The organism is Algimonas porphyrae (genome assembly GCF_041429795.1).
Classification (GTDB): domain Bacteria; phylum Pseudomonadota; class Alphaproteobacteria; order Caulobacterales; family Maricaulaceae; genus Litorimonas; species Litorimonas porphyrae.
In genome coordinates this window covers 677692-732235 of the sequence record NZ_CP163424.1, presented here as the reverse complement: position 1 = coordinate 732235, position 54544 = coordinate 677692, and the positions used below count along the sequence as shown (strand labels likewise).

The 54544-nt window shown below is 59.7% G+C and carries 65 protein-coding genes (2 of these 65 running past the window's edge); 10 read left to right on the top strand and 55 right to left on the bottom strand.

Annotated features, from left to right (window positions below; genetic code table 11):
- On the top strand, positions 1-489 hold the end of the coding sequence (locus tag AB6B39_RS03635) for a quinone-dependent dihydroorotate dehydrogenase (protein WP_284373520.1). Its footprint begins 570 nt before the window's first position; the window shows 489 of its 1059 coding nt (coding positions 571-1059); the start codon falls outside the window, past its left edge; it ends in the stop codon at positions 487-489.
- On the opposite strand, the gene AB6B39_RS03630 is transcribed toward AB6B39_RS03635, so the two are convergent.
- The 28 genes from AB6B39_RS03630 to rplC all read right to left on the bottom strand — a co-directional run bounded on the left by AB6B39_RS03630 (position 486) and on the right by rplC (position 16264).
- The gene (locus AB6B39_RS03630) at positions 486-908 is read right to left on the bottom strand and encodes a PaaI family thioesterase (protein WP_371398691.1); all 423 of its coding nucleotides are present in this window, start codon (positions 906-908) and stop codon (positions 486-488) included. The genes AB6B39_RS03635 and AB6B39_RS03630 overlap by 4 nt on opposite strands.
- 4 nt (positions 909-912) lie before the next feature.
- Complete coding sequence (locus tag AB6B39_RS03625) at positions 913-1524, bottom strand: DUF1134 domain-containing protein (protein WP_284373524.1); 612 nt, start codon at positions 1522-1524, stop codon at positions 913-915.
- A gap of 249 nt (positions 1525-1773) precedes the next feature.
- Complete coding sequence (rplQ, locus tag AB6B39_RS03620) at positions 1774-2184, bottom strand: 50S ribosomal protein L17 (RefSeq protein ID WP_284373526.1); 411 nt, start codon at positions 2182-2184, stop codon at positions 1774-1776.
- 50 nt (positions 2185-2234) lie between these two features.
- Positions 2235-3251, bottom strand: a complete 1017-nt coding sequence (locus tag AB6B39_RS03615) for a DNA-directed RNA polymerase subunit alpha (RefSeq protein ID WP_284373528.1) — start codon at positions 3249-3251, stop codon at positions 2235-2237.
- A gap of 127 nt (positions 3252-3378) precedes the next feature.
- Positions 3379-3768 carry a 30S ribosomal protein S11 gene (rpsK, locus tag AB6B39_RS03610; RefSeq protein ID WP_284373530.1) on the bottom strand — a complete coding sequence of 130 codons (390 nt, stop codon included), beginning with the start codon at positions 3766-3768 and terminating at the stop codon, positions 3379-3381.
- 8 nt (positions 3769-3776) lie between these two features.
- Positions 3777-4145 (bottom strand): 30S ribosomal protein S13, encoded by a 369-nt coding sequence (gene rpsM / locus AB6B39_RS03605; protein WP_284373532.1) that lies wholly within the window; start codon positions 4143-4145, stop codon positions 3777-3779.
- A gap of 237 nt (positions 4146-4382) precedes the next feature.
- Entirely contained in the window at positions 4383-5003 is a 621-nt protein-coding gene (locus AB6B39_RS03600; protein WP_348520199.1) for an adenylate kinase, read from the bottom strand.
- A 62-nt stretch (positions 5004-5065) separates the two neighbouring features.
- Positions 5066-6439, bottom strand: a complete 1374-nt coding sequence (secY, locus tag AB6B39_RS03595) for a preprotein translocase subunit SecY (protein ID WP_284373537.1) — start codon at positions 6437-6439, stop codon at positions 5066-5068.
- Positions 6440-6570: 131 nt separating this feature from the next.
- Complete coding sequence (gene rplO / locus AB6B39_RS03590) at positions 6571-7536, bottom strand: 50S ribosomal protein L15 (protein ID WP_348520193.1); 966 nt, start codon at positions 7534-7536, stop codon at positions 6571-6573.
- A gap of 125 nt (positions 7537-7661) precedes the next feature.
- Positions 7662-7850, bottom strand: a complete 189-nt coding sequence (rpmD, locus tag AB6B39_RS03585; RefSeq protein WP_284373539.1) for a 50S ribosomal protein L30 — start codon at positions 7848-7850, stop codon at positions 7662-7664.
- A 12-nt stretch (positions 7851-7862) separates the two neighbouring features.
- A complete protein-coding gene (gene rpsE / locus AB6B39_RS03580) occupies positions 7863-8429 on the bottom strand; it encodes a 30S ribosomal protein S5 (protein WP_284373541.1) in 567 nt (188 codons plus the stop codon).
- 9 nt (positions 8430-8438) lie between these two features.
- Complete coding sequence (gene rplR, locus AB6B39_RS03575) at positions 8439-8792, bottom strand: 50S ribosomal protein L18 (protein ID WP_284373543.1); 354 nt, start codon at positions 8790-8792, stop codon at positions 8439-8441.
- Positions 8792-9325 carry a 50S ribosomal protein L6 gene (rplF, locus tag AB6B39_RS03570; RefSeq protein WP_284373545.1) on the bottom strand — a complete coding sequence of 178 codons (534 nt, stop codon included), beginning with the start codon at positions 9323-9325 and terminating at the stop codon, positions 8792-8794. Before rplF ends, rplR begins: the two co-directional genes overlap by 1 nt.
- A gap of 13 nt (positions 9326-9338) precedes the next feature.
- Entirely contained in the window at positions 9339-9737 is a 399-nt protein-coding gene (gene rpsH / locus AB6B39_RS03565) for a 30S ribosomal protein S8 (RefSeq protein ID WP_284373547.1), read from the bottom strand.
- Between the two features lie 11 nt (positions 9738-9748).
- A complete protein-coding gene (rpsN, locus tag AB6B39_RS03560; RefSeq protein WP_284373549.1) occupies positions 9749-10054 on the bottom strand; it encodes a 30S ribosomal protein S14 in 306 nt (101 codons plus the stop codon).
- Positions 10055-10131: 77 nt separating this feature from the next.
- A complete protein-coding gene (rplE, locus tag AB6B39_RS03555; RefSeq protein WP_284373551.1) occupies positions 10132-10686 on the bottom strand; it encodes a 50S ribosomal protein L5 in 555 nt (184 codons plus the stop codon).
- Complete coding sequence (gene rplX, locus AB6B39_RS03550; RefSeq protein WP_284373553.1) at positions 10679-10999, bottom strand: 50S ribosomal protein L24; 321 nt, start codon at positions 10997-10999, stop codon at positions 10679-10681. Before rplX ends, rplE begins: the two co-directional genes overlap by 8 nt.
- A gap of 2 nt (positions 11000-11001) precedes the next feature.
- Positions 11002-11370 carry a 50S ribosomal protein L14 gene (gene rplN, locus AB6B39_RS03545; protein ID WP_284373556.1) on the bottom strand — a complete coding sequence of 123 codons (369 nt, stop codon included), beginning with the start codon at positions 11368-11370 and terminating at the stop codon, positions 11002-11004.
- Between the two features lie 39 nt (positions 11371-11409).
- Entirely contained in the window at positions 11410-11640 is a 231-nt protein-coding gene (gene rpsQ / locus AB6B39_RS03540) for a 30S ribosomal protein S17 (RefSeq protein WP_284373558.1), read from the bottom strand.
- Positions 11641-11645: 5 nt separating this feature from the next.
- Positions 11646-11870 carry a 50S ribosomal protein L29 gene (rpmC, locus tag AB6B39_RS03535; protein ID WP_284373561.1) on the bottom strand — a complete coding sequence of 75 codons (225 nt, stop codon included), beginning with the start codon at positions 11868-11870 and terminating at the stop codon, positions 11646-11648.
- A gap of 1 nt (position 11871) precedes the next feature.
- Positions 11872-12291 carry a 50S ribosomal protein L16 gene (gene rplP, locus AB6B39_RS03530; protein WP_284373563.1) on the bottom strand — a complete coding sequence of 140 codons (420 nt, stop codon included), beginning with the start codon at positions 12289-12291 and terminating at the stop codon, positions 11872-11874.
- 12 nt (positions 12292-12303) lie between these two features.
- A complete protein-coding gene (gene rpsC / locus AB6B39_RS03525; RefSeq protein ID WP_284373565.1) occupies positions 12304-13053 on the bottom strand; it encodes a 30S ribosomal protein S3 in 750 nt (249 codons plus the stop codon).
- Positions 13053-13439, bottom strand: a complete 387-nt coding sequence (rplV, locus tag AB6B39_RS03520) for a 50S ribosomal protein L22 (RefSeq protein WP_284373567.1) — start codon at positions 13437-13439, stop codon at positions 13053-13055. The genes rpsC and rplV overlap by 1 nt, the downstream gene beginning before the upstream one ends.
- 6 nt (positions 13440-13445) lie before the next feature.
- The gene (rpsS, locus tag AB6B39_RS03515) at positions 13446-13724 is read right to left on the bottom strand and encodes a 30S ribosomal protein S19 (protein ID WP_284373569.1); all 279 of its coding nucleotides are present in this window, start codon (positions 13722-13724) and stop codon (positions 13446-13448) included.
- Between the two features lie 15 nt (positions 13725-13739).
- The gene (rplB, locus tag AB6B39_RS03510; RefSeq protein WP_284373571.1) at positions 13740-14576 is read right to left on the bottom strand and encodes a 50S ribosomal protein L2; all 837 of its coding nucleotides are present in this window, start codon (positions 14574-14576) and stop codon (positions 13740-13742) included.
- Positions 14577-14580: 4 nt separating this feature from the next.
- Positions 14581-14877 (bottom strand): 50S ribosomal protein L23, encoded by a 297-nt coding sequence (locus AB6B39_RS03505; RefSeq protein ID WP_284373573.1) that lies wholly within the window; start codon positions 14875-14877, stop codon positions 14581-14583.
- Positions 14874-15494 carry a 50S ribosomal protein L4 gene (rplD, locus tag AB6B39_RS03500; protein ID WP_284373575.1) on the bottom strand — a complete coding sequence of 207 codons (621 nt, stop codon included), beginning with the start codon at positions 15492-15494 and terminating at the stop codon, positions 14874-14876. The genes AB6B39_RS03505 and rplD overlap by 4 nt, the downstream gene beginning before the upstream one ends.
- A gap of 2 nt (positions 15495-15496) precedes the next feature.
- Positions 15497-16264 (bottom strand): 50S ribosomal protein L3, encoded by a 768-nt coding sequence (gene rplC, locus AB6B39_RS03495; RefSeq protein WP_348520200.1) that lies wholly within the window; start codon positions 16262-16264, stop codon positions 15497-15499.
- A 365-nt stretch (positions 16265-16629) separates the two neighbouring features.
- Between rplC and AB6B39_RS03490 the strand changes: the two genes are divergently transcribed.
- From AB6B39_RS03490 to AB6B39_RS03480, 3 genes are all read left to right on the top strand, one after another.
- Positions 16630-17472 (top strand): LytR/AlgR family response regulator transcription factor, encoded by an 843-nt coding sequence (locus AB6B39_RS03490; protein WP_284373579.1) that lies wholly within the window; start codon positions 16630-16632, stop codon positions 17470-17472.
- Positions 17473-17546: 74 nt separating this feature from the next.
- Complete coding sequence (locus AB6B39_RS03485) at positions 17547-18851, top strand: hypothetical protein (protein ID WP_284373581.1); 1305 nt, start codon at positions 17547-17549, stop codon at positions 18849-18851.
- Entirely contained in the window at positions 18848-20107 is a 1260-nt protein-coding gene (locus tag AB6B39_RS03480) for an amidohydrolase family protein (RefSeq protein ID WP_284373583.1), read from the top strand. Before AB6B39_RS03485 ends, AB6B39_RS03480 begins: the two co-directional genes overlap by 4 nt.
- A 22-nt stretch (positions 20108-20129) precedes the next feature.
- Here AB6B39_RS03480 and AB6B39_RS03475 read toward each other — a convergent pair whose 3' ends face one another.
- Both AB6B39_RS03475 and AB6B39_RS03470 read right to left on the bottom strand, forming a co-directional pair.
- Positions 20130-21203: a hypothetical protein gene (locus AB6B39_RS03475; protein ID WP_284373585.1), complete on the bottom strand. Its 1074-nt coding sequence runs from the start codon at positions 21201-21203 to the stop codon at positions 20130-20132.
- Between the two features lie 97 nt (positions 21204-21300).
- Complete coding sequence (locus tag AB6B39_RS03470; protein WP_284373588.1) at positions 21301-22065, bottom strand: LytTR family DNA-binding domain-containing protein; 765 nt, start codon at positions 22063-22065, stop codon at positions 21301-21303.
- Positions 22066-22192: 127 nt separating this feature from the next.
- On the opposite strand from AB6B39_RS03470, the gene AB6B39_RS03465 reads away from it, so the two are divergent.
- Both AB6B39_RS03465 and AB6B39_RS03460 read left to right on the top strand, forming a co-directional pair.
- Entirely contained in the window at positions 22193-23635 is a 1443-nt protein-coding gene (locus tag AB6B39_RS03465; protein WP_284373590.1) for a hypothetical protein, read from the top strand.
- 172 nt (positions 23636-23807) lie between these two features.
- On the top strand, positions 23808-24200 hold the full coding sequence (locus AB6B39_RS03460; protein ID WP_284373592.1) for a putative quinol monooxygenase: 393 nt from the start codon (positions 23808-23810) through the stop codon (positions 24198-24200).
- Between the two features lie 220 nt (positions 24201-24420).
- Here AB6B39_RS03460 and AB6B39_RS03455 read toward each other — a convergent pair whose 3' ends face one another.
- The 12 genes from AB6B39_RS03455 to AB6B39_RS03400 all read right to left on the bottom strand — a co-directional run bounded on the left by AB6B39_RS03455 (position 24421) and on the right by AB6B39_RS03400 (position 35954).
- Positions 24421-24987, bottom strand: coding sequence for a hypothetical protein (locus AB6B39_RS03455; protein WP_284373594.1), 567 nt, complete (start codon positions 24985-24987; stop codon positions 24421-24423).
- The gene (locus AB6B39_RS03450; RefSeq protein WP_284373596.1) at positions 24984-25526 is read right to left on the bottom strand and encodes a hypothetical protein; all 543 of its coding nucleotides are present in this window, start codon (positions 25524-25526) and stop codon (positions 24984-24986) included. Before AB6B39_RS03450 ends, AB6B39_RS03455 begins: the two co-directional genes overlap by 4 nt.
- Positions 25523-26065 (bottom strand): hypothetical protein, encoded by a 543-nt coding sequence (locus tag AB6B39_RS03445; protein ID WP_284373599.1) that lies wholly within the window; start codon positions 26063-26065, stop codon positions 25523-25525. The genes AB6B39_RS03450 and AB6B39_RS03445 overlap by 4 nt, the downstream gene beginning before the upstream one ends.
- Positions 26062-26571 (bottom strand): hypothetical protein, encoded by a 510-nt coding sequence (locus tag AB6B39_RS03440; RefSeq protein ID WP_284373601.1) that lies wholly within the window; start codon positions 26569-26571, stop codon positions 26062-26064. Before AB6B39_RS03440 ends, AB6B39_RS03445 begins: the two co-directional genes overlap by 4 nt.
- Before the next feature lie 101 nt (positions 26572-26672).
- Positions 26673-26987 (bottom strand): 30S ribosomal protein S10, encoded by a 315-nt coding sequence (gene rpsJ / locus AB6B39_RS03435; RefSeq protein ID WP_284373603.1) that lies wholly within the window; start codon positions 26985-26987, stop codon positions 26673-26675.
- 101 nt (positions 26988-27088) lie between these two features.
- A complete protein-coding gene (gene tuf / locus AB6B39_RS03430) occupies positions 27089-28264 on the bottom strand; it encodes an elongation factor Tu (RefSeq protein WP_284374397.1) in 1176 nt (391 codons plus the stop codon).
- Positions 28265-28305: 41 nt separating this feature from the next.
- Entirely contained in the window at positions 28306-30390 is a 2085-nt protein-coding gene (fusA, locus tag AB6B39_RS03425; RefSeq protein ID WP_284371832.1) for an elongation factor G, read from the bottom strand.
- A gap of 77 nt (positions 30391-30467) precedes the next feature.
- Positions 30468-30938: a 30S ribosomal protein S7 gene (rpsG, locus tag AB6B39_RS03420; protein ID WP_284371830.1), complete on the bottom strand. Its 471-nt coding sequence runs from the start codon at positions 30936-30938 to the stop codon at positions 30468-30470.
- 14 nt (positions 30939-30952) lie between these two features.
- The gene (rpsL, locus tag AB6B39_RS03415; RefSeq protein ID WP_284371828.1) at positions 30953-31324 is read right to left on the bottom strand and encodes a 30S ribosomal protein S12; all 372 of its coding nucleotides are present in this window, start codon (positions 31322-31324) and stop codon (positions 30953-30955) included.
- A gap of 753 nt (positions 31325-32077) precedes the next feature.
- Positions 32078-33232: a hypothetical protein gene (locus tag AB6B39_RS03410; RefSeq protein WP_284371825.1), complete on the bottom strand. Its 1155-nt coding sequence runs from the start codon at positions 33230-33232 to the stop codon at positions 32078-32080.
- A gap of 293 nt (positions 33233-33525) precedes the next feature.
- A complete protein-coding gene (locus AB6B39_RS03405) occupies positions 33526-33819 on the bottom strand; it encodes a HigA family addiction module antitoxin (protein WP_284371823.1) in 294 nt (97 codons plus the stop codon).
- 923 nt (positions 33820-34742) lie between these two features.
- Complete coding sequence (locus AB6B39_RS03400) at positions 34743-35954, bottom strand: dipeptidase (protein WP_284371821.1); 1212 nt, start codon at positions 35952-35954, stop codon at positions 34743-34745.
- A 49-nt stretch (positions 35955-36003) separates the two neighbouring features.
- Between AB6B39_RS03400 and AB6B39_RS03395 the strand changes: the two genes are divergently transcribed.
- Complete coding sequence (locus AB6B39_RS03395; protein ID WP_284371819.1) at positions 36004-36972, top strand: tyrosine recombinase XerC; 969 nt, start codon at positions 36004-36006, stop codon at positions 36970-36972.
- 67 nt (positions 36973-37039) lie between these two features.
- Here AB6B39_RS03395 and AB6B39_RS03390 read toward each other — a convergent pair whose 3' ends face one another.
- The 4 genes from AB6B39_RS03390 to AB6B39_RS03375 form a co-directional block, all read right to left on the bottom strand.
- Positions 37040-37636 (bottom strand): HD domain-containing protein, encoded by a 597-nt coding sequence (locus AB6B39_RS03390; RefSeq protein WP_284371817.1) that lies wholly within the window; start codon positions 37634-37636, stop codon positions 37040-37042.
- 3 nt (positions 37637-37639) lie between these two features.
- Positions 37640-39226 (bottom strand): AbgT family transporter, encoded by a 1587-nt coding sequence (locus AB6B39_RS03385; RefSeq protein ID WP_284371815.1) that lies wholly within the window; start codon positions 39224-39226, stop codon positions 37640-37642.
- Between the two features lie 118 nt (positions 39227-39344).
- Positions 39345-39869 carry a hypothetical protein gene (locus AB6B39_RS03380; protein ID WP_284371813.1) on the bottom strand — a complete coding sequence of 175 codons (525 nt, stop codon included), beginning with the start codon at positions 39867-39869 and terminating at the stop codon, positions 39345-39347.
- 143 nt (positions 39870-40012) lie between these two features.
- Positions 40013-40636, bottom strand: a complete 624-nt coding sequence (locus tag AB6B39_RS03375) for a CPBP family intramembrane glutamic endopeptidase (protein WP_284371812.1) — start codon at positions 40634-40636, stop codon at positions 40013-40015.
- A gap of 70 nt (positions 40637-40706) precedes the next feature.
- Between AB6B39_RS03375 and AB6B39_RS03370 the strand changes: the two genes are divergently transcribed.
- A complete protein-coding gene (locus tag AB6B39_RS03370) occupies positions 40707-41228 on the top strand; it encodes a MarR family winged helix-turn-helix transcriptional regulator (RefSeq protein ID WP_284371811.1) in 522 nt (173 codons plus the stop codon).
- Between the two features lie 36 nt (positions 41229-41264).
- Here AB6B39_RS03370 and AB6B39_RS03365 read toward each other — a convergent pair whose 3' ends face one another.
- Both AB6B39_RS03365 and AB6B39_RS03360 read right to left on the bottom strand, forming a co-directional pair.
- The gene (locus AB6B39_RS03365; RefSeq protein WP_284371809.1) at positions 41265-41912 is read right to left on the bottom strand and encodes a lysoplasmalogenase; all 648 of its coding nucleotides are present in this window, start codon (positions 41910-41912) and stop codon (positions 41265-41267) included.
- 66 nt (positions 41913-41978) lie between these two features.
- Entirely contained in the window at positions 41979-44435 is a 2457-nt protein-coding gene (locus AB6B39_RS03360) for a DNA translocase FtsK (RefSeq protein ID WP_284371807.1), read from the bottom strand.
- Positions 44436-44614: 179 nt separating this feature from the next.
- Here AB6B39_RS03360 and AB6B39_RS03355 point away from each other — a divergent pair, with 179 nt between their 5' ends.
- Positions 44615-45814: an FAD-dependent monooxygenase gene (locus tag AB6B39_RS03355; protein ID WP_284371805.1), complete on the top strand. Its 1200-nt coding sequence runs from the start codon at positions 44615-44617 to the stop codon at positions 45812-45814.
- Here AB6B39_RS03355 and recF read toward each other — a convergent pair.
- The 6 genes from recF to AB6B39_RS03325 all read right to left on the bottom strand — a co-directional run bounded on the left by recF (position 45811) and on the right by AB6B39_RS03325 (position 52847).
- Positions 45811-46932 carry a DNA replication/repair protein RecF gene (gene recF / locus AB6B39_RS03350; protein ID WP_284371802.1) on the bottom strand — a complete coding sequence of 374 codons (1122 nt, stop codon included), beginning with the start codon at positions 46930-46932 and terminating at the stop codon, positions 45811-45813. The genes AB6B39_RS03355 and recF overlap by 4 nt on opposite strands.
- A 14-nt stretch (positions 46933-46946) precedes the next feature.
- A complete protein-coding gene (gene dnaN / locus AB6B39_RS03345; protein ID WP_284371799.1) occupies positions 46947-48050 on the bottom strand; it encodes a DNA polymerase III subunit beta in 1104 nt (367 codons plus the stop codon).
- A gap of 120 nt (positions 48051-48170) precedes the next feature.
- Positions 48171-49343, bottom strand: a complete 1173-nt coding sequence (locus AB6B39_RS03340; protein ID WP_284371797.1) for a cation:proton antiporter — start codon at positions 49341-49343, stop codon at positions 48171-48173.
- Positions 49340-50182, bottom strand: coding sequence for a mechanosensitive ion channel family protein (locus AB6B39_RS03335; RefSeq protein WP_371398690.1), 843 nt, complete (start codon positions 50180-50182; stop codon positions 49340-49342). The genes AB6B39_RS03340 and AB6B39_RS03335 overlap by 4 nt, the downstream gene beginning before the upstream one ends.
- Positions 50183-51080: 898 nt before the next feature.
- Positions 51081-51545, bottom strand: a complete 465-nt coding sequence (locus AB6B39_RS03330; RefSeq protein WP_284371793.1) for a DUF2147 domain-containing protein — start codon at positions 51543-51545, stop codon at positions 51081-51083.
- Between the two features lie 117 nt (positions 51546-51662).
- On the bottom strand, positions 51663-52847 hold the full coding sequence (locus tag AB6B39_RS03325; protein ID WP_284371791.1) for a glycoside hydrolase family 5 protein: 1185 nt from the start codon (positions 52845-52847) through the stop codon (positions 51663-51665).
- Between the two features lie 226 nt (positions 52848-53073).
- Between AB6B39_RS03325 and rho the strand changes: the two genes are divergently transcribed.
- Positions 53074-54366: a transcription termination factor Rho gene (rho, locus tag AB6B39_RS03320; protein WP_348520170.1), complete on the top strand. Its 1293-nt coding sequence runs from the start codon at positions 53074-53076 to the stop codon at positions 54364-54366.
- Between the two features lie 105 nt (positions 54367-54471).
- Here the strand turns inward: rho and mmsB are convergent, their stop codons facing one another.
- On the bottom strand, positions 54472-54544 hold the 3' portion of the coding sequence (mmsB, locus tag AB6B39_RS03315) for a 3-hydroxyisobutyrate dehydrogenase (RefSeq protein WP_284371789.1). It continues 803 nt past the right edge of the window; only the last 73 of its 876 coding nucleotides appear in the window; its start codon lies beyond the right edge, outside the window; it ends in the stop codon at positions 54472-54474.

Below are 54544 nucleotides of genomic sequence, written 5' to 3'. Positions count from 1 at the left end.
TTGTTGGAACGAATTGCCCTCACACGCGCCAAGCTGGCGGCGGACGGGCCGAATTATCCCGTTTTCCTGAAGGTCGCGCCCGACCTGGACGACGACGAGATCCCGCGCATCGTCGAACAGGTCCGTGCCTATGCACTGGACGCGATCATCGTCTCCAATACGACCACTGACCGTCCCGCCGCGATCGGCCCGCGCTGGGCAGAGGAAGCGGGTGGCCTCTCCGGACAGCCTCTTTTCGACAAGTCGACCCGCTTGCTCGGCCAGTTTTATGCCGCAACTGACGGTCAGATCGATCTGATCGGGGTCGGTGGTATCGGTTGTGGCGCGCAAGCCTACGCCAAGATCAGAGCCGGCGCGAAAGCCCTGCAGCTCTATTCGGCGCTGGTCTTTCACGGACCGCAACTGGTCGAGGCGATCTGTAACGACCTGTCCGTCCGACTGGCCAAGGATGGATTCGAGACCATCGCCGAGGCAGTCGGAGCCGGCTAATCCGTCTTGATCTTGAATGTGGCGCTCGCGCGCGACACGATCGTCGCACCGCTCAGCAGATGCGTTTCGACAAAAGCGAGCGAGCGGCCAAGCTTCACAACCCGGCTATCGGTCTGTAACCAGTCGCCGATCTGCGCCTGCCCGACATAATCGATACTCAGATTCACGGTGACCATGTTCCGGATCGTTCGACCGCCGGCCATCAGCGCTAAACCGCAGGTCAGGCCCATCGCATTGTCGGCCAGCGTTGCGATAAATCCGCCATGGACAAGACCGCGTGAATTGCAGTGTTCCGCGCGAAGCTGCGTCCCCAGAGCATACTGGTCCGCCGCTATCCGGGCGAAGATCGGTTCCATCGAGTTTGTGAAGGGGGAGGGCCTATCGTGAGGAACGAACCCGTCAGGGACAGTCTGCGTCACAGTGCTAGAACGGCAGGCTGCGTTTCTTTGTGTAGCGCGTATAGCCGACATTGGCCCCTAGCCGCACGCCGACACCGGTCCGTACGGGCGCGAGCGTGATGCCATTGGTCCGCTGATAGTTCACGGCCATACCGCCAACCAGATAGGCCGAGCCATCGACACCCGGGAAGCGCCGGAAAATATCATCCATATCGTTCAGCCCGTAGACCAGTGTGAAGACCTTCCCCGCTTCCGCACCGACATCCAGCCCGATCGTCGGACCCTGCCAGTAGATTGGCATGGATTGACCGTCCTTCATCCATAGCGTCCCTTTGCCGAAGCGCGCGCCGATGGTCAGCGCACCGCCCCCTTCTTCACCGGTAATATAGCCGACAGGTTGCCCGCGGTCCTTGAACAGCCGTTCGATCGCCGTCGCCGCAGACTCGCTGGTCACACCCAGATGGGTGGATATGGCCGCCGCCAGCTCGTTCTCATTATAGGTCTCGGCCTCACCCTGTGCGGCGTCCTGGGCATTGCGGATATCGTCCGCACTGTTGGGATTATTGGGCGGCGTGGCACAGCCCGACAGGAACAGGCCGGTGATGGCGAACAGAAGGATGAGAGGAATACGCAACATGGGCAGCAATCTCCGACGGGACGACAATCGAGCGAGACGGTCACGTCCACCCTCACGGATTACGGTTAATAAAGGACGAAATTATGACCGCTCACCGCATCCCGACTGACGACGACAAGGGAGCGTGAGACCCTCTCAAACGCAAAAAAGCCCGCCGTGAAGCGGGCTTTCTTATTCAGAGAAGCATCCAAAGTTCTTTGACATCGGTGCTTGAGGTCGAAAGCCCTGTCGGAGGCTTTCCACATACGCTTATGCGTCAGCGGTCTCTTCGCGTTCGCGGTCGATCAGACCTTTGGCGTCTTCGTCGCGATCGACGAATTCGATGACGGCCATCGGCGCATTGTCGCCATAGCGGAAACCGGCCTTCATGATGCGGATATAGCCGCCGGAGCGATCCGCATAGCGCGGGCCGATCACATCGAAGAGTTTCTTGGCCTGATCCTTGTTGCGCATACGCGCAATGGCGATGCGACGGGAGTTCAGGTCACCCTTCTTGGCAAGTGTGACGAGCTTTTCGACAAACGGGCGCAGCTCTTTGGCTTTCGGCAGCGTTGTGACGATCTGTTCGTGCTCGACCAGCGAAGACGACATGTTGGCGAACATGGCCTTGCGGTGCGAGGCGGTGCGGTTGAGTTTACGATGGGCGATGCGATGGCGCATGGCGATATTCCTTCAGCGTTAAAACGTGCGACCTGCATCCAGTCCGAAGACTAGATGTGATCGTCGTATTTCTTGGCGAGATCTTCGATGTTTTCCGGCGGCCAGTTCGGCGCGTCCATGCCGAGATGCAGACCCATGGCGGCCAGCACTTCCTTGATCTCGTTCAGGGACTTGCGACCGAAGTTCGGTGTGCGCAGCATTTCGGCTTCCGACTTCTGGATCAGATCGCCAATATAGACGATATTGTCGTTCTTCAGGCAGTTGGCCGAACGCACCGACAGTTCCAGCTCGTCGACCTTGCGCAGCAGCGCCGGGTTGAAGTCGAGCTCTGGCTTTTCTTCGCCGCGGACCGTGTCTTCCGGATCGTCGAAATTGACGAAGACCTGAAACTGGTCCTGCAGGATGCGCGCGGCGACGGCGACGGCATCTTCGGGCGTGACCGCACCATTGGTTTCGATGTCGATCAGCAGCTTGTCATAGTCCAGCACCTGACCTTCGCGCGTGTCTTCGACACGGTAGGCGACGCGCTTGACGGGCGAATAAAGCGCATCGACGGAAATCAGACCGATCGGCGCGTCTTCGGGACGCGATGCCGACGCCGGGACATAGCCCTTGCCGGAGGTGATCGTCAGTTCCATGCGGATATCGGCGCCTTCATCGGCCGTGCAGATGATGTGATCTTTGTTCAGGATTTCGACATCCGCCGTTTCTTCGATGTCGTGACCCGTGACCGGACCCGCACCTGTCTTGCGCAGCAGAACCTTTTTCGGACCATCCGTGTGCAGACGCACAGTCAGGCCTTTCATGTTCAGGATGATGTTGGTGACATCTTCGCGCACACCCGGAATGGATGTGAATTCATGCACGATACCATCGATCTGGACGGCGGAGACGGCGGAGCCTTGCAGCGAGCTCAATAGAACGCGGCGCAGCGCATTGCCGAGCGTCATGCCGAAGCCACGCTCCAGCGGCTCAGCCGTGATGGTGGCCTTACGCTCCGGGTTGCGGCCCGGCTCGATTTCAGGGTTGATCGGACGGATCAGTTCCTGCCAATTCTTTTCAATCATTACGTGCCCTTCTCTTGGACGGCCTCGATAATGAGGCAAAGCGCCGGACCGGAACGTCTTCGCGGTCGGCGCATATAGGGAGCAGCCCCGTTGGGGCCACGATTGTCAGCTTAGACGCAGCCGCGCACTAGACTCTGCGTCGCTTGGGCGGGCGGCAGCCATTGTGCGGAATCGGTGTCACATCACGAATGGTCGTGATGGTGAAGCCGGCAGCCTGCAGCGCACGGACAGCCGATTCGCGACCCGAACCCGGGCCGTTCACATTGACTTCCAGCGTATTCATGCCGTGTTCCATCGCCTTGGAGGCCGCGTCTTCGGCTGCGACCTGTGCCGCATAAGGTGTCGATTTACGCGACCCCTTAAAGCCCATCGTACCGGCAGAGCTCCAGGCAACAGCATTGCCTTGCGCATCGGTGATGGTGATGATGGTGTTGTTGAATGTCGAGGCGACGTGCGCGACGCCAGACGTGATGTTCTTGCGATCGGCGCGCCGGACGCGTGTCGGTTCCTTAGCCATGATCCTACCTACTTCTTCTTGCCGGCAATGGCTTTAGCGGGACCCTTGCGGGTGCGGGCATTCGTGTGGGTCCGCTGACCGCGGACCGGAAGACCACGACGGTGACGCAGACCCCGATAGTTACCCATATCCATCAGACGCTTGATGTTCTGGCTGACCTCACGGCGCAGATCGCCCTCGACCTGATGGTCGCGGTCGATCGTTTCGCGGATCGACAGGACTTCGGCGTCGGTCAGATCCTGAACGCGACGGTCATCGGCAATGCCGACCTTGGTACAGATATCGTTCGCCGTTGCCGGGCCGATACCATGAATATATGTGAGCGCGATTTTGACGCGCTTATTGGTCGGGATATTAACCCCAGCAATACGTGCCACGTAGCCGTTCCTTCTGTGCCTGGCGCACCTACGCCGGGATGGCCGGGTGCGCTTTGGACCGCCTTGCGGCCCGCTTGTTTCTTGTGCTCCACAGCCATTTCGACTGAGGCGCTTTTGTCCCATAGGATAAGGGGCGGGTTACGCGCCGCCTCTTCGCGAAGGGCGTTCCTTTAGTCCTCTGCGCAGTGCCCGTCAACCGGAACAGCGCAGCCTATGGCAGTCCTGACGGACGCGATCCTAGCGCCCGAACAGACGCGCAAAGAAGCCTTTCTTCTGTGTCGGCTCGCCTGCACGGACCCGCTTCAGCACCTCTTCGACCTGCGCCGAAACACCGTCGATCGTGTCCATGCCGTTGACTTCCGCCAGCTTGGACTGGGCGGCATAGAAGGGCAGCAGGGGTGCGGTCTGCTTGTTGTAATTTCCCAGCCGGATCGCAAAGCTCTCCGGGTTATCGTCCTTGCGGCCCTGCTCGGCAAAGCGCGCCTTGATACGGTCCATCAGCGCGTCGTCATCGACCTTCAGACGGATCACGCTATCGATCGCCATGTCGCGGCTGGTCAGGGCGGCGTCGAGCGCTTCGGCCTGCGGCACGGTACGGGGGAACCCGTCGAAGATAAAACCGGCTGCGTCTGGATTATTGTCGATCTGTTCCTCGATCAGCGCGATCACGATCTCGTCCGAGACCAGATCGCCGCGGTCCATGATCAGTTTGACACGTTCACCGAGATCCGAACCAGATGCGACCGCGGCCCTCAGCATGTCGCCCGTGGACAGTTGCACCAGACCGTGATCCGCCACCAGTTTCTTAGCTTGCGTCCCCTTCCCTGCGGCGGGTGGACCGAACAGGATCAGGTTCAGTTTTTCGTCATGTGTTGGCATGCTTCGCCCCTCCCCAATCAATCCAGACGCCTGCGCGAAATTCAGGTCTTGCCTTTAGACCGGCGGCGCATGCGGGACTTCTTGATCAGCCCTTCATACTGGTGCGCGATCAGATGCGACTGAATCTGCGAGACCGTGTCGAGTGTGACGGACACGATAATCAGCAGGCTCATCCCGCCGATCAGCATGGCGACAGACACGGGGATCCCGTCATTCTGCGCAATCACGATTTCAGGCACGACGCAGACGAAGGCGACGTAGAACGCACCGATGAAAGTCAGGCGGGACAGGACATAGGTCAGATAATCCGCCGTCCGGGCCCCCGGACGGATACCGGGCAGGAAGCCGCCATTCTTGCGCAGATTGTCGGCCACATCATCGGGTTTGAAGACGTAAGGTACGTAGAAATAACAGAAGAAGATGATCAGCAGGCCATAAAGCGCCAGATAGACGGGCTGGCCATAACCCAACAGCGCGAGCAAGGTCGTCGCGAAGCCGGATGCACCGGAACCGTCCGATCCCAGCATCAGCGGCGCTAGCGTCGTCGGCAGGATCAGCAGCGAACTGGCGAAGATGGGCGGGATCACGCCCGCCGTGTTGAGCTTAAGCGGCATGAAGGAACTCTCGCCACCGAACTGGCGTCCGCGGGCCATTTGTCGCTTCGGATACTGGACCAGCAATCGTCGCTGCGCCCGTTCGACGAAGACGATCAGCATGGAGAGGGTGATGAACATCACGATCAGGAAGATCAGAAGCTGAGTCGAAACGACCGAAGAGCTGCTGTTGAGCGAGAAGACCTGGAAGATGGCCCGCGGCAATTCAGCCACGATACCCGCGAAAATGATCAGCGAGACGCCGTTACCGACCCCGCGCGCCGTCACCTGTTCGCCGAGCCACATCAGGAACATGGTGCCCCCGACCAGCGTGATCACGGTCGATGTCTGGAAGAACAGGCCGGGATTGATCGCTGCGCCGCTATTTTCGATCAGCTTCGCCACGCCGAACGCCTGGAAGGCGGCGAGCACAAGCGTGAGGTAGCGCGTATACTGGTTGATCTGCTGGCGGCCCTGCTGGCCTTCCTTATCGAGCTCCTTGAGGCTCGGGACGGAGCCTTTCATCAACGTCATGATGATCGAGGCCGAAATATAGGGCATCACATTGAGCGCGAAAACGGCCATGCGTTCCACCGCACCACCCGCAAACATGTTCAGCCGGTCACCGAACCCACCCGCGGTTCCGCCCTCGAGAAATGTCGAGAATGCCGCCAGATCGACACCCGGAACCGGAATATAGGTCCCGAGGCGGTAGATGATCAGAATGCCGAGGGTGAAGAGAAGGCGCTGCTGCAGCTCCTTCGCCTTCAGGAAGGTTCCGGGACGGAAATTCTGCGCGAGCTGTTCGGCGGCTGATACCATGATTAAAGGTCCCTTGCCGCGGACGTGAATGCCGTAATGGGCCCGTCCGCCTATCTTCCCGAGTTAGGGACGCTTCCCCTGAAGCGAAAGACCCTGCCGCAGTTGCGCCAGGGTCATTGAAGTGATTGTGACTAGAATTCGCCCAGTTTGCCTTCGTTCTTGGCAAGCAGATAGTAGAAGGTCACCCGGTTTTTCATCCGGTGTGGCTTCATCGTGGCGCAGACGGCTTTGACCTTTTCCATCGCCGCGTCCTTGTCATCGACGCCCAGTTTCTTCTTCATGAAACCTTTGACGATCGTGTCCAGTTCGCTCTCATCCGAACAAGACACATATTTTGCGTCTTTATTCTTCAGCGACGCGCCGAGATATTTCTCGATCGCGAGAAGCGCGGCGTTGTCGGCGTCGGCATCGAAGTCCTGCGTCTTGGCGAGATAAGCCGATTCAGCCGCTTCGGCCTTGTCAGCAGCTTTCTTCGGTGCAGCTTTCTTCGGTGCAGCTTTCTTCGCAGGCGCTTTCTTTTCAGACGTCTTCTTTTCAGCCGCGTCCGCTTTTGGAGCCGCGTCCTTTTTCGGAGCCGCCTTTTTCGCTTTCGGCTTGGCTGCGACAGCATCCTTGTCGCGGGTCACCCGTTCGGGCGTGCCTTCGACGATGGTGATGGAGCCCTTGGCACCTTCGATAATGGCTTGCGCGCCTTTGGTCGCAGACGCGACATGCAGGTCGAGGGCCGCAGACAGATCGCCATTGCCGATCACGCGGACACCGTCATGGGCGCGGCGAATAACACCGGCGCGGACGAGCGCTTCAGCGTCGAGCTTGTCGCCGGTCTTGATCTTTCCGGCCTGGACTGCACGCTCGAGCGTGGCAATGGACAGTTCGGCCATGCGCTTGCGATTGGGCTTGTTGAAGCCACGCTTGGGCAGACGCATGTGAATAGGCATCTGGCCGCCTTCGAAGCCATTGATCGAAACACCGCTACGGGATTTCTGACCTTTGACACCACGGCCGCCTGTCTTGCCTTTGCCGGAACCGATACCACGACCGACCCGCTTGCGGGCCTTGGTTGCGCCCGGATTATCTGAGAGTTCGTTCAAACGCATTGTTCTTACCTTTCTCCGCCTACGCCCACGATCCCGTATGGCGCTTCGGCGTCACCGGCAAAATCCAGCCGGCTTGGAGATGATGAGTGAAAAAGAGCGGCAGGAGGCCTGCCGCGTCTTGAAATCTACTCTTCGACGATCTCCACCATGTGGGAGACCTTGTTGATCATGCCGCGCACGGACGGCGTATCTTCGAGCTCGCGAACGCGGCCCATCTTGTTCAGGCCGAGACCGATCAGGGTCGCGCGCTGATCCGGCTTGCGGCGGATCGGCGAGCCCGTCTGGCGGACCTTCAATGTTTTCTTGGCAGCCATGTCAGCCTCCAATTATGCTTCGAGAGCTTCTGGTGCGGAGGCACCATCGACACGCCGCTCGACAATGTCGGCGACTTTCTTGCCGCGTTTGGCAGCCACGGTACGCGGGCTTTCCATACGCTTCAGCCCATCAAACGTGGCGCGAACCATGTTGTAGGGGTTGGATGTACCGTTCGACTTGGCGACCACATCCTGAACGCCGAGGCATTCCAGAACGGCGCGCATCGGACCACCGGCGATGACGCCGGTCCCGGGAGGGGCGGCACGCATCATGATTTTGCCAGCGCCGTGACGGCCCTTGACGTCGTGATGCAAGGTCCGGCCTTCACGCAGCGGCACGCGGATCATCGTCTTCTTGGCTTCTTCCGTCGCCTTACGAATGGCTTCGGGCACTTCGCGGGCCTTGCCCTTGCCGAAGCCGACACGGCCCTTTTCGTCGCCCACGATCACGAGGGCGGCGAAGCTCATATTGCGGCCGCCTTTGACGGTTTTCGCAACGCGGTTGATGTGCACCAGACGATCGATGAACTCGTTGTCTTCGTCCTGGTCGCGACGGCGATTGTCGTTTCTACCTGCCATGATCGATCCCTAGAACTTCAGGCCGGCTTCACGCGCGGCGTCGGCCAGCGCCTTGACGCGGCCATGATAAAGGTAAGCACCCCGGTCGAAAACGACCTCGGTCACGCCAGCGGCAATTGCGCGCTCCGCGACCAGTTTGCCGATCCGTGCCGCAGCGGCAACGTCGCCGCCCTTCTGGCTTTTGTCTTCCAGCGTCGACGCGGATGCGAGGGTTGCCCCCTGCATATCGTCGATCAGCTGCGCGGAGATATTCTTGTCCGAACGATAGACCGACAGGCGCGGACGCCCTTGTGAATGTTTCTTCAGGCGACGACGCACGCGTTGCGCGCGGCGCTTCATGCCTTTGTGTGCGGTGGAAGCCATTATTTCTTCTTCCCTTCTTTCTGACGCACATATTCGCCGACATAGCGCACGCCCTTACCCTTATAGGGCTCCGGCTTGCGGAAGGCGCGGATCTCTGCCGCGACCTGACCGACCTGCTGCTTGTCGATACCCGACACGATCACGGATGTCGGCTTGGGCGCCTCGATCGTGATACCGGCAGGCGGCGTATAGTCGACATCGTGCGAATAGCCGAGCTGCATGGACAGGGCGGAACCCTTCATCTGGGCGCGATAACCCACGCCGCGCAGTTCGAGCGCTTTGGTGAAGCCGTCCGTGACGCCTTCGATCATGTTGGCGACCATTGTGCGGGCCATGCCCCACATGGCCGAGCCGTTCTTGGCGCCCTCGACCACATCGATGGTCAGCTCATTATCCTTGAACTCACCCGTGACGGCGTCGGGCAGGGTAAAGGACAGTTCGCCCTTGGGACCCTTGACGGCGATGGACTGACCGGTCTGGGTCAGTGTGACACCGGACGGGACAGTGATGGGCTTTTTGCCGATACGTGACATTGTTCGCCCTTTCCTAAGAGACCTGGCAGAGGACTTCGCCGCCGACATTATTTTCGCGGGCAGCGCTGTCGCTCATGACGCCCTTGGGCGTCGACAGGATGGAGATGCCGAGGCCGTTGCGGACCTGCGGCAGTGTTTTGACGGAACTATAGACGCGACGACCCGGTTTAGAGATGCGTTTGATCTCCCGGATAACGGCTTCGCCTTCGTAATATTTCAGCTCGACTTCGAAGGTGCGGAAGCCCTTCTCGTCCTTGGCTTCGGAATAGCCGCGAATGAAACCTTCATCGGCCAGCACGTCCAGAACACGGCCGCGCAGATTGGATGCAGGCGTCGTCACGGACGAACGACCGCGCATGATCGCATTGCGGATACGTGTGAGCATATCGCCGAGGGGATCGGAAAAAGACATGTCTTATCCTCCTACCAGCTGGACTTGGTGAGACCGGGGATCAGACCCTGGCTGCCGAGCTCGCGCAGGGCGATCCGGCTCATTTTCATTTTGCGATAGTAACCGCGTGGACGACCTGTGACCTGACAACGGTTACGGATACGGCTGGGGGCCGAGTTGCGCGGAAGCGCGGCCAGCTTGAGCTGGGCGGCAAACCGTTCTTCGACAGGCAGGTCCTTGTTACGTGCAATATCCTTCAGCAGGGCACGCTTGGCGGCATATTGGGCCACCATGCGCTGACGCTTCATATTGCGTTCGACTGAACTGACTTTAGCCATTCAATTTTTCTCCTCATGCAGGGTCTTTTCAAAAGACCCGCTTCGCTTGCTGCGTTCGCTCTTCTGTCCGGTCCGCTCTACTTGCGGAACGGGAACCCGAGCGCGGCCAGCAATGCCTTGGCTTCTTCATCTGTTTTGGCGCTGGTCTGCACCACGATATCCATGCCACGCGTGGCATCGGACTTGTCATAATTGATCTCCGGGAAGACCAGCAGGTCGTTCAGACCCATGGCGAAGTTCCCGTTTCCGTCAAAGCTCTTGCCGTTCAGGCCGCGAAAGTCGCGGACGCGTGGCAGGGCGATGTTGGTCAGGCGATCAAGAAATTCCCACATCCGGTCACGACGCAGCGTGACTTTCGCACCGATCACCATGCCGTCGCGCAGCTTGAAGCCGGCGATGGATTTCTTCGACGTCGTCGGAAGCGGTTTCTGACCGGCGATAAGCGACAGCTCTTCGATCGCCGCTTCGACTTTCTTCTTGTCGGCAACACCTTCGCCCAGACCCATATTCAGGACGACTTTCTCGACCTTGGGGACCTGAAGCTCGTTCGTGTATTTGAACTCTTCTTTGAGCTGGGCACGGATTTCGTCGCGATAGACGGCGGCCAGGCGGGGTTCGTACGGCTTAGACATCGATGACTTCTCCCGACTTGCGGGCCACGCGAACCTTTTTGCCGTCCTTAAGTGTCTTGAAACCCACGCGGGTCGGGACATTGTCGGTCGGATCGAGATGCGAGACGTTGGAAATATGGATCGGAGCCTCGAAGGTGCGGATGCCGCCTTCGGGGTCGGTTTGGCTAGGACGGACGTGACGTTTGACGACACGCACACCCTCAACGACGACACGGTTTTCTTTCGGGATCACGCGAAGGACATTGCCCTTCTTACCCTTATCCGCGCCAGCGATGACGACAACATAGTCGCCTTTTTTGATCTTCGCAGCCATGGTTACAGCACCTCCGGTGCCAGCGAGACGATCTTCATGTGGTTCTTGGCACGCAGTTCACGAGGAACAGGGCCAAAGATCCGCGTGCCGATCGGCTCGCCATTATTGTTGATGATGACGGCCGCATTGCCGTCGAAGCGAATGACGCTGCCGTCGCGACGCTGAATGTCCTTGGCAACGCGAACGACGACGGCCTTGCGGACATCACCCTTCTTCACCTTGCCGCGCGGAATGGCTTCCTTGACGGACACGACGATCGTGTCGCCAACATGCGCATATCGGCGTTTCGAACCGCCCAGCACCTTGATGCACTGGACCCGGCGGGCACCGCTATTGTCAGCGACATCCAGATTGGATTGCATCTGAATCATGGTTGTCTTCCTTAAGCTTGGGAGTCTCGCCTGCCCGCGTTACGCGGAGACGACTTCCCAGGTCTTTGTCTTGCTCTTGGGTGGGCACTCGATGATGCGCACCTTGTCACCGACCTTGTGCGCATTCTGCTCATCGTGAGCATGATAGCGCTTGGAGCGGCGAATGGTCTTTTTCAGCAGCGGATGCAGGAACTGACGCTCCACTTTCACCACGATCGTCTTCTCGCCCTTATCGGACACGACGGTGCCTTGCAGAATACGTTTTGGCATGGGTCTTATGCCTCCGTCTTGCTGGCCGCAGCCTTACGCTGAGCCTGCAGTGTTTTCACGCGAGCAACAGCCCGGCGCACTTCGCGGACCCGTGCCGTGCTTTGCAGCTGGCCTGTGGCGTCCTGGAAGCGCAGGTTGAATTGCTCTTTCTTGAGCGTCAGCAGCGTGTCCGCCAGCTGATCGTCGGACAGCTGACGCAGCTCGTCCACTTTGAGATTCTTATCGGCCATCTTAGTTGCCCTCACCCGGACGCGTGACGATCTTGCACTTGATCGGAAGCTTGGCCGCACCGAGGCGCAGCGCTTCGCGCGCGACATCGTCGGACACGCCATCAATTTCGAACATGATCCGGCCCGGACGGACCTTGCAGGCCCAGAATTCGACAGAACCCTTACCTTTACCCATCCGCACTTCGGTTGGCTTTTTTGTCACAGGCACATCCGGAAAGATCCGGATCCACACGCGACCGGCGCGTTTCATGTGACGCGTGATCGCGCGACGAGTCGCTTCGATCTGGCGTGCTGTCACCCGCTCGGGCTCCAGAGCCTTCAGACCGTAGGAACCGAAGGTCAGCGCCGTGCCGCCCTTGGCCATTCCCTTGATCCGACCCTTGTGAGCCTTGCGGAACTTGGTTCTTTTTGGCTGACGCATTGCGGGAGCCTCCTAGTTCGCGCGAGCGGGACGGCGGTCGCGTCCACCCCGGTCACCACCGCGATTGCGATCGTTTCCGCGGGAGCGTGTGTCGCCCTGCTCGGTCATGCGGCGCTCATGAGCATAGGGATCATGCTCGAGAATTTCGCCTTTGTTGATCCACACTTTGATACCGATGATGCCCATGGCCGTCATCGCGCGTGCGGTGCCGTAATCGATGTCGGCGCGCAGCGTATGCAGCGGCACGGCACCTTCCTGATACTGTTCGACGCGGGCGATTTCGGCACCGCCGAGACGACCGCCCAGCTTGATCTTGCAGCCTTTGGCGCCCATGCGCATGGCGCTTTGCAGCGACCGCTTCATGGCGCGACGGAACGAGACGCGGCGCTCGAGCTGCTGGGCAATGCCCTCAGCGACGAGGTTGGCATCGACTTCCGGCTTACGGACTTCGACCAGATTGATGAACACTTCGCCGTCAACCATGGAGGCGACACGCTTGCGCAGCGCTTCGATGTCAGCACCCTTTTTACCGATCACCACACCCGGACGCGCCGTGTAGATGGTGATGCGGCAAGTCTTGTGCGGACGCTCGATGACGATGCGCGAGACAGACGCGTTTTTCAGTTCATTGTGCAGGAAAGACCGGATTGCCAGATCCTGGTGCAGCAGGTCGCCATACTCGGACGTATTGGCGTACCAGCGCGACTGCCATGTGCGGTTGATGCCGAGGCGAAGGCCGATCGGATTGATCTTCTGACCCATTACGCGGCCTCCTCTTCGGAAACTTCTTTCACAACGATCGTCAGCTCGGAGAACGGCTTGAGGATCCGCGCGCCGCGGCCACGGGCACGGGCCCGGAAACGCTTCATCACGAAGTTCTTGCCGACATAGGCTTCGGAAACGATCAGATTGTCGATGTCCAGATTGTGATTGTTCTCGGCATTCGCAATGGCGGATTCCAGGACCTTCTTCACTTCGCCGGAAATGCGTTTGTGAGAGAATTCCAGGTCTGCCAGCGCCTTATCCACCTTCTTGCCGCGGATGAGCTGCGCCACGAGGTTCAGCTTCTGGGGCGAGATGCGGATCATGCGCAGCTTGGCGCGCGCCTCATTGTCGGCGAGCCGACGTGCTTGTTTCTGCTTGGCCATCGGTGTCTATCTCCGCTTGGCTTTTTTATCGGCCGTATGGCCGTAATAGGTGCGTGTCGGCGCGAATTCGCCGAGCTTGTGACCAACCATGTCTTCATCGACCAGCACCGGCACGAATTTCTTGCCGTTATGGACCTGGAAGGTCAGCCCGACGAAATTCGGCATGATGGTGGAGCGGCGCGACCAGGTCTTGATCGGCTTGCGGCGGCCTTCGGCGTGAGACGCTTCGGCCTTCTTGAGCAGGTAACCGTCAACAAACGGACCTTTCCAAACGGAACGTGGCATAGTCTCGTCCCTTTCCTAGCGTTTCTTCTTCTCGTGACGCGAACGGATGATGAATTTGTCAGTCGACTTGTTGGAACGCGTCCGCGCCCCTTTGGTCGGCTTACCCCAAGGTGTCACCGGGTGACGACCACCGGACGTCCGACCTTCACCACCGCCGTGGGGGTGATCGACCGGGTTCATGGCCACACCGCGAACGGATGGGCGAACACCCAACCAGCGTTTGCGACCAGCTTTGCCGAGATTGATGTTCATGTGATCCGGGTTGGACACAGCACCGACAGTTGCCAGGCAGGTCTGGTGGATCATGCGCATTTCGCCGGATTTCAGACGAACCTGAGCGTAACCCTCGGAGCGACCGACCAGCTGTGCGTAGGCGCCGGCTGAGCGGGCGATCTGACCGCCTTTACCGGGCTTCATCTCGACATTGTGGATGATCGTTCCAACCGGCATGGCGCGCAGCGGCATGGTATTGCCAGGCTTCACATCGGCCCGCTCTGCGGACAGTACCGTGTCACCGACAGCCAGACGCTGCGGCGCAAGGATGTAGGACTTTTCGCCGTCCTTATACTGGATCAGCGCAATGAAGGCTGTCCGGTTGGGATCATATTCGAGGCGCAGCACGGTCGCTTCCATGCCCGTCTTGTTCCGCTTGAAGTCGATCTTGCGGTACAGACGCTTGTGACCACCACCCATGCGGCGAGACGTGATGCGACCTTTATTGTTGCGGCCACCGGATTTCGTCAGACCTTCGGTCAGCGACTTTTCGGGGCGGCCCTTGTGCAGCTCGCTGCGGTCGACCTGAACCAGGTGACGGCGGGACGGGCTGGTGGGGTTATATGTCTTCAATGCCATGGTTCTAGAGCCCTGTCGCGATGTCGATCGTGTCGCCATCTTTCAGCGTCACGATGGCTTTCTTGACGTCGGAGCGGCGACCCAGACGACCCCGGAAGCGCTTGGTCTTCCCTTTGGTCAGGATCGTGTTCACGGCCGTGACCGACACGTTGAACAGCTGCTCGACGGCGGCCTTGATTTCCGTCTTGTTCGAGCTCAGCGGCACTTCGAAGACGATCTGGTTGTTTTCGGCAACGATTGTCGATTTTTCGGTGATGACCGGAGTCAGGACCGTATCGTAATGTTTGGCGTTCGCGCTCATTTCAGACGCTCCTGCAAATCTGCAACGGCATCCTTGGACAGCACCAGCGTGTGGCGACGCAGAATGTCGTAGACGTTGGCACCCTGGCTGGGCAGCACATCGACATTGGGAATGTTACGGGCGGCCCGACCGAATGTGGCGTCGATTTCGCTGCCACCGACGATCAGTGCGTTCGTCACGCCCATCTTCTCGAGCTGCTTGCGCAGTGCGGAGGTTTTCGCCTCTTTCATGGACAGCGCATCGACGACGATCAGCTCGCCTGCGGACTGCTTGGCAGACAGCGCATGGCGCAGGGCCATCTTGCGAACCTTCTTGGGCAGCTCGTGGCTGTGGTCACGCGACCGTGGGCCGTGCGCCTTGGCACCGCCGCGGAACTGCGAGACCGAACCATTACCGTGACGCGCCGTACCGCCACCTTTCTGGCGACCGATACGCTTCGTGGTCTTGGACACGTCGCCGCGCTCCTGGACCTGATGCGTGCCGGAGCGGCGCTTGGCCAGCTGATAGCGGACCATGCGGTGGAGAATATCCTTGCGGGGCTCTTGGCCGAAGACGGTGTCGTCGAGATCGACGGAGCCGTCCTTCTTGCCTTCGAGTGTTGTCACATCAAACTTCATGACTACTCTTCCTCATCCTTGGCTGCAGGCGCTGGCGCGGCGTCAGCTTTGGTGTCTTCCTTGGAGGCCGCTTTTTCAGCTTTCGCTGGCGCTTCCATCGTGAACTTGCCCGGCATCGGCAGATCGTCGGCCTTGGCACCCTTGACGGCATCCTTCAGCTCGATCCAGGCGCCTTTGGATCCGGGGACGTGGCCCTTGACCAGCACCAGGCCAGCATCCGTATCGACACGCTCGACCGTCAGGTTCTGCAGCGTGCGGCGAACCGCGCCCATGTGACCGGCCATTTTCTTGCCCTTGAAGACCTTGCCCGGATCCTGACACTGACCTGTAGAGCCGTGTGAACGGTGCGAGATCGAAACGCCGTGCGTCGCGCGCAGACCACCAAAATTGTGGCGCTTCATCGCACCTGCAAAACCTTTACCAACGGTGATGCCCGAGGCATCGACTTTCTGGCCGGGAACGAAGTGGTCGGCAGCCATCGCGGCGCCGACTTCGATCATATTGTCCGGAGAGACACGGAACTCGACCAGTTTCTGTTTGGGCGTCACGCCCGCTTTGGCAAAGCGCTCACGCTCGGCCTTGGCCACGCGTTTCACTTTCGCTTCGCCCGCACCCAGCTGCAGAGCGGCATAGCCGTCGCGTTCGGGCGTTTTCTGTGCCACGACCTGGCACCCTTGCAGGTCCAGAACAGTGACGGCGACATGATTTCCGGCGTCGTCATAAACCCGGGTCATCCCGAGCTTGCGCGCCAATAAGCCTGATCGTTGCATCAGCAGGTTATCCTTCAAGAAGATCGCCCTGCCCTCACCGCGAGGACGGGGCGTCATATGCACAATGGTCTCGGGAAGTAGAGGCTACGATCTAGCAAAATCAGGCCAGCGCGTCACGAGCGACGCCTAGCCGATTACAAGTTCAAGATCGTGAGCCGCGTCTGCCTAAGGCACTGCCAGCTATGAACGGTGCGCCCATTACGGAGATGACGCGGAAAGGTCAACCAGCTGTGTGCAGAAAAGTCGGGCGATCATCACGGGCTGTGACTGGGACAGGCCGACTCTGGTTGTGTAAGTGTGACAAAGCGTGGCTGAGAGCCGACGGACGCTTGATTGCCCCATAAACTTCGCCTTACGACCCACACATGGCCTCGTCGACACAAGCCCGCAGCAAGAGCCCGAACCTCAAAGTCTGGCTGATTGCCATCGGCTGGATCGGCCTCTCCGCCATTTACGTCACAATTTTCATGATGACGCAAATGTCCGGCTTTGCCGACGCTGTCCGGCGGGCGCTGATCTCCGTCATTCCGGCGGCGCTGTTGGCGATACCGAGCAGCCTGATCGTCTCGCGCCTCATCATTGACAGACCCCTTTGGCTGCAGGCGGCAGCACACATCACGCTGAGCGGGCTTTTCGCTCTCTTCTGGTATCTGGGAATTCAGACGGGATATGGGCTGCAGGAAGGCTGGTTGCTGAATGGATTGAGCACCAACCGATTCTATATCGGCGCGCTCGTCTGGCAGCTCTTTCAGGGCGTTCTCCTCTACGCACTGATTGCAGCCATCACCTATGCCGTCCACTTCCATGATATGGCCAAACGCGTCCGGCTTGAACTGGACAGCGACCGTTCCGCCATATCGCCAGGAAATGCCGAATCGACGAGCCTGCGCCGTCTGCTCGTCAGGAATGGCCGTGAGATCGTGCCCGTTGATCTGAGTGAGGTCATTCTGATTTCAGGGGCTAGCGATTTCGTCGAGGTCATCACGGCGCGGGCCAGCTACACGTCCAGTAAAACGCTGGCCGAACTGGCTGAAAGCCTGCCCGGAGCCGACTTTGACCGCATTCATCGCTCCCACATTGTCAGGCTTGATAAGATATTGTCTGTCGCCAACTCCGGTGACGGTCGTCTGACACTGGGTCTAGAAGCCGGACATAGCGTGACGACCAGTCGGTCCGGCGCAAAGCGCTTCAGACAGCGCACGGCATAACCTCCACTGACGCTGAAAACTGTCGTTTCAGGGGAAAAACACGCCTGCCCGAAAGGGCGTGATATTGAGACGGCATGAAAGCTCTTCAATGCCGCGCGGCACTCCTCATTGCGACCATTCTGATGGCAACCGCCTGTTCCAGCCTGCCAGAACCCGGTCCAGCAGAGGCACGCAGTCCGACCCGGAACATGACCGCCGGAACCGCCCACTATGTTGGGGGATTCTGGCTGGTCCCGGGAACGGCGGGCCCCGACGCCGACTATGTCCGTGCAGACCGCTTTTCGCAGAACGGCGTCTTTGTAGACAGCCTTGCCGAACCCGCTGACCGCACAGTCGATCTGTCCGGGCTCTTCATCATCCCGCCGCTTGCAGACGGGCATAATCACTGGATCGAGGGTCCCTGGACAGATGACGCCGCACAGGCGCTTCTGGAACAGGGCGTGTTCTATTATAAAAATCCGTCCAGCCCTGTCAGTTCAACCAATCGCTATCGTGCGCAATATGATCGCCCTGACACGATTGATGTGACGTTCAGCCTCGCCTCACTTTCCGTATCTGGCAGTCATCCCGAACCGCTCTATCAGAGGCTGGCGCCACTTTATAATATCGATCCGGAAGCGCTTGATGGCGAAGCCTTCTACGACGTCCCGGATGTTGAGACGCTGGAGGCCCGTTGGGATACGATCATTGCGGCTCAACCCGATTTCCTGAAACTGATCTTCCTCGATATTCAGCGCGAATCCCCGGCCTCTCCCGCAACCCTGTCCGTCGCCGTGGCCGAGCGAGCCATCGAATTGGCGCACGCCGCAGGATTGCGCGTCAGCGTACACGGCGTGACGGCAGCCGATTTCCGAACGGCAGCAGAACTTGGTGCGGATGATGTCGTGCATCTTCCGGGCTGGGAATTGGCGTTCGGTTTGGGGGGCGATCATTACCGGATCACGCCCGAGGATGCGGCGCGCGCGGCCCAAGGCGGCCTGATGCTGGTCACGACCGCCTCCATTGCGGCAGGCAGCGGCGATGAGTGGCGGAATGCGGATCACCCGAAAAGCCCGCTTCAGACGCTCCAGTCAGACAATCTGAAAACATTGAGAGCTGCAGGCTTGCGTCTTTTCATAGGGGTCGACACATCCCTCCGGCCTATTGACGAAGTCGATTACCTGCGCTGGCTCGATTTTTCCGATGATGCATCGATTTTGCGAGACTGGGTCCGCACTGGGCCGGATTACATCTTTCCGGACCGTGCCATCGGACGTTTGCAAACTGGATATGAAGCAAGCTTCATGGCGCTTCCCTGCGACCCCTTTGCGGCCTTCGACTGCGTGCGCGATCCGAAACATCTCGAAAAACAGGGCACCCCGATCGGAGCCATGCCATGAGATACATCGTCCTCGGCGCGGCCCTGTGGCTCGGTGCCTGTGAGCTTAAGGCTGCCCCTGTGACTGAATATGTCGGCGGACAGTGGTGGACAGGGACCGACTTCGTCAGCGACACACGCTATGTCAGGGACGGAGAATTCGTCGACCCGCTTTCACACGCGGCTGAGACGCGCGTCAGCCTGGCGGGGCGGTTCATGATCCCGCCACTCGCGGATGCGCACCTGCATAATCTCAGCGGCACGCAATCCACATTCGCCACGCTGTCAGAATTGCGGCGCGACGGCATCGTCTACGCCGTGTCGCTCGGCGATTCGGCTAAAGGGCGACGCGCCAGTCTAGCCTGTGAACGCCACACAGGCTCAGCCGATATCGTACGGTCCAACGGCATGATTACTTCGCCCGGCGGCCACCCTGTCATGAACTATGAAGCACAAGCTCTCGGCAAGCAGGGCTGGTCGCTGACGGATGACGATCGCGAAATGATCGCCGAAGCCCCGGTCTTCGCCCAGGACGTCTACTGGACCGCACAGTCCGCAGCAGATATTCGCGCCATGGAAGCCGCCTATATCGCGCAGCAACCCGACATCGTGAAAGTCATTATCTTCGGGGATCGCGGCGTCGATGACGAGACGCTCCACGCTGTCGTCAGTATGGCAGCAAGGCACGACAGGCGCGTTTTCGCGCATATCAATGATGCGAAGGATCTGGAACGCGCCATCGATGCCGGTGTCGACGCGCTCGCCCACATCTCAGGTTACGATACGGGCGCCCCTGTATCGAAGGCGCTGATCGCGCGTCTGGCCGAAACCGATATCGCCGTCATTCCGACATTGGCCCGTCAATTGGCGATGGAACCCTTTGTCCCTCCGCAATACCGCCTCAGCGAAACAGACCGTCAAACGCTTGAAGCCGGTCACGCACGAATTCTGAATGATCTGATACAGGCCGAGGTCACAGTATTGCCGGGGTTCGATCTCAATGGCGGTACAGCCTTGGACGAGATTCTCTACTGGATCAGGATTGGCGCCGTTACCGCTGAAGAGGCATTGATGATTGCGACGAAGAATGCGCCGCAGCATCTTTTTCCCGACCGGACTGTCGGTTGCTTGGAGATTGGGTGTGAGGCCAGTTTCATCGCTCTGACAGCCGATCCCAGACAGGATATGCGCAGGGTCCGCACAGCCATGAGCGCTCTGATTTTCAAGGGCGCGGCGATCCCGACCGCTTTACCCGCTTGTGATCAGATAGCCCTTTAAGACGGATCGGTAGAGAGGTCTGTCAGGCCGCCTGTTCCGCATAGTCGTCGATAACGTCAGGCATGGCGAGCTGCTCGCCCACATCCGTGAACCAGAGGGCTAGATCCTGTGTCGGATCGGCGGCCTGATCTGGACTGCCGGCCTGCACGCCGCCTAGCGCCGGGCCGATGGCGTGGGCGTCCGGCAGCAGGAAGCCAGCCCGGTCCATCAGCCGGTCATATGGATCGACAGCCACGGGCCCACCCATCTTCACGACCTGCCCATCGACAAGAATGCGCGGAAAATCCGGGCTTTCGCCGAGCGCCGTAATGATCAGTCCCGCATCTGAGAGAGAGCGGGTCAGGACCCCGGCTTGCGTATCCGCGACACTCAGCGTCGAGACGCTGACCGATTCCATTACGCGGCCCCAATCCTGCAACTGATCCCGCACGGCCTGAGCGCCCGCCTGCGTCCGCCCCAATATCACGACACCTTGCGCCTGCATCCCGCCAATGCGCTGCAGCACGCTGTCCCGATCCTTGCCGAGCGCGTCCGATGAGCGCACGACTTTTTCAAGCTGGTCCGGCGACAGGCCACATTCGAGCAATTGCGCCAGAATGGCGGTCTTTTTCTCGGAAGCCCCACAGGCCAGAACGACACGCTGCGACGCGGAGCCGGGCTGATTGTCGACGCGCCAGAAGCCGTCTTCGTGGCGTAGCGTATCACAACGCGCTGCGCGCAGGATAAGCGACCCGCTCCGGCGCATGTGATTGAGCACGAGCCGTTTCAGCCGCGCCAGAAACGCTTCGACCTGCGGTCGGGGGACACGGCAATCATCATCGACCAGCCCGTCAAACGCCTTGGCCAGATCCTCATCGTCCTGGATCAGGTCGGGAAGCCCGGTGAGGCATGAGCGCAAGGTCCGCACCGGAACGTCATAGGTCCGCGCATAGGCCCCGGACCGTCCACACCGTCCCGGCGAATCGTCAAGCATCAAGACGGAGCAATCCTCCGCTTGCCCGGTCCGGATCAGCGTACAGAGCAGGCCCAGTGAGGCTGCCCCTCCGCCGATAAGGAGAATATCATGAGACCGGGTCGCTGTGCTAAAATCTGACATGAGCGATTGCGTAACAGAGCGCCCTTGCCGTTCGTTTAAGCAATGGGGTTAATGAACTCCAACCGGCGCAAACAGCCGGGCGACCCGCCCGACTGCGTCATTCCCAGCCCCGTTTTTTCATCTCGGACGAGCGCGATCTGGAAACCGGAACCTGTTGTCCCGATTTGAGGCGAACGGTTTTCTTGCCCTTGGTCGCAATGATCGCTTCGACACCCTCGCGCGCGACCCACCAGGATCTGTGGGTCTGCAGGCCATCGACATCCGCCAGATCGCGCAACGCGTCCGAGAGCCGCAGCAGGATCATCGTCTCGCCCTTATCCGTGTGAACCCGCAGATAATGACCTTCCGACGAGACGGCCCAGAGTCTGGCGTCGCGGAACTTGATCGGCAGGCGCTGTAAAAAGGCCTGCGCCCGGTCGGGCGGCACCGGAGCCGGGTGAGGGTTTGCAGGGGATGACGTCATCGCGCCGATAACGGTGCGGCCCGTGACGATAACAAGAGCGATTGTCGCAACTGCAAGAAACTGCAGCCCCCAGTTCGACAGGGAATAGGACCAGCGCAAATTCGTATTCAGTCCGACCAAACCGATAGTCAATGGTATGGCCACGAGCGTGCTGATGACGACCACCTGAAGTGCGACCGGCCTGCCCGGCATCCAGCGCTTCATCACCAATGGCTCTGCCATGGACACGCTCAACGCGCCTGCACTCATCAGGACGAACCAGAACAGGAAACGCGATGCGACCGGCAGCGCATCGGAGTCATAGACCCCCAAAAACGCAAAAATGGCGGCCAGCAGGACGCAAATGCCGAGATCCCGCGTGATGCGAGACAGGACCATGTCGTTCTGAGGCGTCTCCATTCGTGCATCATGAATGGTCAGGAGTGCCGTTCAAGTAAAAAACGGGGCCGTTGGTGAAAACCGGCTCGCGAGCTGACGCGGGACGACGACAAGACAGGACATCGAAACACATCTTGGAAAGATCGTCATGTCCACACCCCCATTGACAGCGCCAGCGCGACACACCCCACACCCCAAATCAAAGAAACGGCTATGGGCCGGGCGCATTGCCAAACTGGCCCTTTTGCTCAGCCTCGTCGGAACGGCGGCAAACTGGCGAAACATTCACATGGTTGCGACCTATAATCCGATCATTCTCGCGGGATCTTACGACACTCCGGCAAGCCTCGCGCAATCCCGCGCTCAGGACATTGATTATCTCTCGCGCCTGACCCGCTATGACCGCAGCTTTGACACGGCCGAGCGCGAGGCCTTCACCCGTCATCTGGAGGATATGAGACACCGCGCAGGACAGATGAGCCATGCCGCCTTCTATCTCGCTGTCAGCAAGGCCGTCGCTCTGGCTGACAATGGCCACACGAATATCGACATCGACCCGCTTTATAACAAATTTCCGATGGTCGACGTTCGATTGGCCTGGTTCGCGGATGGCCTGTTCATCGTCGAGGCCGCCGGGGCGGCCAGGAACCTGATCGGCCAGCGTGTCACTCATATTGATGGTCATACCGTCGACGCCGTTACCGACGCGCTGCGTCCTTATCGCGGGGGGAACGACGTCTGGCGGAAGAACGCCGCCCCGTCTCTGATGATCGCGCCCGCCATTCTGTTTGAAGCCGGCATCGCCGATCAGACCGACCGTCTGATCCTCAGCCTCGCCACCCCAGACGGCACGGCAACCGATCATCTCATGATGGCAGAGCGCACGGCGCATGAAGCCTCGACGGATAACTGGACCCGTCTTCCGGTTCCGCAAGATCAGGCGCGCCCGATCTCTCTCGCCGCAGGGCGCGGTGCAGTCGAAGGGGCTCTGCCCGCGCGCGGCCACTATATCCGCACGCCGACAGGGTTCGGCACGCGGGATATGCCCCTGCCGCGCTTCTACGCGCAAACCCTCGACGCGATCGAGCCGGGTTCGCTCGACTATCTGGTCATCGATTTTCGTCGCAATAGTGGCGGGGATTATGGCCGGGCCGTGGACTTCGCGCGGCGCGCACATGAAACTGTGAAAGAAACCGGGACTCTCTACCTTGTCACCGGGTCCGATACCTTCTCTGCTGCCATCGTCACGATCGCCATGATCCGGCATTATAGCGACCGGAAGGTCGTCATTATCGGCACGCCGATGGGAGACCGGGAGCAGTTCTGGGCCGAGCGCGGGATGGAGTTCCGCCTGCCCCATTCGGGATGGCGGATCTTCTATGCGACCGGTTACCACGATTGGGGCGGCGACTGTTCCGTCGAGCGTTACTGCTTCACCCGGAATCGGGCCTTCGATGAGGTCGCAGTCGGATCACTGTCGCCGGATGTAGAGATCGGCGAAACCTTTGCCGATCATCTCGAGGTCCGTGATCCCGTGCTGGATCATATCGTCGCCCAGCACACGACTGATCACGATGGGAGCGCATACTGATCTCACCATTGGACTCATTGGCGTTTACGATAAGACGGAACGCCGCTCTTGGGCGCAACTTGAATTATCTTCAAGATTACATCGTCCGTGTCGTTGACAGATAGCGAAACTGGGGAAATGTCGACCGCTCTCTGGCTGGTTCGTCAGCCGCGACTGAAAGGACCTAAAAAAAGTGACAATTCGACCTCTTCTGGCGGGCCTTTGCCTCCTCGCTTTCGCTTTGGCCGGGTGTGCCGCCGCGGACGGCGCCGCCGTCGCAGCCGACACCACATCGGATGACGCCGTGACCCTCGTCATCCGGTTTGACGCGAATGATGACGGCCTGGCCGAACTCAGCGCGATCATGAACGGCGTATCAGACGCGATGGCATCCGAACCCGGCTTCGTCTCTGCCACCGTGATGCGGAATATCGACGACCCGAACGTGTTTCTGCTGACGGAGATCTGGGAGTCCAAGGCGCTGCATCTTGAGCATTTTGACCGCATCAATGACAGTGGCGACTGGGCCATGATCAAATCGCTCTTGGTCGCCGATCCGCAGATGGGATATTACAGGGTCGAATAAAGGGAGCCGTCGCCCGCGTCTCTATCTCTTAGTCATACCAACAAAAAAACGCCCCCAATGGGAGCGCTTCGCCATCGGGCTGAAAAAAAAGCGCTTTGCGCGCCTCTGCTTTCTGTCTGTCGCGGCTTCAAAACCATCCGGTTCGACGAGACGGTTGCGGGGGCTATGCGCTCTAAAGGCGGCGAAGATCGAAGCGGGGTACTCTAGCGCGGTTCAAGGGTCATTCGTCCACGCCTTCTTGCGGAAATTTTACCGCCTCACCGTCAGAAGCTTCCTCCTTATCCGGCGCATAGAATGGATATAATTCCCAAATCTGGGGTCCGTCATAGGGTTCTCGCAACGCATCATCGAGAACCCTTCGGACATTGACTCCGTATGATAGCCTGGCCCGGTCCCAATATTGTCGACCGCCAGGCGCAGCCAGAAGAGGGCGTATTAAGGCCTTGGCATCATCGAGTGATTCATCATGGGCAAGCTTGTCTTTCTGCATGAAGACGACATTTTCAGTGATATTGATGAAAATGTGCATGAAATAACCAAACCAAGCCTGTTGCTGAGACGTGGCATCCTCATAATCCTGCAAACAGATCCTGACACTTTTCAACGCCTCGGGGTCGCGGGTGATAACATCATAGACCGTCTCCCACCGGAGCAAAGCCTCTCTCTCGTGTTCAGCCCGCGCAAGGGCATGGTTCTGACGCTGCTGAAAATAGATCGCGATCAGCGAGGCGAGGATCGCCACCACCGCGATGATTTGGCTGGAATAGTAGAGCGTCTCGAGGGTCATGAAGTGCCCTGAATGTCTCGAGCCTCTTCAGCCTCTATTTCGGCAACGATCTCATCGATCCAACTGCGGAAGGGATCGATGTAGACCTGCTCACGGGCGATGGCCCACCATTGTCGTGTTCCTCGGAAACGAAAAAAGCCGACACAGTTCAGTCGGGAGCGTTCAACCATATCATCGTAGGTAAGGCCTTCCTGATGAAGACGGACAGCATATTCTGACGCTGTCAAAAGATTGGTCATCTGAAGGTAGAACCGAAAGCTCTCTTCCCGAGACAAAGGCTCTTTGCCCATCATCCCCCGATATATCAGCGACGCATTCTCTTCGGTTCCAAAAATATCATTTTGTATCTGGACGGCGACATCGATCGTACGCGTCGTCAGCTCCGCCCGCGCCAGATCATTGGCTTGCTCGCTTTGCCGGATCGCGCGCTGATTTTGCTGATGCGTGTGGCGCGTCTGGAAGATGAGCGCGATGAGCGAGCCCAGGATCGCGATAACGGCGACCGTCTGCCCGATGTAATAGATGCTCTCAAGGGTCATGCGTCGGAGACCTCGGTCTCCTCGTCTTGTTCGAGGAGGGGTTCTAAACGAAGTGTCCCGGCCAGTTCAGGATAGCGTTTGTCGAATTCGGGACGGATGAATTCGAATATCGCAGGGTTATGGGCGCCCAGTCTTTCCTGCAGTCTCCAGACTTTGCTGAAGGCGGGTTTGCTGAGAAACCAGCATATGGTTTGGAATGCCGTTTCTTCTGCGACCGGTTCGAAAAGTCGCTGCGCCTTGGCTGACATGGCGCTCCGGACAAGGTTCACGAGGATGGGCCCGAACAATGAGAGTCTAGTGAATTCCTCAACTGAAAAATCGGACTGCCCGTTCATGGCGTGCGCAAAAATATGACTCAGTTCAGGGTCGGACAGGATCATCTCGACCTTGTCGGAAAAGGCGTTGCTGATCCGGTCCGAAACTTCATTGCGGGCGAGCATGTTGGCCTGGCGCATTTGCAGGCCAACGAAAAGCAGCGAGCCGATCACGCCCACGACGGCCAGGATCTGAGAGACGTAATAAACGATTTCGAGGGTCATGCGTCGGTCCCCGACTCATCTGCCCCACGGTCAGGTGTGGCAATCGCAGGCATGAGACCGTCAACATGGTCGCCGAAACCACCCCCGAACTGACCGTTCGCTCTGAGCCGTTTCCATTCGGATCGGAACAGCGGTCGGGTCAGATACCACGCTGTGTTGGCATCCCCGTCCTTCATGTTCATATCGGCGAGCAAACCGTTCTGTGACGCGCCCCATACGCTCCTGTGCCCGCTCAGCATGATGTTGAAATATATCAGGATGCGTGTCTGTTCGACGGGCGTGAGATCCTCTTCCTCAAACATCACCTTTCGGAAGATCGTGGCAAGGTCCTCAGTCTCCATTACGGCCTTTAAGGTTTCGGCGTAAAGTCCGCCGAGCAGCTCAGCATTCTCAGTCCGTGCGATGATGTTGGCCTGACGTTGCTGCCAGTAAATTGCGACAAGCGAAATCAGGATTGCGACAACGGCGACCGTCTGACCGATGTAGTAGATACTCTCGAGTGTCATAATCCCGCCCTCCCACCTGTCGTTTGCATGGATTGGGAAAGAGGCAAAACAAAAAAGGCGTCCCGAAGGACGCCTCATTATTGCTGTTTTTGAGCTGGGCTTTATGCGCCGAGCTTGATCTCGACGTCGACGCCGGCGGCGAGGTCGAGTTTCATCAGCGCGTCGACCGTCTGTGGAGTCGGGTCGACAATGTCGAGCATGCGCTTGTGCGTGCGGATTTCGAACTGTTCGCGCGACTTCTTGTTGACGTGGGGCGAGCGGTTGACGGTGAATTTCTCGATCCGGGTCGGAAGCGGGATCGGGCCACGGACAGAGGCGCCGGTGCGCTTGGCCGTCGCGACGATTTCGCTGGTCGACTTGTCGAGGATGCGGTGGTCGAAGGACTTCAACCGGATGCGGATATTCTGGCGATCCATGGCTTTTCTTTATCTTTGTTTATTCTTGGGTTTTCAAACAGCGGATCCGGCGCAGGAAAATAAACTCCCGCGCCGGGATTGCGGGATGGAGCGGGCTAACCCTACTCCGTGATTTTGGACACGACGCCTGCGCCGACTGTGCGGCCGCCTTCGCGGATGGCGAAGCGCAGCTTCTCTTCCATCGCGATCGGCACGATCAGTTCGACATCGACGTTCACATTGTCGCCCGGCATGACCATCTCCGTGCCCGACTTCAGGGTCACGACACCGGTCACATCCGTCGTCCGGAAGTAGAACTGCGGACGGTAATTGTTGAAGAACGGCGTGTGGCGACCGCCCTCATCCTTGGTCAGGATGTAGGCTTCGGCCTCGAACTTCTTGTGCGGTGTCACGGAACCCGGCTTGCAGAGAACCTGGCCGCGCTCGACGCCTTCGCGGTCGATGCCGCGCAGCAGCGCGCCGATATTGTCACCGGCTTCGCCGCGGTCCAGCAGCTTGCGGAACATCTCGACACCGGTACAGGTCGTCTTGGACGTGTCGCGGATACCGACGATCTCGATCTCGTCACCGACATTGATCACGCCGCGCTCGACACGACCGGTCACAACCGTTCCCCGACCCGAGATCGAGAACACGTCCTCGATCGGCATCAGGAAAGGCTGGTCGACCGCGCGCTCAGGCTGCGGGATATACTCGTCGACGGCAGCCATCAGCTTCTTGATCGACTCTTCACCGATCTCAGGATCGCGGCCTTCCATGGCGGCGAGCGCCGAACCGGCAATGACGGGAATGTCGTCGCCCGGGAACTCATAAGATGAGAGCAGCTCGCGGATTTCCATCTCGACCAGCTCCAGCAGCTCCTCATCGTCGACCTGGTCAACCTTGTTCATATAGACGACCAGCGCCGGAACACCGACCTGACGGGCCAGCAGGATGTGCTCGCGCGTCTGTGGCATCGGGCCGTCAGCCGCGTTCACCACCAGGATCGCGCCGTCCATCTGCGCCGCACCCGTAATCATGTTCTTGACGTAGTCGGCGTGACCCGGACAGTCGACGTGAGCATAGTGACGGTTGTCCGTCTCATATTCCACGTGAGCGGTCGAAATCGTGATCCCGCGGGCCTTCTCTTCCGGCGCGCCATCAATCTGGTCATACGCCTTGAAGTCACCAAAATACTTCGTGATCGCCGCCGTCAGCGTCGTCTTGCCATGGTCAACGTGACCAATCGTGCCAATGTTCGCGTGCGGCTTGTTACGCTCGAACTTTTCCTTCGCCATGAGAGGCTCCTTTTACGCGTGAATTGAGTTGCGGGCCGCGCTTACGCGCCGCCCTGCTTGGAGATGACTTCGTCCATGACGGCCTGCGGTGTCGCGGCGTAGTGATCGAAGACCATTGTGAACTGCGCCCGGCCCTGTGACTTGGAACGCAGATCGTTGACGTAGCCGAACATGTTGGCCAGCGGCACCATCGCATTGATGACGTTCGCATTGCCGCGCATTTCCGTGCCTTCGATCATGCCCCGGCGAGAGTTCAGATCGCCAATCACGTCGCCCATATATTCGTCGGGCGTGACCACTTCGACCTTCATGATCGGTTCCAGCAGCTTCAGCTTACCTTCCTGCTTGATCTCACGGAAGGCGGCGCGGGCCGCGATCTCGAATGCCATGACGGACGAGTCGACGTCGTGATACGCGCCGTCATAGAGCTCGGCCTTGAAGTCGATGACCGGGAAACCCGCCAGCAGGCCGGTTTCGGCCATGGTGCGGATACCTTTTTCGACACCCGGGATATACTCCTTGGGCACGTTACCGCCGACGACCGAATTCTCGAAGACGATACCTTCGCCCGGCTCCAGCGGCTCGAACTTGATCTTGACGCGACCGAACTGACCCGAACCACCCGACTGCTTCTTGTGGGTGTAGTCAATATCGACAGCATGGGCGAGCGCTTCGCGGTAAGCCACTTGCGGCTGACCGATATTGGCTTCGACGCCGAATTCGCGCTTCAGGCGATCGACCAGAATGTCGAGATGCAGTTCGCCCATACCCGCCATGATGGTCTGACCGGATTCATCATCCGTGCTGACGCGGAAGGACGGATCCTCGGCCGCCAGTCGCTGCAGGCCGATGCCGAGCTTTTCCTGGTCGGCCTTGGATTTCGGCTCGACCGCAATCTCGATCACGGGATCGGGGAATTCCATCCGTTCCAGAATGACCGGATCGCTCTGCGAACAGAGCGTGTCACCCGTCGTGGTGCGCTTCAGACCAGCCACGGCGATGATGTCGCCCGCATAGGCTTCCTGAATGTCTTCGCGATCATTGGAGTGCATCATCATCATACGACCGACACGCTCCTTATTCTCCTTGACGGAGTTGAGCAGCGTCGTGCCGGTTTCCAGCTTGCCGGAATAGATACGGCAGAAGGTCAGCGTTCCGACGAACTTGTCGTTCATGATCTTGAAGGCCAGCATGGAGAGCGGCTCATCATCGGACGCCGGACGTGTGGTCTCTTCACCCGTCTTGGCATCGATGCCCTTGATCGCCGGAATGTCGAGCGGGCTTGGCAGATAGGCGACAACGGCGTCGAGCAGCGGCTGAACACCCTTATTCTTGAACGCCGTGCCACAGAAGACCGGAACGACCTTGTTGGCGATGGTAGCGGCACGGACGAGACGCTGAATGGTCTCGACGTCGGGCATTTCGCCTTCAAAGTATTTTTCCATGACCGCATCGTCCATTTCGGCGACGGCTTCGATCAGGGCGGTGCGATATTCCTCGACCTTGTCCTTCATGTCGTCCGGCACGTCGACCGTTTCATAGGTCGCGCCCAGATCGGCTTCGGCTTCCCAGATATAGGCGACGTTCTTGACCAGATCGACAACACCCTTGAACTGATCCTCGGCACCGATCGGCAGCTGCATTTCCAGCGCGTTGCCGCCCAGGCGATCCTTCACGGACTGCACGGAGTTGTAGAAGCTGGCACCGATCTTATCCATCTTGTTGATGAAGATCATGCGCGGGACATTATACTTGTCAGCCTGACGCCAGACCGTCTCGGTCTGTGGCTCCACACCGGCATTGGCATCGAGCAGCGCGACGGCACCGTCGAGCACGCGAAGCGAGCGTTCGACTTCGATGGTGAAGTCCACGTGTCCGGGCGTATCAATGATGTTCAGGCGCTTGCCGGCCCAGAAACAGGTCGTCGCAGCCGACGTGATCGTGATCCCGCGTTCCTGCTCCTGCTCCATCCAGTCCATGGTCGCCGCGCCGTCATGCACTTCGGCGATCTTGTGGTTCTTGCCGGTATAGTAAAGGATCCGCTCGGTGCAGGTCGTCTTACCCGCATCGATATGGGCCATGATGCCGAAGTTGCGGTAATCCTTGAGTTCGTATTCGCGTGCCATCTCAGGCTCCGTAGATCAGAATGGGTGTCCCAAAATGGGGGTCAGGGGCGGGCCGACAGACCCGGCCCGGAAATTTGTTACCAGCGATAGTGCGAGAATGCGCGGTTGGCTTCCGCCATCCGGTGCGTGTCTTCGCGCTTTTTCACGGCGGTGCCGCGATTGTTCGACGCATCCAGCAATTCGCCGGCGAGACGTTCACGCATCGTGTTCTCATTGCGGTTACGCGACGCAGAGACGAGCCAGCGAATGGCCAGCGCCTGACGCCGTTCAACGCGGACTTCGACAGGGACCTGATAGGTCGCGCCGCCGACCCGGCGGGAGCGGACTTCGACGGCCGGCTTGATGTTCTCGAGCGCGTCATGGAAAACGCGCATCGGCTCTGTCTTGGCCTTGTCTTCGACAATGTCGAGCGCACCGTAGACGATGTTCTCGGCAGTGGATTTCTTGCCATCGAGCATGATGGCATTCATGAATTTGGTCAGCACGATATCGCCATATTTGGCGTCGGGCAGGACTTCGCGTTTTTCGGCGCGGTGACGACGGGACATCTGTTTCTACCCTCTTACTTCGGACGCTTGGCGCCGTATTTCGAACGACGCTGACGGCGGTCTTTCACGCCTTGTGTATCCAGAACACCACGCAGCACGTGGTAACGCACACCCGGCAAGTCTTTCACGCGACCGCCGCGGATCAGAACGACGGAGTGTTCCTGCAGATTGTGGCCCTCACCCGGAATATAGGAGAGCACTTCGAAACCGTTGGTCAGGCGCACCTTGGCGACTTTCCGCAGGGCCGAGTTCGGCTTTTTCGGCGTCGTTGTGTAGACGCGCGTACAGACGCCACGCTTTTGCGGGCAGGCTTCCAGCGCGGGAACCTTGTTCCGCTTGCGCTTGTCTTTCCGCGGCTTGCGGATGAGCTGTTGAATTGTTGGCATCAAGCCGTCCTTGTTCTCGTTCGCGGGGTTGGCCGCATTGCATTGGCATTTATACCGCGCGGGGTATGCCGCGCCATGATCACGTGACCCTGTGAAAGACTTTCGTCCTGCACAAAGCGCAGACGACCGGGCTTTCCAGATTCGGAAAAACCGGGGCCTGCTGAAAATAAAACCGGCCCGGACGTCATGCGTACGGGCCAATCTGTAAGTCTGTTCCGTCTCGAACGAGGTTTCCAGGGCAACCCCTGGACAGCACGTCCACTGACGGCGCGCCCTATAAGCGGCAGGATTTATGCCGTCAACAGGGGAGTGCGGTTGGGGAGTGGAGGAGATCTGGAACAGCCAGCGTAAGAGACTAAGCGTACTTTACGAACGCCTACCAAGCCCTAACTCATCTTCAAAACATCATCGTCTCATAAGTAGCCACGCTGGAGGTGAATGAGAAATCCACAGGGCAAAGATAACAAAACCTATAAGAAGTGATGCTGCCTCCGCTACTGCGTTTAATCAACAATCAATATAGAGGGCTTGGTTCTATTCCTAGATCGAAACTCGGATATAGCCGATTTTCATACCGTCATTTTGTGTGAGGATTTTGCGACATGTAATTCCTTGGCCTCATTCATCCACAGAAGAGCGTGCAAAAACGGTCGCTTTGGCAACACAGCTTGTGACGCACTTTAAACAAATGGAAAAGAACAGTGCCTCAATGGAAGTCCTCCAAAAAGTTGGCCTGTCAAATCTCAGCAAACGCTATTTATTACTAAGCGTATAACAAGCATCCACAATAGCATCATATCGAGAGTTAAAACACTCTCTAGTCTCAAGGTTGTACCAATCATTAATGTTATAGTTTGGGGTAGGGTTTTCTTGAAACATGATGGAGCGATACTCTGTACATAGAGGCGGTCCGTAAATTCCGTCTCCCTTCACGCACCCATTAAAATCGCAATAATTAAGCTTAGTCATTGCCCTCTCGATATCGCAACTTCCATAGATTTCATCAGATTCCATCTGACGGTTTTCTTGTTCAGCAAGTCTTTTTTCTTCTGCTTCTCTATACTGTTCGTTACGCGCCTGTCTTGCAGCGTCTTCTTCAAATAAATGGGCTTCATAAGCTTGTCGAACTTCGTCCTCAGAAAAGCCGTTCGCATGCTTGTAGAACTTAGTGTAATCATATTTTTCAGATCTGGTTTTGTTAGCTACTATGAAGTTGACCCATTCATCTAAAGTTTTAGGTGCTGCTTCTACTGCCTGCAGATAAAGTCGAAAATCTCCATCTCTTTCCTCACCAGAGAACAAAACATTTCCCTCTGCGCCTGAGTTTTCAACTCTAAAGGATACATCGTGTGAAAAACTAACATCGGGCCATATTTCTCTACCAAATACACTTTTTTCATCAATATAAACACTCACGAAACCAATAATAATCATTCCAGAATCTTCTGGTTGATTTACTTCGAGACATTGCTTGCCCATCTCACGTTTCAATTCTGCAGATCCCACCAGTCTGTCAGGCTTTTTATAAGAAAAATTTTCCACGTAAGACGGCACATTTGAAAACCTCTTCAAAAACTCTTTCCAATTGGCAGTTTTACGGGTGTTGTTAATTCCGTCGACATGAGATGGATTTACACCTACAGAGGTGAAAAACTGCGTTTCGCATTCTATATAAGGTTTTTCCGAGAAAAAGATGTGGTTGCCATTATGGAACCAAAACTCCCCATATTGCATTTTTCCTGCCTTGATTATTTGGCGATATGCTTTTTCGTAAGCATCTAGCGAGTGGGGTTTGGCACTATGATGTTTATCGGCTTTATCGTGATTATTTTGGGCCTTTGTGGCAGTAGCAGTGAACATCAAAACACATAATGAATAACACAAAGTCCTAACAAACAATGTCTTCATGACCTTAGCTCCAAAACAACTTTGGTGTAATCTTGGCTTTGTAGACACCTTGCTTGGCAAAACTGCAACCGATAATAAGGTCGTCTTCGCGACACCTGCGAATGGCGTGAGTACTGGCCGAAGTCAAAAATCATGAAGGCATAAATACTCAAGAGCCCACTCAATGCGGTTCGGAGAGGAGTAGATATGACTATGACTATCACAATCGACCCCGTCGTGTTGCGAGCTACAGAAGAATGGGGAGGGCTTGCCCTCCCCTTCGTAAGTCGCAATCCACAAGTGTGGGGTTGTGGTTATGCAGTGCCGAGTGGCTTCAAGTCCCTAGTGATATTATGCACTCTACGTCTGACATGAATTGCATCATAGACAGCCTGCATCCGTAGCCAGTTATCCGCCGCGCCTCCAAAGACGGCCTCTAAGCGCAGCGCCATTTCAGGAGAGACGCAACTGCTCTCCTGATTGATAAGGTTGTTGAGGGTCTGGCGGGAAACGCCAACATGCTTGGCCGCATCCGTCACAGTGACTTCCAGCGCCTCAATCGTGTTCTTGACCATCTCTCCGGGTCGGGCGGCATTGTGCATCCGCATGTCTACCTCCTATTAGTAATTTTCATAGTTCGCATTGTCTCGGCCTTGTCGTTCGCAAAGGTCAAGGTGATACGCTAATTCGCTCGAACGGTGATTGACCATGTGCCTTCAAATCCCTCCCCGCTCATACCGGCGGACGCCGATATCCAGATGGGACATGGTGTGTGACGCCGTGAGCCTGGACTCCGGCTTTCGCCGGGGTGAGCGGCGGGGTTGGGTTTGCTAGGGGTTAAACAATCCCCGCCTTAGAAAAACTCAATCCACCCCTTTCCCACCGCCTCTCATCTCCCACCCGTCAGCCTCAGGCGCGGGAGGAGTACGACTTTCTGGATGGGGCGGGTGGATGTGTGGGGCCGGGAGGTCCCGTGGCGGGCATGATGTGCGGTGGGTCCTCCGATGACGGCCCTTTTTGCCGCCCCGCCATTGCGAGCACGCTGTCGTTCGGTGGATCGTGGTGTCAAAGACTACCGACCCCGGCTTCTGACGGTGAGCCTCGCCGATCTCTCCCGGTGGGCCTGCCCGGCATGACGTACCATGCGGGCCGCCCCTTTCGCCATCATCCTTTGTAAAGATAGGTCCGGTCCGGGCCGTGCCAGAGCCAAGTACCCCGCTTTCGGGACGCGCCCATCATGCGCGTCCCGGGCGGGAGAGACCTCGGAACCCCCAAAGGGGTTCATCCGGACGGGTAAAGGTTGCAGCGGGTGACAGGTGAACGCGCACAGATCCGATCCGCGCGGGCGATGCCCGGCGTAAAATGGTATAGTTTTGTCTGTCCATCACTGGGCAGAGCCCGCGCCCCGTGTTCGTCACGGAGATCAGAGGCGGTGGGCCACTCCGTCAGATGGGTGGCTGGACGTAAGCGTGTGGGCGGGTGTCAGGCCTGCCCTGATCGCAGGCTAATGAGTTTTACGAGCCAATGGGTTTTACGGTCCCACCGGTTCTGTCGCACCGGCCTCCACCGCTTCCATGACGCGCAGCAGGTTGCCGCTCCAGATCTTGGCGATCTGGGCCTCCGTGTAACCGCGGCGGATCAGTTCGGCTGTCACGGCTTCGGTTTCGGACGCGTCGCGCCAGCCGTCGATGCCGCCGCCGCCGTCAAAGTCGGAGGCGATGCCGACATGGTCGATCCCGGCGACGCTGATTGCGTGATCGATATGGTCCACGAAGTCGGACACGGTGGCCTCGGGCGCCATGGCGCTGATCAGGGCGCGTTCGGCCATATAGGCGTCCCGCTTGGCCTGATCCCAGCGATTGCGGTCACCATAGGCCGCGTCGAGCGCGTCGCGGGCCGCCTGCTGTTCGGGGGTCGGGGCTTTCACATAGGCCCCCAGCGCGACCATATGCGCGACACCGCCGACATCGGCGATCTTGCGCAGCTGTTCATCGTCGAGATTGCGCGCACTGTCCGCCACCGCCTTGACGCCGCTATGCGAGGCGATGATCGGCGTGCGCGACAGATCCGCCGCCTGCATCATCGTCTGTTTGCCCGTATGCGACACGTCGACCATGATCCCAAGATCGTTGAGCCGCCCGACCAGCTCCACGCCGAGCGGAGACAGGCCGCCCCATGTGCCTTCCCCGCCGTCACGTTCCGGATGCGGGTTGGAGCTGTCGCCGAACTGATTATTGCCGAAATGGGTGATGCCGACATAACGAATACCGCGCGCCGCCCAGGCGTCGAGCGTCGACAGGTCCGGCCCCAGCGGATAGGCGTTCTCCATCCCGACCAGCACGGCATGGCGGTCATCCGCCACAATGTCGCGCACATCATCGGCGGTCAGCGCCAGTCCGAACTGATCCGCATGATCGGTGGTCAGCGCTTCGATCGCATCCATCCGCGTCGTCGCGATTTCCAGCGCGGCAGCGTAGCCCTCCGCATCCATTTCGCCCTGCGGTGTGTAGACGATCCAGAAGCCGCTATCGAGCCGGCCTTGCGCCAGCTTGGGCAGGTCGACCTGCAGCTCAGTCGGGCCCGTCGGGTCGATCTCGGTCATATAGGTCAGCGGAATGTCGATGTGAGTATCGAGCGTCAGCGTTCGGTCATGAATGTCCGAGACGTCCATGATCTCGGGCACTGAGGCACAGGCGGCCAGCAGGGATGCGGAAACGAGAAGAGCGGAGCGAAGAGCAGTCATCGAATATCCTTTTGCGCTTTGTTCAGCTTCCTGTCGCACAAATGACCCCATGACCGCCATACCCAACATGTCCGCAGAGGAGATCCGCACGCGCTTTCTCGCCCATTTGTCGGGCGAGCGCCGCCTGGCGGACAAGACGGTCGAGGCATATGGGCGCGACATTACCGACTTTCAGACATTCATGATGCGCCATCTCGGCGAACCGGCGGGTCTGAGAGTTCTCGCTGCGCTGAAGCCGACGGATTTTCGGGCCTATCTGGCTTATCGCCGCAGGGGTGGGCTGGGTCCGGCCTCGGTCCAGCGCCTGCTCTCGGCCATCCGGACCTTCTATACCTATCTCGACCGGCGCTGGAACGCCGCCAATTCCGCCATCGCCCTGATCAAGGGCCCGCGCCGCAAGCGACCGGTTCCGAAAGCGCTCTCAGTCGACGGCGCAAAAGGCTTGCTCGATGGCCGGATTGAGGATGATGGCGTGATGATCGATGCCGATGCAGGCCGAACCGTCCCCGACTGGGTCAAGGCCTGCCGCACCGCCGTGCTATCGCTCGCTTATGGCGGAGGCTTGCGGATCGGCGAGGTGCTGTCGCTGACGACGGACGTCGTACCGCCGGGAGGGACGCTGGGAGAGACACTGGTCATCATCGGCAAGGGCGGCAAATCCCGCCTTGTACCGATATTGCCTGCCGTGCGTGAGGCCGTCGCAAATTATGTCCGCCTCTGCCCGCATGATCTGGACCCGGGAACTCCGCTCTTTCGGGCTGTTCGCGGCGGGGCCTTGCGTGCGCGGGCCGTTCAGGCCGAAATGCAGCGCCTGCGCGGTGCGCTCGGTCTGCCTGAAACGGCCACACCCCATGCGCTGCGCCACAGTTTCGCGACCCATTTGCTGGCCGGGGGTGGCGACCTTCGCACCATCCAGCAACTGCTCGGCCATGCCAGCCTGTCGACGACGCAGCGCTATACGGATGTCGATGCGGCACAGCTGAAAAAGGTTCACGCTGCCGCCCATCCGCGGGCCTAGCGGGAAACGCGATCCGGCACATCCGCCCGGCACGCCCGCGACACAAGCGACCGGGAACAGTGAGGTCTTACGACAGCGCCGCTTTCAGTTCCGCGAACCGTGCCAGAAACAGGTCTTCGGCTTTGACCACAGGTTTCGGATCAATGGTCACATGCAGGCCGTCCGGCGGGGTGATGAAGCACTGATCGGCCTCCGCAACCGTGAAGCCTGCAATCTGGGTCGCTTCAAACCAGGCGCAGATGATGTCGCAGCGCTTGATCTTCTTCTTCAGGGCCGTCGGCGTCGGCGCACTCAGCCCGAAACGACGATTGACGGCATCGTCCAGCCGCGCCTCGACCGCCTTATAGTCGTCGCCCAGCACCGCCTTGAACGGGCTGATCATGTCGCCGACCACATATTCCGCCGCATCATGCAACAGGGCGCTCATCCGGTCATGGGCGGATGTCGCCGGGTAGAGTTGGACGAACAGGTCGAGCACGACGACACTATGCTCGGCGACGGAAAAGGCATGATCGCCCGATGTCTGACCATTCCAGCGTGCAACCCGCGCCAGCCCGCGCGCAATGTCCTCGATTTCGATATCGAGCGGGCTGGGGTCCAGAAGGTCGAGCCTGCGGCCCGACAACATACGCTGCCAGGCGCGGGCCGGGCGGCGGGCGCGCATCGTCTATTGTCCGTAATAGGTCGGCGAGCCGGGCCCGACAGGGAGATCCAGCCCGAACGTCCACAGGACAAAGAAGCCGGTCCATAAGATCAGGAAGAAGAGGGTGTAGGGTAGCATCATGGCGATCAGCCCGCCCACGCCGAGATCCTTGTCGTAACGCAGCGCCCAGGCGAAAATCAGACCGAAATAGCTCATCATCGGGGTGATAATATTGGTCGAGCTATCCCCGATCCGGTAGGCGGCCTGGATCACTTCCGGCGAATAGCCGACCAGCATCAGCATCGGCACGAAGATCGGGGCCGTGACCGCCCACTGCGCCGACGCGGACCCCAGCGACAGGTTGATCAGCGCGCACATCAGGATGAACATGACGAAGACGAGCGGTCCGCTCATGCCGCTATTCTGGATGAACTCTGCGCCCGATACAGCGGTGATCGCACCCAGATTGGTCCAGCCGAAAAAGGCCACAAACTGCGCCGCGAAGAAAACCAGCACGATATAGAGGCCCAGGCTGGCGAGCGCTTCGGACATGGCATCGATGACGTCGCGGTCGGTCTTCATCGTGCCCGTGACGCGGCCATAGGTATAACCCAGCACCATGAAGAAGATCAGAATCCAGACGACGAAGCCGTCGAAGAAGGGACTGTCCATCGGGTCAGGATTGCCCGGTTCGCGTAGCACGCCCCATTCAGGTACGATGGTCAGTGCCATCACGCCGAGCGTGGCCAGCAAGGCAATACCGGTCCAGCGCAGACCCTTTTTCTCGATCGGCGAGACCGGCTCCATCATTGATTTATCAAGGATCGTCTCGTCTGCGCGGGAGCTGTCATATTCGCCCAGTTGCGGCTCCACGATATAGATGGTGACGAGTGAGCCGATCAGCGTGATCAGGAAAGTCGAGGCGACCATGAAGAACCAGTTGGCGGTCGCCAGTACTGTATAGGTCGGATCGATCAGCTGCGCCGCCTCTTCCGTGATCCCGGCCAGCAGCGGATCGATGGTGCCTATCAAGAGGTTTGCGCTATAGCCGCCCGATACGCCCGCAAAGGCTGCCGCCATTCCGGCCAGCGGGTGGCGGTCCAGCGCGTAGAAGATCGCTGCCGCCAGCGGGATCAGCACGACATAGCCGACCTCGGACGCCGTATTGGACACGATACCTGCAAAGACGATGGCGACCGTGACCAGATGTTTGGGCGCGCCCAGCACCATGCTGCGTACGGCGGCTGACAGGAGCCCCGACTTCTCTGCCACGCCGACGCCGATCATCGCGACCAGAACCACGCCAAGCGGCGCAAAGCCCGTGAAATTATCAACCAGATTGACGAAGATACGCCGGAGGCCGTCGCCGTTCAGAAGGCTGACCGCACGGATCATGCCGTCATCGGCAACCCCCGGCGCACCGGCGGGACGCGGATCGACGACCGCCAGACCCATCCAGCCGAAGATGCCGGACAGGACGACGATGCCCGCCGCCAGAATGGCAAATAGTGTCACAGGGTGCGGTAGCAGATTGCCGAGCCATTCGACCCCATCGAGGAAGCGGCTAAACGCGTTGCGCTTGGGCTTTGTCTGTGCGTTCTGATCCGCCATCATGCTCTCCGGGTAAGGTCGCAGCCGCTTAGCGGGACCACAGTAAGAGTCAAAGCCGGGCTTTCAGTTCTGGCGGCATCGACGGCTCGCGCGCGGCATGCAGCGGCAAGCTAAGCTCTCACGCGTCTTCGTAATATCTGCCCATATCGGCGCGGCAGGATATGAGCGCATCCTCGATCGTGTCGAAAAAAACCGACTTGTCGCTAATGAGAGAATAGAGACCGGCCGAATTGTCGGACGCCAGCAATTTGATCGGGACCTGCATCCCGATATCGCTCCATTCGTGATCGAACTGCCTGCCGATCCGGTCGAACAGCATGATAAGGCTGTCTCCCCAGCGATAGCGAAGGTCCCTGAAATCGACCACCAGCGTCTTGGCATCCTCATGCGTCCTCCAGAAGGCGGCGCTGGAGGCGACGAACCGGCCATGTGCTTTGCCGCCCGATCCATCGGGCATGTTTCCGTGAAAACTCATGATCGCCGCGTAACCATCATACTCATGGGAGGGTTGATGGCGATGAAACCGAACGGTCAGACCCGGAGGCGGGGCAAACAGGTTCTGAACCTCATCAAGGCCTTCAAGGGCGGGCAGCGGTTTACGTTTCCAGACTGGCATCGGCTCCATGATACTCGGCCGGCTCATCTTTTTCCGGCAGGACAACCCCACACTTGCCGCCGCGTCCCGCCAATGTCCATCATGCAGATCCCTTAAAACCGATCAACTGACCTCACGCGCCTTTTCGGGGCCTATCAATGCGGATGGCGTCGCCTGCGAAACCCGCAGGCTCAGGACAAGGCGAAATAGAGATAGGCGGTCAGATTGCCGAAACCGTGCAAGGCCCAGCTAGGCCCGATCGATCCGTTCCCGACTTCCTCATTGAGATAGCCCATCATCCAGCCGCCACAGGCCGGAAGAATGAACATGGCCAGGACGACGAATGCGTCGACTGAATCGCCCATGATCAGGACAAAAGGGATAAAATGTGCGGCGGCAAAAATGAGGGCTTGCACCGTATTGCCGACCCACAATCCGAACGCCTTGATCAGGCGCTTGGCGATCAGCCCGCGAAACAGGATTTCTTCGGCCAACGCCGTCTTGAAAAGCGCCATGACCAGAATTGTCAGCAAGACAGTCCCCGTCAGCCCTTGCGACGCAAATTTCGCACCCACCGTCCCCTCCGCCATCACGATCGCCGTCATGGAGGGAATGAGGTAGATCGGGATCGTCACCAACTTGTAGGCGACGCCTATGATCACCGCGATGATCATGGACCGGCGCGTCGGACGGTAGAGACCCAGCCATTGCGTCAGACCCGCCTTTTTGCGCCCGAAGATTCCCCAGAACACAGCGCAAATGATCAAAACGACCATAATCTGAACGACGGTGTTGATGAGTTCCTGAACCAGCATGAAAGCCTCCCGACAGTTTATCTTTGCATAAAGATATTGTTCTCCCTCTTCAAGTCTTTCACATGGGCCTATGGGACAGAGCGATCAGACCGACGGTTCCGACATCGTCGACACCATTGTCGACAGCTTCCGACACGAACGCCCGGATGTGTCATCGTCCGTATTGCGCCTCATCTGCCGGATCATCCTCGCCGGGCGAGTGCTGGAAAATGATGCGGCCATGAGGCTGAAGCCCAGCGGGCTCAGCTATACCGACTTCGACATTCTGGGCATGCTGCGCGTGTCGGGGCCGCCTTATGAACTTCAACCCAACCAGCTCATCGAACGCGTTCATCTCACTTCCGGCGCCCTCGCCATTGCCGTCGGTCGGCTGGAACGGGAAGCCTATGTCGTCCGCAGGCAGGGCACGGAAGACAAGCGAACCCGGTTCGTCAGGCTCACGGACCGGGGGGTAGCCGCCATTGATGAGGCGCTCAGCCGGCGCTTCCAGTCTGCGATGACCGCCCTGTTGCCGATGGGCGAAGACAGGCTGGACGCTCTGTCGGATCAGCTCGATACCATTACGAAGAGGATGTCAGAGACACCACGATAAGCCGTCGATCCGGTCGAACTGCCGCCCCGACAGGGCCTAGAGGACCTGCAGGCCGAGCAGAAAGCCATAGGCGATCAGAAGCTGCCCGCCATAATACAGCGCCCAGAGGAGCGGACCCGTGATTTTCCGAATGCGGGCATCCGCGTCGATCTTGAAGGTTTCCAGCGCCACAAGCACATCTGAGAGAATGAACAGCGCCGCACCGATCGCCACGAAAGACGTTTCCATATCAAGCCTGGCCGCCGTTGCGCCCATCAGGGCGATGACGCCCGTATAGGCGACCACAGGCCAGCGCATCTCTGCAAGCGATGTCCACAGGAAGGCGACGAAGCCGGCGGAAAAGGCGAAAACGGCACAGGCGATCGCGAGCGTCGCAATATTGATTGGCGTGTGAGGCGTCGTCATGAACAGTGCCAGATAGGCGAGATGTCCGGCGAAGAAGGCCAGCAGGCCCGGCAGCAGCCATCTCTTGGGATGGCCCGACATGAAGCCGTCGCCGATGGTTCCGAACGCCAGAGCCGTGACCAGCCATATCGGCCCGCCCAGCGCATAGACCCAGAATGTCAGCAAGCCCGTCGCCGCCACCTTGACCACCGTCTTCAGGACGCTCGGCGGTCGGTAGCACAACAGGGCGCCATATATGACGGACAGGATGATCGAGGCGGACAGGATGTAAATCGGCATAGTATGGACCTGGAAATCAGCGCATCCTGATAATATCTCGATCTACATCAGGCGGACGTCTGATCCCTAGAACGGATCATCCTCTTCCGGCAGGAAAATCTCGCGCTTGCCGCCGCTGCCCGCAGAACTGATCATGCCTTCCTGCTCCATCCGGTCGATCAGATCGGCGGCGCGGTTATAGCCGATCGACAGACGCCGCTGAATGTAGCTGGTCGATGCCTTGCGATCGCGCGCTACGATGGCGACGGCCTGATCGAACAGGGACCCGCCATCCGAGCCACCGCCTGCAAGAGACGCATCGTCCGGTGCTTCCTCGTCCTTCTCTTCCGTGATCGCATCCAGATAGGCGGGCGTTCCTTGGGCGCGCACGAAATTGGCGACACGCTCGACTTCGGAGTCGGAGACGAACGGGCCGTGATAGCGTTTTGGACTGGTATCGCCGGAGAACAGCATGTCGCCTTTGCCGAGCAATTGTTCGCCGCCCATTTCGCCCAGGATGACCCGGCTGTCGATCTTGGAGCCGACCCGGAAACAGACCTTGGTCGGGAAATTGGCCTTGATCGTGCCGGTGATGACATCGGTCGAGGGGCGTTGCGTTGCCAGGATCATGTGAATCCCCGCCGCTCGCGCCATCTGAGCCAGACGCTGAACGGAGCCTTCAATATCCTTCTTGGCGACCATCATCAGGTCCGCCATCTCGTCAATGATGATGACGATATAGGGCATGGGTTCGAACTCGAACTCCTGCGTTTCGAAGACGGGTTCGCCGCTGTCGTGATCAAATCCGGTCTGAACCGTCTTGGACAGGGTTTCGCCGGTGCGTTTGGCCTCGGCCACTTTCTGGTTGAAGGCCTCCATGCCGCGCACATTGACCTGGCTCATCTTGCGGTAACGGTCTTCCATTTCCCGCACCGCCCATTTCAGCGCGACGACGGCCTTTTTCGGTTCCGTCACGACAGGGGCCAGCAGATGCGGCGCGCCGTCATAGACGGAGAGCTCCAGCATCTTCGGATCGATCATGATGAATTTGCACTGATCCGGCGTCAGCTTGTACATCAGCGACAGGATCATCGAATTGACCGCGACCGACTTACCCGAGCCGGTCGTCCCCGCCACCAGCATGTGTGGCATGGACGCCAGATCGGTCACAAACGGCTCCCCGCCAATATCTTCGCCCATGATCAGGGGCAGGCGCGCCTCGCTACTCGCGAAGGCCTCCGATTCCATCATATCGCGCAACCAGACGATTTCGCGTTTCCGGTTGGGCAGTTCGACCCCCAGCGCGTTATGTCCCGGCACGACGGCAATCCGCGCAGATTGCGCGCTCATATTGCGGGCAATGTCTGACGCTAGATTGATCACGCGGGAGCTTTTGACGCCAGGCGCGGGCTCGAATTCGAACAGGGTGACGACGGGTCCGGGCCTGACATCGCCCATAACCCCTTCAACGCCGTAATCGCCCATGACACGGTGCAATTGTTCGGACTGACGGACCAGCATGGTTTCGTCGCGCACCGTGCTGCGCGGTGGCGGCGCTTTCAGCAGATCCGGTGTCGGCAGGACAAAAGCGCTGGCATCGGAAAAATCGAATTCGGGCTGACCCTTTTTCGGATTGGCGACCTTGCGGGCTTTTGATTTGGGCTTTGGCTTAGCTTTCGTGGCAGCAGGCTTCGGTGCGGGCTGCGGCGCAGCTGCGGGTATAGCCGGGGGCGAAGATGCGGCTGCGGGCGCAAAGGCGGCAACGGGCGGCGCCGTGTCCGGAATATCACGCAGACCAACGGGCCCAGCGTCGACATCCTGCACATAGCTTTTGCGGAAGATGCGCACGAGCCACGCACTCAGCGTGTCGATCCCAACCCGTGTATAAGCCCAGACCAGGCCGGCGGCATCGAGAATATCGACCACATCGCGCCGGACCACGCCGAGATGACGCGCCAGACAGACGCCGAAGCCAAGAAAAGTGATCAGAGCGACGATCCCCCCCGAGAGCGGCACACCGACATAATCCAGCCAGCCTTTCATGCCCAGATGCATCAGATCGCCGAACCAGCCGCCGAGACCGGACGCCATCGGCCAACTTTGCGGGATCGGAAAAGCCGACAGGGTCGCCGTGCCGAGCAGCACCGCGCCGATATAGATCAGGGCGCGCCCGGCCCGGTCGCGGCGGGTCTGAACGGGGGCCTTGTGGCGCACGATCCGACGAATACCGCTGATGATCGCCAGAGCGCCGGCCAGAAGACCGCCCCAGCCCAGCGTCTGCATCAGCAGATTGGACAGCCACGCACCCGGGCCGCCCAGCCAGTTGGTCACGGTCCCGACACCCGCCGTATCCGCCGTCGGATCGAAAGGTGAATAGGAAAGTTGCGCCAATAGGATCATCAGACCCAGCGCGATCACGGCGAGCGCGCCGACAGCCCGCTTCCAGGCCGTCGCCTCGGCCTGTGTGACTGCATCCATCATCGCCTGAATCGCTTCGGGCGAATATTCCTCATAGCTTGCGGTGGCGGCAGGCGGTGGCGTCATCGGTGGCATCCAGTTGTTGGATCATCAGGCGGTTGGATTGTCAGGTTAATGAAGTGTGACGGTAAAGCGTGAAGGTCACGTTAAGCCGGGGTGCCCTGCGCTCATGCTTGTGCAAAAAGGCGGGCAGCCGCGCATCAAGGCGGCTTTTCAAGTCATGCGCAGAAGCTTAGGCGGGCGGCATGACTGATCGCGTTGACATCGCCATTATCGGGGCCGGGCTGTCCGGGTTGCTGAGCGCCATTGCGCTGTCAGACAGCGACTATGGACCGGGACAGCGCGTGACGCTGATCGATGCGGGGCCCTTGTATCGCGCGGCCTCGGACGGGCGGGCGACGACACTGACGCCCTCTGCTCTGCGTATGCTGAGCCGGCTGGGTGTGGACTGCCCTGCGGTGACGCCCATTCACGGCATGCGCGTCGGTGAAGGCGAAGCCGATACGCCTTGGCAATTCGAGCTGCCCAGTCGCAGTGATGCACCGCTCGCCATGGTCGTCGAGAATGCGGCGCTGCGGGCGGCCTTGCTGAGCCGGCTCTCAGACACGTCGGTCGAGATCATCGAGCGCACCGGTCTCGACGCGCTGGAGATCGACGGCGATGCCCGGCTGAGCCTGAGCGATGGACGCGTGCTGAAGGCGGCGCTGGTCGTGGCGGCGGATGGGCGCAAAAGCGCCATCCGGCGCATGGCGGGCCTGTCCGTGACGCGGAGCGATTTCCGGCAGCATGCATTGGTTACGACGGTCATCCACGCCGAGCCGCATGAAGGCATCGCCCTGCAACGGTTTCAGCGCGTCGGCGCGATTGCGTCGCTGCCATTGGCTACAACAAAGGCCGGACATCGGTCGCAGATCGTCTGGTCGGACCGCGAGACGGCGATTGCGGCGGCCTGCGCTCTGCCCGAAGCGGCCCTGGTCTCCCTTATCGATGAACGGCTCTGGGGCGCGCTGGAGATCACAGGTCTCGACGCCTCTGTTCAGAGCTACCCGCTGATCGATCAGCGCAGCGAAGCGCTGAGCGCGGAACGGGTCGCCCTGGTCGGGGATGCGGCCCGGGCCGTTCATCCGCTGGCCGGGCAAGGCTTCAATCTGGCCATTCGCGACATTGCCGCGCTGAGCGAAACAGTGCGGGAGGCGGCACAGACCGGGCAGGATATCGGGACGGCCGGGCTGATCGGCTATGCGCGCTGGCGCCGGGTCGATGAAATGCTCCTCGCTGCTGTGACGCAGAGCCTGTCTGCCGCACCGCGCCGCGGGCCGCTAAGCCTGCTGGGTCACGCCCGACGGCTGGCTTTTGCCACGGTCGACGCCGTGCCGGCGCTGCACCCGCTTATCCGGCAGGAAGCCGCGGGCGAGATGGGCGAGCGCCCGCCGCTGCTGCTTTAGGCTGCTTGTGGGGAGGCTGGCCGCACCTGTGCGTCCGCAACCTCGAACCACTGGGCGCGATCGCCGAAATCATCGAACAGGGACCGGTCCGTTCCCGTCATGAACACCTGAAGACCGAGATCGGTCAGTTCTTCGGACAGCGCCTTGCGCCGCACCGCATCCAGATGCGCGGCCACTTCGTCCAGCAACAGGATGGGAGAGCGCGTGACCTGTGCGCGCGCATGAGCCAGGATCAGCCCGATCAGCAGGGCCTTCTGCTCACCCGTCGAACAGAGCGCGGCAGGCATCGCCTTGGCCTGATGAGTGACCGCCACCGCCGATCTGTGCGGCCCCGTCAGCGAGCGGCCGGCGCGACGGTCGAGCGGCCGCGTCTCGGCCAGCAGGTCGCGGAAATCGGACTCCGCATCGTCGAGATAGGTCCCGGCCTGCAGACGGTCTTCGATCGTGCCCGTGACAGCGATCCCGGCCTGCGGGAAAGCGGTCGCGTCGCGTTCGGCGATGGCTTCGCGCAGCCGCTCCACCGTATCGACGCGGGCCCGGGCAATGCGCGCCCCGCACTGGGCCATATCCGTTTCCAGCGCGTCATACCAGGACGCATCCGACACACCGTCGGACAGCAGCCGGTTGCGTTCCGCGCGCGCCTTTTCGTAGCGCAGCGCGGTGACGCCGTGGCTGGCATCGAAGGCCAGCGTCAGCCGATCGAGAAATTTGCGGCGATCGCCTTCCGGGCCGGTGAACAGCCGGTCTTGCGCCGGGGTCAGCCATTGCACGGTCAGCTGTTCGGCCAGTTGCGCGGCGGTGGCGTTGGTCCGGTTGATCCGCACGACCCGGCGGCGCGGCGCGTCCGGTACCTGTCCGACCGACAGAATGGTTTCGTCGCTCAGGGTTGCGGTGATACCCCAGGCCGGGGCGGTGACACCCTCATCGACCCGGGCCAGCGCGTCGATCCCCGCCCCGCGCAACCCCCGGCCGGGCGAGAGTAGCGAGACGGCTTCCATCAGATTGGTCTTACCGGCCCCGTTCGCCCCGAACAGCACGACAGGTCCGGGCATCAGATCCAGATCGAGCCGGTCATAGGACCGAAAATCGGTCAGGCGGAGTTGGGTGAAGGACGCCACCGAAGGGCGTCACATCAGACGCGCAGAGGCATCAGCACGAAGAGCGCGTGCTCGTCATCGGAATCTGTCACCAGAGCAGGCGCGGATGCGCTGTCGAGCATGAAGGTCGCGTCCTGACCTTCGATCTGCCCGGCCACGTCGAGCAGATATTTCGCGTTGAACCCGATCTCGAGGGCTTCGTCGTCATAATTGACGGGCAGGTCTTCATTCGCCTGTCCGCTCTCCGGATTATTGACCGAAAGCGCCAGATTGCTGTCAGTGAGCGACAATTTGACGGAGCGGGATTTCTCCGCAGATATGGTCGCGACCCGGTCCACGGCGGAGGCGAACACCTTATTGTCCAGTACCAGCTGTTTCGTATTGGTGCGCGGGATCACGCGCTCATAATCAGGGAAGGTGCCGTCGATCAGCTTGGACGTCAGCACGACTGTCCCGGTCGTGAAGCGGATCTTGGCGTCGGACACGGCGATCTGAACATCGGCGTCCATCCCGTCGATCAGGCGGCGCAGTTCCGCCACGGTCTTGCGCGGCACGATCACGCCCGGCATGCCGTCGGACCCAGAGGGCAGCGCCCGTTCGGCGAGCGCCAGCCGATGGCCGTCCGTCGCGACGGATCGCAGCAGCCCGTCCCGCGCATGCAGGTAGATGCCGTTGAGATAGTAGCGCGTTTCTTCCGTGGAGATCGCAAAGCGTGTCTTGTCGATCAGGCGCGACAGTTCTGAGGCCGGCAGGGTAAATTCATGCGTAAACCCGTCCGCCGTCATTTTCGGGAAGTCGCCGGGTGGCAGTAGTGGCAGGGTGAAGTGGGCCGGACCCGCATCCACATCCAGCCGGTCATTATCGGAAATGGTCAGTTGCACCTGCGCGCCGTCCGGCAATTTGCGGACGATATCATAAAGCGTATGGGCGGGCGCGGTGACTTGTCCCGGCGCATCGACACCGGCTTCGACCGACTCAGAGACTTCGATGTCCAGATCGGTCGCCACCAGGGTCAGGCGGCCATTCTCCCCGCCCAGCAGGACGTTGGACAGGATCGGGATGGTGTTGCGACGCTCCACGACAGACTGGACATGGGACAGCCCCGTCAGGAGCGCACTGCGTTCAAGGGTGAGTTTCATGGACGGCTCGGGCGGAAAAAGGAAAATTCAGTGGACCGAACATAGCGCAAATTACGGCGAAGGGAAGCGCAGGTTGGGGATGAAATACCGCCCCGCCAATGGACCGCACCGCGGACGTGTTCAGCCGTCGGTGACAGTCGGGCGAATGAAATGGCGCGTCAGCTGGATATGGACCGGGCTCACGGCCAGCGAAATGGCGATGACGGAGAGCGACAGCTGATAACCGACCCCGGTGATCAGGCCAGTGCTTGCGCCCATCGCCGCCAGGACGAAGCTGAACTCGCCCGGCTGGGCCAGCAGCGCACCTGCATAGATGGACCGCCGCAGATCATATCCGGCCAGCCGGTAGATCAGCGTGTTGAAGACCATGCTGGACAGAAGGACGGCGATCACCAGCCCGGCAATGGGCAGCGCCCGGTCGATAACGAATTGAAGATCGATCAGCAGACCCACGGAGACGAAGAAGAGCCCCAGAAAGACGGTCCGGAAGGCGGAGAGCGCTTCCGACACCCATTGCGTAGCCTTGGCCGCACCCACGATCAGCCCTCCGGCAAAGGCGCCGATCGCCGTCGACAGGCCAAGCTGCGAGCTGAACCAGCCGAGCCCGAAACAGAGCGTCAGCGCCCCGAAAACCTGCAATTCGGACGCGTTGGCAAGACTGCGGGAAAAGGGGAGCTTGACGGTCTTGCCGCGCGCGATCCAGACGATCAGCGCGATGAATAGCCCTGCCGCGAGAACTTGCGCGCCCAGTGCGGACGGCGTCAGCATATCGGCATCGCTGACCAGAAAACCCAGACCGATGATCATGGCGATGGCGGCAATATCCTGCACGATCAGAACGCCGATCGTATCCTGTCCGAACGGTGTCGCCACCTCGCCGTGACTTTCCAATATCTTCAGAACGATCGCCGTGCTCGAGAGCGAAATGACAAAGCCCAGCAGCAGGGCCCGCGCAAACCCCCATTCGAAAATGGCAGCGATCGCGAAACTCAGACAGACACTGGCCACGATCTGCAGCAGGGTCCCCGCAATGGAGACCCGCCACCCCTTGATGAGGCGCAGAGGCTGGGTTTCCATCCCGACGAAGAACAGCAGCAGCGTCACGCCCAGAGAGCCGAGCTGCTGAACCGGTTCCCCATTCTGGATCAGACCGATGCCGGACTGCCCCAGCAGAATACCGGCGACGATATAGGCGATCACATGCGGCTGCCTGAACAGGTTCAGGATCAGGCCGGTCGCGAAGATCACCGCCAGGGCAAGCGCCGTCGGCCCGAGAAAGGGATCGATCGTCATCCGGCCTGCATCTGTGCGGACGCCTGCGCGGCGGCCCGAAGGACGAGCCCCGTAATATCCGCTTCGATGGCGGACGCTTTCGAAACGGCACAGAAGACTGTCACGGTGAAGCGGATCTTGCCGAGCTCGCTCGTATCCAGACTGACCTGCGCCTCACGCGAGGGGATTTCCTTCTGCAGGCGCTGGCGGACCATCGACCAGTAGCGTTCCGCCGTCTGATCGGTCTCCGGGCACAGCTCTGGCAGGCGGTCGCGCACTTGGGCGACAATCGGGGTCGGGTCGATACCGGGTTCGACTGTCACCCTGAAGCGGTGATGCAGATAGCGCTTGCGGTAGGATTCATTAAAGACGGTCTGCGTGAGGAAAATGGAATTCGGTACCACCAATATGCGGCCCGTATAGTCGTTGCGTCCGCCATCGCCGTCCAGTTCCTGAAGCCGCGTGCTGAGAATCCCTTCGGTCAGCACCTCCCCTCTCAGCCCGTGCACTTCGATCCAGTCGCCGACCGAAAAGGCCGAGGACGTGGCGCGGTAGAGCGCGCCCATGACGCAGAGGAGATATTCCTTCGTCGCGATCACCAGCGCGACGGCGAAGGCGGTCAGGGACAGGGCGAAGGTCGATAGCTGCGGCGACCAGATATAGATCAACCCGAGCAGACCCAGCAGGAAGGATGAATTCTGGACGATCGACAGCCAGCGGCGGCGATTATCCGACAGGGTCGGCGTCCGCCCCTTGATGATCCGCACAATCACGATCCGGATCAACAGGACGACGACGAACAGGAAGAACGTGTTGACCACGCTCTCATTGTTCAGCCAGTTCAGATCCTCGATATTCATGCCGCCCGCTATCGCGAAATCGCCGCCAAGGAAAGTCCCGCATTGACTGCGGATACGTCGCGGAACCTGGCGCAGGGATGGGGGATGACGGAGGTCTGTCGGCGTCATGTGATCCAGTCATACGACACGCGGCAACGACCTCGGCACCGCTTATCCCGGCGCAAACCGGGATCCAGTTGCGATGTCGCACGCACAATCGAAGCCAGCCTGGGCCCCGGCTTGCGCCGGGATAGGCGGGACTGGGGATATGGACGAAAGGAATCCCCGACACGTCCTGTTCCCGATGCGATGCCATCCCCGATTCTGACATCCGAACGTCTTTTGCCGTTCTGCACGTCGCTATTTTCAATCCCTCGGATTAAAAATCACAGACGCTTCATATCCCCCCTTTCACCCGCCACCTTAAACTCGCCTTCTTCCGTCACGGACACGAGGTGGGGCATAACCCTCGGTGTGGCGGATCGGTGTGAGGGCTGCGACCAGGATGCGAACGAACGTGTTCGCGATCGGGTAAAGCCGGGAGGTCCGCCCCGTGAAGGTGGATCATCCGGGTCACAGCGGGATCGGTGGCGGATTTATGCTATCTGCCGACGCCCTTCGTTTCTCTGCCGCATTTGAGGCTGGTCCCTGCGGACCGCGCGTGAGCCAAGCATCCGGTCGCTGCACGTTCGCTGTGTCCGGTTAGGCCGCGGTATCCGCAGATGATGGGTCGCAGGCGCAGCAGACGAAACAGACTGATCACCGCGCGCGGGCTTCCGCCCAGCGTAAAATGGTATTGTTGTCTGTTTCCATCGCGAGGTGGAAGCCCGCGCCTCGTGTCGCTTTTCTTAGCGACGACAAGCTGTGTCAGGTCAATCCACCTGATCGCATAACCAGGCCTGCGCGAAGACGCGCTTCCTCAGTCGACCCGTGTCCATTCCTGTGTCTGGCAGAGAAAGGCGATGCAGCCTTTGACCTTCAGAATGTCCGGGTCGTCCTTGTCGAGGCGGATCGAGCTTTTATAGCTTTTGCCGTCTTCGGGATTATAGATGCGACCTTTCTTCCACTTGTCCTTATCGCGTTCGAACCCGTCCAGCATGGTCAGGCCGATGATCGGCTCGTCTCGCAGGGTGGGATCGGCATTATTGACGTCGGTTGTCGGCTCGCCTTCCGGGATGTCAGCCGTCTCGACCACGCCGCAAGGTGTGCCGGCCATCGGCCCCGCGCCGCAATCGGCGATGCGCACCGTGGCGGTTTCCTCCTCGGTCAGCCACAGACCGTAAACCGTATCGGACGCGGCCGCCGGCAGAGCACTGGCCAGCAGGCCGAGGCTGATCAGGCTGACGCTTATTGGGCGGGCGCTGCTAGGATGGAGACGGGTCATGAGGCACTCACGAAAAGGGCGGAATGGATATACCCGTCTTAGATCGGTCACAGGTGTCGCTGCAAATGACGTCCGCGTCAGGGGGCCAAAGCGAGGCCGGAGCGATCAGGGGGGCGATCAGGGATCGATCAACGTCTCGAGCAGGGCCTGATCCCAGCTGTTCCGGTCCGTGTCGAACAGGCCAAAGGTCGGGCTGGCGAAATCGAATGCGCACCAGCCCATGGCGTGATGTTCGGCCAGGCGGCGCAGAAGCCTGTTATAGGCTTGACGCTGGGCGGTGGGAGTCTCGGTGCTCGCGCCAAACTCGCCCAGCAGAACCGGCATATTGTGGCCGCCTGCAGCGCGGAAGCGGGCGACTTCGGCGAAGACATCGGCGATGTCGCGCTGGTCACGCGCCGTTCCCCAGCGCCGCGGAAAGGGCGGATAACCGGAAAACTCCATCGCCTGATGGGTAAAGGCGATCGGCTCGTAATAGTGAAAGGTCGTGATTACCCGCGGATCCGGGTCCGGTGCAAACCGCACCCCGTCGACGCCTTCGAACAACGGATAGGGATTGCCCCATTGCGAACTGCCCATCACGATCCAGCGGTCCGGATGATCGGCCCGGATCAGGCGGCTGAGTTGGCGATTGATCCGGTTCATGCGCGCAATACCGATCGGGTGGCTGTAATCCTGATCGACGACCCGCCCATTGTCTAACGTCACGGCCTCGAAATGCGGTTCGTTGAGCAGCTCGAAGATCAGCCCTGCGTCGCGGCCCTTGAAGTAGCGCGACAGTTGCGTCCAGATCGCTCTCAGCCGGGCTTCCTCCGCATCAGGACGACTGTTGAATTCATCGAAGTGATGGACATTCAGAATGACCTGCAGATCGCGGCGCATGGCCTCGGCGACATAGCGGTCGACGCGTGCCAGAAATGCCGGATCGATCCGGTAGTCAGGCCCCGGTCCCGTATAGGCGGACCATTTGACTGGCAGGCGGATCGTATCGAACCCGGCGGCGCGGATGCGCGAAAAATCGTCGACCCGGATCGTGTAGCCCCAATCCTCATCCGGCGGCGCTTCCAGCGCGGCCGCGACATTGATGCAGCGGCGGACGGGCTGCGCGTCAAAGGCCGGAGATTGGGACAGCGCCGGAATGTCCTGGGCAAGGTCTTGCGCGAAAGCGCGGTCTGGGTAGGACCCGGCCTTGCTCCAGCCTGTCAGTTCGCGGGCCAGGATCGCGATCGCCAGCAGCGAGACTGTGACGCTGATCAGCAAGGCTAGCCGGCTGAGTGGCGGGCGTGTCTGTACGGGACGAACCATGGGCAAGGCATAGCAGCAACTCTTGAGCAAAGCTTAAACGGATCACCGCCTTCCCGGCTTGACCGATGCGGAGATCTGACCTATCTCACTGCCAACAGCCGTCCGGCTGATCGATTGGACCTGCCGCATACTCTGGCAGCCAGTCGTAAGAAGGCCCAGCCTCTCCCTTATTGTCTAATGCCATCGGAAGTCCTTTCCGACCTCGGCCAGTTTTCAAAGATAGACCATGACCGTCGATACACCCGTAGACCAGCTCGAGACCATCTCGCTGGACGACCTCAAACAGATGAAACCCGGCGAACTGAACCGCTTCGCCGAAGAAGTCGGGATCAAGAATCCCGGCTCCATGCGCAAGCAGGATATTTTCTACCAAACCCTCAAGGATCTCGCCGAGCGCGATGTGCTGGTACGCGGTCGCGGCGTTCTGGAAGTGCTGCAGGACGGCTTCGGTTTCCTGCGCGCGCCGGAAGCCAATTACCTCGCCGGACCGGACGACATTTATGTGTCGCCCAAGATCATCCGCAAATTCGGCCTGCGCACGGGCGATACGATTTCCGGCATTCTCGACGCGCCGGAAGGCGATCAGCGCTATTTTGCTCTGAAGGAAGCCGAAGAGATCAACTTCTCGACGCCCGAACAGGCTCGGATGAAGGCGCATTTCGATAATCTGACGCCGCTCTATCCGGATGCGCGCCTGCAGATGGAAATCGAAGACCCGACCCTGAAAGATACGTCGGGCCGCGTCATCGACATCGTCGCGCCCATCGGCAAGGGCCAGCGCGCCCTGATCGTCGCCCCGCCGCGGACGGGTAAGACAGTACTGTTGCAGAACATCGCCCACTCGATCGAGCAGAACCATCCGGAATGTTATGTGCTCGTCCTGCTGATCGACGAACGCCCCGAGGAAGTGACCGACATGCAACGCTCCGTGAAGGGCGAGGTCGTCAGCTCGACCTTTGACGAGCCCGCCACACGCCACGTGCAGGTCGCCGAGATGGTGATCCAGAAAGCCAAGCGCTTGGTCGAGAGCGGCAAGGACGTCATCATCCTGCTCGACTCCATCACGCGTCTGGGACGCGCCTACAACACCGTTGTGCCGAGCTCCGGTAAGGTGCTGACGGGTGGTGTCGACGCCAATGCGCTGCAACGTCCGAAGCGCTTCTTCGGTGCCGCGCGGAATATCGAGGATGGCGGTTCGCTGACCATCATCGCCACTGCCCTGATCGAAACCGGATCCAAGATGGACGAAGTCATCTTTGAGGAATTCAAGGGCACAGGTAACTCAGAGATCATCCTCGACCGGAAAGTTGCCGACAAGCGCATCTTCCCGGCCATCGACGTTACCAAATCCGGCACGCGGAAAGAGGAGCTGCTGGTCCCGCCTGCCGAGCTGACCAAGACCTACATATTGCGCCGCATCCTCAACCCGATGGGCACGATGGACGCGATCGAATTCCTGCTTGGCAAGTTGAAGGACACGAAGACGAACTCGGAATTTTTCGACAGTATGAATACCTGATCGGCTGTCATCCCTGCTCTTAGCTTCGCTCGGCCGGGATGACAGAGCAATCCCCGCATCTCCAGACCAGTCCAGACTGGCGAGACGTCGCCTTGTCCGGCTCTGCTACAGACGACCGTTTATCAGGCGCATAATTCCGGAAAAATCCAGACCGCCCTCGCCCGCCGCTTCCATCAGC

Excerpts from the sequence above, each read along its gene's own strand:
- AB6B39_RS03625 (WP_284373524.1), bottom strand. The coding sequence starts at position 1,524 with ATGTTGCGTATTCCTCTCATCCTTCTGTTCGCCATCACCGGCCTGTTC.
- rplQ (WP_284373526.1), bottom strand. The coding sequence starts at position 2,184 with ATGCGCCATCGCATCGCCCATCGTAAACTCAACCGCACCGCCTCGCAC.
- AB6B39_RS03615 (WP_284373528.1), bottom strand. The coding sequence starts at position 3,251 with ATGATTGAAAAGAATTGGCAGGAACTGATCCGTCCGATCAACCCTGAA.
- rpsK (WP_284373530.1), bottom strand. The coding sequence starts at position 3,768 with ATGGCTAAGGAACCGACACGCGTCCGGCGCGCCGATCGCAAGAACATC.
- secY (WP_284373537.1), bottom strand. The coding sequence starts at position 6,439 with ATGGTATCAGCCGCCGAACAGCTCGCGCAGAATTTCCGTCCCGGAACC.
- rplO (WP_348520193.1), bottom strand. The coding sequence starts at position 7,536 with ATGCGTTTGAACGAACTCTCAGATAATCCGGGCGCAACCAAGGCCCGC.
- rpmD (WP_284373539.1), bottom strand. The coding sequence starts at position 7,850 with ATGGCTGCCAAGAAAACATTGAAGGTCCGCCAGACGGGCTCGCCGATC.
- rpsE (WP_284373541.1), bottom strand. The coding sequence starts at position 8,429 with ATGGCAGGTAGAAACGACAATCGCCGTCGCGACCAGGACGAAGACAAC.
- rplR (WP_284373543.1), bottom strand. The coding sequence starts at position 8,792 with ATGGCTTCCACCGCACACAAAGGCATGAAGCGCCGCGCGCAACGCGTG.
- rplF (WP_284373545.1), bottom strand. The coding sequence starts at position 9,325 with ATGTCACGTATCGGCAAAAAGCCCATCACTGTCCCGTCCGGTGTCACA.
- rpsH (WP_284373547.1), bottom strand. The coding sequence starts at position 9,737 with ATGTCTTTTTCCGATCCCCTCGGCGATATGCTCACACGTATCCGCAAT.
- rpsN (WP_284373549.1), bottom strand. The coding sequence starts at position 10,054 with ATGGCTAAAGTCAGTTCAGTCGAACGCAATATGAAGCGTCAGCGCATG.
- rplE (WP_284373551.1), bottom strand. The coding sequence starts at position 10,686 with ATGTCTAAGCCGTACGAACCCCGCCTGGCCGCCGTCTATCGCGACGAA.
- rplX (WP_284373553.1), bottom strand. The coding sequence starts at position 10,999 with ATGGCTGCGAAGATCAAAAAAGGCGACTATGTTGTCGTCATCGCTGGC.
- rplN (WP_284373556.1), bottom strand. The coding sequence starts at position 11,370 with ATGATTCAGATGCAATCCAATCTGGATGTCGCTGACAATAGCGGTGCC.
- rpsQ (WP_284373558.1), bottom strand. The coding sequence starts at position 11,640 with ATGCCAAAACGTATTCTGCAAGGCACCGTCGTGTCCGATAAGGGCGAG.
- rpmC (WP_284373561.1), bottom strand. The coding sequence starts at position 11,870 with ATGGCCGATAAGAATCTCAAAGTGGACGAGCTGCGTCAGCTGTCCGAC.
- rplP (WP_284373563.1), bottom strand. The coding sequence starts at position 12,291 with ATGCGTCAGCCAAAAAGAACCAAGTTCCGCAAGGCTCACAAGGGTCGG.
- rpsC (WP_284373565.1), bottom strand. The coding sequence starts at position 13,053 with ATGGGTCAGAAGATCAATCCGATCGGCCTTCGCCTCGGCATCAACCGC.
- rplV (WP_284373567.1), bottom strand. The coding sequence starts at position 13,439 with ATGGCCAAGCAGAAACAAGCACGTCGGCTCGCCGACAATGAGGCGCGC.
- rpsS (WP_284373569.1), bottom strand. The coding sequence starts at position 13,724 with ATGCCACGTTCCGTTTGGAAAGGTCCGTTTGTTGACGGTTACCTGCTC.
- rplB (WP_284373571.1), bottom strand. The coding sequence starts at position 14,576 with ATGGCATTGAAGACATATAACCCCACCAGCCCGTCCCGCCGTCACCTG.
- AB6B39_RS03505 (WP_284373573.1), bottom strand. The coding sequence starts at position 14,877 with ATGAGCGCGAACGCCAAACATTACGATACGGTCCTGACTCCGGTCATC.
- rplD (WP_284373575.1), bottom strand. The coding sequence starts at position 15,494 with ATGAAGTTTGATGTGACAACACTCGAAGGCAAGAAGGACGGCTCCGTC.
- rplC (WP_348520200.1), bottom strand. The coding sequence starts at position 16,264 with ATGCAACGATCAGGCTTATTGGCGCGCAAGCTCGGGATGACCCGGGTT.
- AB6B39_RS03490 (WP_284373579.1), top strand. The coding sequence starts at position 16,630 with ATGGCCTCGTCGACACAAGCCCGCAGCAAGAGCCCGAACCTCAAAGTC.
- AB6B39_RS03485 (WP_284373581.1), top strand. The coding sequence starts at position 17,547 with ATGAAAGCTCTTCAATGCCGCGCGGCACTCCTCATTGCGACCATTCTG.
- AB6B39_RS03480 (WP_284373583.1), top strand. The coding sequence starts at position 18,848 with ATGAGATACATCGTCCTCGGCGCGGCCCTGTGGCTCGGTGCCTGTGAG.
- AB6B39_RS03475 (WP_284373585.1), bottom strand. The coding sequence starts at position 21,203 with ATGTCAGATTTTAGCACAGCGACCCGGTCTCATGATATTCTCCTTATC.
- AB6B39_RS03470 (WP_284373588.1), bottom strand. The coding sequence starts at position 22,065 with ATGGAGACGCCTCAGAACGACATGGTCCTGTCTCGCATCACGCGGGAT.
- AB6B39_RS03465 (WP_284373590.1), top strand. The coding sequence starts at position 22,193 with ATGTCCACACCCCCATTGACAGCGCCAGCGCGACACACCCCACACCCC.
- AB6B39_RS03455 (WP_284373594.1), bottom strand. The coding sequence starts at position 24,987 with ATGACCCTCGAGACGCTCTACTATTCCAGCCAAATCATCGCGGTGGTG.
- AB6B39_RS03450 (WP_284373596.1), bottom strand. The coding sequence starts at position 25,526 with ATGACCCTTGAGAGCATCTATTACATCGGGCAGACGGTCGCCGTTATC.
- AB6B39_RS03445 (WP_284373599.1), bottom strand. The coding sequence starts at position 26,065 with ATGACCCTCGAAATCGTTTATTACGTCTCTCAGATCCTGGCCGTCGTG.
- AB6B39_RS03440 (WP_284373601.1), bottom strand. The coding sequence starts at position 26,571 with ATGACACTCGAGAGTATCTACTACATCGGTCAGACGGTCGCCGTTGTC.
- rpsJ (WP_284373603.1), bottom strand. The coding sequence starts at position 26,987 with ATGGATCGCCAGAATATCCGCATCCGGTTGAAGTCCTTCGACCACCGC.
- tuf (WP_284374397.1), bottom strand. The coding sequence starts at position 28,264 with ATGGCGAAGGAAAAGTTCGAGCGTAACAAGCCGCACGCGAACATTGGC.
- fusA (WP_284371832.1), bottom strand. The coding sequence starts at position 30,390 with ATGGCACGCGAATACGAACTCAAGGATTACCGCAACTTCGGCATCATG.
- rpsG (WP_284371830.1), bottom strand. The coding sequence starts at position 30,938 with ATGTCCCGTCGTCACCGCGCCGAAAAACGCGAAGTCCTGCCCGACGCC.
- rpsL (WP_284371828.1), bottom strand. The coding sequence starts at position 31,324 with ATGCCAACAATTCAACAGCTCATCCGCAAGCCGCGGAAAGACAAGCGC.
- AB6B39_RS03410 (WP_284371825.1), bottom strand. The coding sequence starts at position 33,232 with ATGAAGACATTGTTTGTTAGGACTTTGTGTTATTCATTATGTGTTTTG.
- AB6B39_RS03405 (WP_284371823.1), bottom strand. The coding sequence starts at position 33,819 with ATGCGGATGCACAATGCCGCCCGACCCGGAGAGATGGTCAAGAACACG.
- AB6B39_RS03400 (WP_284371821.1), bottom strand. The coding sequence starts at position 35,954 with ATGACTGCTCTTCGCTCCGCTCTTCTCGTTTCCGCATCCCTGCTGGCC.
- AB6B39_RS03395 (WP_284371819.1), top strand. The coding sequence starts at position 36,004 with ATGACCGCCATACCCAACATGTCCGCAGAGGAGATCCGCACGCGCTTT.
- AB6B39_RS03390 (WP_284371817.1), bottom strand. The coding sequence starts at position 37,636 with ATGCGCGCCCGCCGCCCGGCCCGCGCCTGGCAGCGTATGTTGTCGGGC.
- AB6B39_RS03385 (WP_284371815.1), bottom strand. The coding sequence starts at position 39,226 with ATGGCGGATCAGAACGCACAGACAAAGCCCAAGCGCAACGCGTTTAGC.
- AB6B39_RS03380 (WP_284371813.1), bottom strand. The coding sequence starts at position 39,869 with ATGAGCCGGCCGAGTATCATGGAGCCGATGCCAGTCTGGAAACGTAAA.
- AB6B39_RS03375 (WP_284371812.1), bottom strand. The coding sequence starts at position 40,636 with ATGCTGGTTCAGGAACTCATCAACACCGTCGTTCAGATTATGGTCGTT.
- AB6B39_RS03370 (WP_284371811.1), top strand. The coding sequence starts at position 40,707 with ATGGGACAGAGCGATCAGACCGACGGTTCCGACATCGTCGACACCATT.
- AB6B39_RS03365 (WP_284371809.1), bottom strand. The coding sequence starts at position 41,912 with ATGCCGATTTACATCCTGTCCGCCTCGATCATCCTGTCCGTCATATAT.
- AB6B39_RS03360 (WP_284371807.1), bottom strand. The coding sequence starts at position 44,435 with ATGACGCCACCGCCTGCCGCCACCGCAAGCTATGAGGAATATTCGCCC.
- AB6B39_RS03355 (WP_284371805.1), top strand. The coding sequence starts at position 44,615 with ATGACTGATCGCGTTGACATCGCCATTATCGGGGCCGGGCTGTCCGGG.
- dnaN (WP_284371799.1), bottom strand. The coding sequence starts at position 48,050 with ATGAAACTCACCCTTGAACGCAGTGCGCTCCTGACGGGGCTGTCCCAT.
- AB6B39_RS03340 (WP_284371797.1), bottom strand. The coding sequence starts at position 49,343 with ATGACGATCGATCCCTTTCTCGGGCCGACGGCGCTTGCCCTGGCGGTG.
- AB6B39_RS03335 (WP_371398690.1), bottom strand. The coding sequence starts at position 50,182 with ATGAATATCGAGGATCTGAACTGGCTGAACAATGAGAGCGTGGTCAAC.
- AB6B39_RS03330 (WP_284371793.1), bottom strand. The coding sequence starts at position 51,545 with ATGACCCGTCTCCATCCTAGCAGCGCCCGCCCAATAAGCGTCAGCCTG.
- AB6B39_RS03325 (WP_284371791.1), bottom strand. The coding sequence starts at position 52,847 with ATGGTTCGTCCCGTACAGACACGCCCGCCACTCAGCCGGCTAGCCTTG.
- rho (WP_348520170.1), top strand. The coding sequence starts at position 53,074 with ATGACCGTCGATACACCCGTAGACCAGCTCGAGACCATCTCGCTGGAC.